Origin of the sequence: Albimonas marina, assembly GCF_029223255.1 — a bacterium.
Taxonomy (GTDB): domain Bacteria; phylum Pseudomonadota; class Alphaproteobacteria; order Rhodobacterales; family Rhodobacteraceae; genus Albimonas.
Window position 1 is genome coordinate 114,384 of record NZ_JARHUC010000009.1, and the last position, 55,187, is coordinate 169,570.

Genomic DNA, 55,187 nt, shown 5'->3' on the forward strand with positions numbered 1-55,187 from the left:
TGTAGTCGAGGATCTTGGCGTGCTGGGGCGGCGTGGTGACCGGGCCGATGTTGGTGTCGGCCGCCATCGGGTCGCCGATCTTGGCGGAGCGCGCCATCTCCACGAGCTTCGCCGTCACTTCCTCCTTGATCGAGTTCTGCACCAGCAGGCGGGAGCCCGCGATGCAGGTCTGCCCGGTGGCCGCGAAGATGCCCGAGACGGCGCCGGCGACGGCGGCGTCGATGTTCGCGTCCTCGAAGATGATGTTGGGCGACTTGCCGCCGAGCTCGAGGCTCACGCGCTTCATCGACTTCGCGGCCTGGGAATAGATCAGGCGGCCGGTCGCATCCGAGCCGGTGAAGGTGATCTTCGCCACGTCCGGGTGGTCGATCAGCGCCGCGCCGCATTCTGCGCCGAGGCCCGAGACCACGTTGAAGACGCCGTCGGGGAAGCCGGCCTCCTTGGTGAGCGCCGCGAATTCGAGGGTGGAGGCGGAGGCGAACTCGGAGGGCTTGATCACCACGGCGCAGCCCGCGGCGATGGCGGCGGCGCATTTCCAGGCGACGAAAAGGAGCGGCGAGTTCCAGGCGGTCAGGCAGCCCACCACGCCCACCGGCTCATGGTCGGTGAAGGCGAAATGGCCGGCCTTGTCGATGGGGACCACGCCGCCCTCGATCTTGTCGGCGAGGCCGCCGTAATAATACCACCACTCGGGGTGGTAGGTCAGCTGGCCCAGCATCTCGGACATCAGCTTGCCGTTGTCGCGGACCTCGACCTCGGCCAGGCGCTGGGCGTTGGCGGCGACGAGGTCGCCGAGCCGGCGCATCAGCTTGCCGCGGGCCGAGGGGGTCATGCTCGCCCAGGGGCCTTCGGTCATCGCGCGCTTCGCGGCGGTCACGGCGCGGTCGACGTCGGCGGCGGTGCCGCGCGGGATCTTCGCCCAGACCGCGTCGCGGTAGGGGTCGTGGCTGTCGAGCCATTCGCCCTCCGCCGGGTCGACATAGGCGCCGTCGATGAAGTGGCGATAGGTGACGAGGGCGCTCTGCGCCGGGGCGTGCTGGTTCATGGGGCTCCTCCTCGCGCTCCGTTGGCCGGAGTTCGGGGCGGAGCCTGCGACGGGCGGCCGGGGGATGCAAGCCGGGGCGGGCGGCCCGGGGCGGCCGGATCAGCGCAGGGGGTCGGTGCGGTGCAGGCGCACCTTCAGGCCGCCGTGGGGGATCGGCGGGCCGGGGGGCAGGAAGGGCAGGGCGGTGGCGCGGGCGAGCTCGGCCTCCGAGGTGACCAGGCCCACGCGCCAGCCCTGGAAGCGCTCGACCAGCACGCGGCCCAGCGCGGCATGCAGGCCCCGCAGCGGGCCCTTGTCGCCGATGCGCGCCCCGTAGGGCGGGTTCACGATCACCAGGCCGGGCGGCCCCTCGGGCGGCGCCAGCTCGGAGATCGCCTGGCGGCGGAAGTCGGTCCAGGGCGCGAGGCCCGCGCGCTCGGCGTTGCCGGCCGCCCCGCGGATGGCGCCGTCGTCGCGGTCGTAGCCGTGGAAGCGGCGGGCGGGCGCCGGGGCGGGATCGGGCGCGGCGGCGGCCTTCATCGCGGCCCAGGCCTCGGCGTCGAAGCTCGCCAGACGCTCGAAGGCGAAGGGGCGGGAGCGGCCGGGGGCGAGGCCGGCGGCGATCTCGGCCGCCTCGAGCACGAAGGTGCCCGAGCCGCACATCGGGTCGACCAGCGGCAGCGAAGGGTCGAAGCCGCACTCGTGCAGGAACAGGGCCGCCAGCGTCTCGCGCATCGGGGCCTTGCCCACGAAGCTCTTGTGGCCGCGCCGATGCAGGGGCTCGCCCGAGGCGTCGAGGCTGAGGGTGACGAGGTCGTTCTCGATGCGCGCGAGGATGCGCAGCGGCGGCTCGGTGGGGGCGTCCGCCTCCACCTCGGCGCCCTGCGCGTCGCGCGCGCCGGCCTGTCCGCCGTGGCCGCCGGCGAAGGCGGCGGGGGCGCCGAGCTCCTCCTCGATGGCGCGGGCGATGCGCTGGGCGGCGGCGCCGGCGTGGTAGATGCGCGACTTGCGGCAGGTGGCCTCGACCTTGACCGGGACGTCAGGGCGAAGGATCGTGGCCCAGTCGAGCTTGCGCGCCCGCTTGTCGAGCTGGGCGAGGTGCATTGCGCGGAACGAGGCGAAGCGCACCAGCACCCGCGAGGCGCCGCGCAGGACGAGGTTGGCGCGCCAGGCCTCGGGCCAGGGACCCTCGGTCTGCACGCCGCCGGGGACGGCGCGGGGCCGGGCGAAGCCGGCGGCGCGGGCCTCGGCCAGCAGCGCGGGCTCGAGGCCCGGGGTGGCGGCGAGGAAGATCTCGAGCGGGTCTGCGGCGGGGGCGGGGGCGTTCATCCCGCTCCCCTAGCGCGAAGCGCGGGCGCGGGCGAGTCCCCGTGCGCGCGAAGCCGCCGAAGTAGGCGACCGACGGAGGCGACGCGCCGGGCGCCCCGGCGCGTCCGCTGCGCGGCCGCGACCGCCCCGCCCGGCGTCCCCGCCGGGGCGGCGGGCGCGCCCTGCGCGGCGCCACGGTCTCGCCGCGAGCCGGCCGCGGGGTCGCCCTTGCGCGGGGCCAGCTTCCCCATGCGTCCGCTCCCTCCGGGTCGGGCGCGCCGTTCCCTCTGCGTCCGCCCCCGTCGGGGGCGGACGCGCGCCGTTCGTCGTCCCGCCGCCGCAGAGCCTTCGCCGCCCGCCCCGCCCTTTGATCCGCAGCCGAACCCCCGAGCGTCATGCCCCAGGACCTTCCGACCCTGTCGCGACCCGCCCACGCCCTGCACGACCCCGCCGCCCGGCGGCTGGCGCTGGCGCTGGAAAGCGCGGTGGGCGCTCCGTTCAGCCACGGGGCGCGCATCGACGTGCTGCGCAACGGGACCGAGATCTTCCCCGCGATGCTGGAGGCCATCGCCTCGGCCCGGCGGCGGATCGAATTCCTGACCTTCGTCTACTGGACCGGAGAGATCGCCGACCGCTTCGCCGAGGCGCTGGCCGCCCGCGCGCGGGAGGGGATCGAGGTGCTGGTGGTGCTCGACGGCTTCGGCGCGCGCCCCATGGACCGCGGCCACCTGAAGATGATGGAGGACGCCGGCGTCCAGGTGCGCTGGTTCCGCCCGCTGCACACGATCCGCATCTGGCGCAGCTCCCACCGCACGCATCGCAAGGTGCTGATCATCGACGGGCGCGTGGGCTTCGCGGGCGGCGTGGGCATCGCCTCGGAATGGGAGGGCGACGCCGAGGCGCCGGAGCACTGGCGCGACACCCATTTCCGCATCCGCGGCCCGGCGGTCGCCGGCCTGCGCGCGGCCTTCTACGAGGACTGGATGGAGGCGGGCGGCGACCTGCAGCCGCTGTTCTCGGTCGCGCCGACCCCCTCTCGCGCGCGCCCCGGCGTGGACGCGGCCGGGGGCGCGCTGGTGCAGGTGGTGCCGGCGGGCGCCTCGGTCGGGCTGAACTCGATCGCGCGGCTGCACAACGCGCTGATCCACCTCGCGCGGCGGCGCCTGCGGATCTGCACGCCCTATTTCTCCCCCGACGAGACCATGGCCGACCTGCTGATCGCCGCCGCCCGCCGCGGCGTGGAGGTCGAGGTGATGATGCCCGGCCCGATCATCGACAAGCGCCTGTCGGAGCTGGCGGGCTCGGAGTTCTGGTCGGACCTGATGCGCGCGGGCGTCAGCCTGCTGCGCTTCCAGCCCACCATGCTGCACGCCAAGCTGATCACGGTGGACGGGCGGCTGGCCTCGATCGGCTCGGCGAACTTCAACCAGCGCTCGCGGCTGAAGGATCACGAGCTGTCGCTGAACCTGCTGGACCCGAACCTGACCGCCCGCCTCGACGGCCATTTCGACGAGGACCGCGAGCGCTGCGTGCCGGTCGAGATCGGGCGCTGGCGGCGCCGCTCGCTCCTGCGCCGGGCGGCCGAGAAGGTGGCGGCGCCGCTGCGCACCGAGACCTGAGCGGCGCCCGGGCGGGGGAGCCGCCGGGACGCCCGAAACGGAAAACGCCCCGCGGGATGTCCCGCGGGGCGTCGAATTCTCTCGATCGCGCCGGCGATCAGGCCAGGGCGGCCTTGGCCTTGGCGACGATGGCGGCGAAGGCCTCGGGCTCGCGGATGGCGAGGTCCGAGAGCACCTTGCGGTCCACCTCGATGCCCGACTTGGTCAGGCCGTTGATGAAGCGCGAGTAGGTCAGGTCGGCATCCACCGCGCGGACGCCGGCGTTGATGCGCTGGATCCACAGGGCGCGGAACGTGCGCTTCCGGCGCTTGCGGTCGCGGGTGGCGTATTCCTGCGCCTTGTCCAGCGACTGCGTCGCGATGCGGAAGACGTTCTTCCGGCGACCGGAGTGGCCCTTGACCGCATCGAGGACCTTCTTGTGGCGGGCGTGGGCGGTGACGCCGCGTTTCACTCGGGACATTCGTCAGGCCTCCTCAGCGCGCGTAGGGCAGGTAGAGCTTCACGATCTTCGCATCCGCATCGGACAGCACCGTGGTGCCGCGCGCATTGCGGATGAACTTGTTCGTGCGCTTGATCATGCCGTGGCGCTTGCCGGCCTGGGCGGCGACGACCTTGCCCGAACCGCTCACCTTGAAGCGTTTCTTGGCCGAGGCCTTGGTCTTCATCTTGGGCATTTTCGGCTCCTCGAAAGGGGCGCCCGCGGCCCGGGCGATCCCGGCGCAGGCTGTTCTGGAAGGACGCGGCAGCCCGTACCGGCCGGCCCTCCCGTCTCAGGAGCGCGGGCTATGGGGCAAGCGGCGGCGGGAGTCAAGCGGGCGGCGTGCGCCGCGGGCTTGCCGCTCGGGGCGCCGAATGGCATCGTTCGTGGAAACAATGGCTTCCCGATGACGATCCGCATCCTCACCAGCGCGGCCAACAGAGAGACCCCGAACGCCGAGCTGTTCCGGGACGCCCTGCTCGCGAGCGAGCCGCGCCTGTCGCATCCCGACGTCGTCGCCGACATCGTGTGCAGCGTGCCGCTGCCGGGCCGCCAGCTGGACCTGGTGCTGCTGTACCACGATCCGCGCCCGGAGGCGCTGCGGCTGAGGACGTCCGCCGGCGCGCCGATCCACTCCTTCGTGATGGTGGTGGAGGTGAAGGGCCACTCCCCCGACCGGGTCCGGTTCGAGGGCGCCTCGGTCCTCGTGCGCTACGGCGAGGGCTGGCACGACGCGACCGACCAGTGCGACGCGCAGACCTGGGCCTTCAAGAGCTGGCAGGAAACCGCCTACCGCGGGACCCATCGCCGCCGCCCGACCTTCGTGCAGCGCGCGATCTGGCTGGCCCGCGCCCCGCGCGCGGCCTTCGACGGGACGCCCGCGGCGAGCGGGGTGCCGGTGCATTTCGCGGACCTGACCTGGGCCGACCTGACCGCCGGCCTGGTCCTGAACCGCGGCGAGGTCCGCACGCTGGTCGACCATCCCGACCATCCCGAATACCACGGCGTCGAGACGCTGCGGGCGCAGCTGACCCGCTCGGTCCGGCCGACCCGCCTGGACCTGCGCCGGATGAACGCCGTCACCCAGACGCGCTTCGACGCCGAGCGGACGCAGTACATCCGGAACCTCGGCTCGGGCCTGCTGCTGCTGCGGGGGCGGGCGGGGACGGGCAAGACCTTCTCGCTGATGCAGGTGGCGCTGCATCTGGCGCGGCGGGGGGAGCGGACGCTGGTCGCCACCTTCAACCACGGCCTGATCGCCGACATGAACCGCGCCCTGCGCCTGATCCGCGAAAGCGAGCCGGAACTGGCGCCGCTGCCGAAGCTCGCCACCCGCTATGCGATGATCCAGACGCTGTTCGTGCAGACCTTCGGCGCCAAGGCCGAAGACGACATCCGCCGCATCGCCTCGATCGAGGAGCGCGAGGCCCAGCGCATCGAGGCGCTGCTGGCCCATGACGGCCCGCTGGAGCCTCCGGCGGACTTCCTGTTCGTGGACGAGGGGCAGGACTGGTCCGAACGCCAGCGCGATCTCGTCTACAAGATCTTCGGGCCCGAGCGGGTGGTGGTGGCCGACGGGGTGGACCAGTTCGTGGGCGCCGACCGCTGCGACTGGGACCGGGGCGACGTGCCGATCAACCGCCGGCACCGCCTGCGCGCCTCGCGCCGCACCAAGGGCGCCACCTGCCGGACCGTCGCCGAGATCGCGAAGGAGCTGAAGCTGGACGATTGGGACCTGGAGCCCGATCCCGACAGCCACGGCGGACGCTTCACCGTGCTGGTCGAGCCCGATCCCGCCCGCGCCGTCGCGCGGACGCTGGCCCTGCTGGACCGCGACCGGGAGTCGGACCCCACCCTGAAGGCGGTGGACAACCTGGTCTGCCTGCCTTCGCCGGCCATGGCGGGCGGGGTGAACTTCCCCGTCCTCTTCGACCGCGAGATCGAGGCCGGAGCGCGCGACAGCTGGCGGGGCTTCGACTCCCGCGACCGCCGGGTCTACCCCGAGCGCGACGGGCAGCTGCGCGCGGTGCAGTACCAGTCCTGCCGGGGGATGGAGGGGTGGACGACGATCTGCCTCGGCCTCGACCGGTTCTTCGACTTCCAGACCGCGCACCCGCGCATCGACGACCGCGCGCTCGAGGCTTCGGTCCGGGAATCGGAGGGCTTCCTGTTCGCGCGGGAGCTGTTCGAGGCGAAGCTCGCCGAGGAGGCGCGGCGCTTCGCGATCAACTGGCTGATGATCCCGCTCACCCGCAGCGTCGATCACCTGGTCGTGCACCTGGCGGACGCGGAGTCGGAGCTGGGCCTGATCCTCGCCCGGGTCGAGGCGCGCGTCCCCGGTTCCATCGACTGGATCGGCCCGCGCCCCGCCGACCTCGCGCCGCCCGTTCCCGCGGGGCCCATCGAACTGCTGGACGAGGAGCCGCCGGCCGTTGCGGCGCCGGCGCCTGGTCGGCCCCCGCCGGGTCCGAAAGTCCCGGCGCCTCCCGCGTCGCCGCCGCCCGAGGTCGCGCAGACCGCCGCGCCGGCGAGCGGTCGGCGGGGCCTGTTCGGTCTCTGGCGGCGATGAGGGGCGCGGACGGCGCCGCGGACGCCTGACCTGAAACGCAGAAGAGCCCGCGCGGATCCTCCGCGCGGGCTCGGTCTTCAGCGGGGCAGGGGCGCCGTCACTCCGGTTCGCCCTCGTAGATCAGGCGCTCGTCCACCGGGGCGACGCGCAGGATGTTGGTGGTGCCGGCGGTGTTGAAGGGGATGCCGGCGACGACCACGATGCGGTCCTGCTCGGTGGCGAAGCCGTTCTCGCGCGCGGCGCGGGCGGCGGAGACCACGGCCAGTTTGAAGCGCTCGACCTCGTGGGTGAGGATGCAGTGCATGCCCCACACCAGCGCCATGCGCCGGGCCGACTTGGTCGAGGGCGTCAGAGCCAGGATCGGCACCCGCGGACGCTCGCGCGCCACCAGCTGGGCGGTGGTGCCGCCGTGGGTGAAGCAGCAGATCGCCTTGATGTCCGTTGTCTCGGCCACCTCGCGGGCGGCCGCGGCGATGGCGTCGGCGACGCGGGCGCGGGCCTTGGGGCGCAGGGCCTCCATCCGCTCGCGGAAGTGGGGGTCGCGCTCCACCTCCTCGGCGACGGCGTTCATGGTCGCGACCGCCTCCACCGGATAGTCGCCGGCGGCGCTCTCGGCCGAGAGCATCACCGCGTCGGCGCCGTCGTAGATGGCGGTGGCGACGTCCGAGACCTCGGCCCGGGTCGGGACGGGGGCGTTGATCATGCTCTCCAGCATCTGGGTCGCCACGATCACCGGCTTGCCCGCGTGCTGGGCGGTGGTGATCAGGCGGCGCTGGATGACGGGGACCTTGTGGACCGGCATCTCGACCCCGAGATCCCCGCGCGCGACCATGATCCCGTCGGCCTCGGCGAGGATCGAGTCGATGTCGTCCACCGCCGCCGGCTTCTCGATCTTCGCCAGGACCGCGGCGCGGCCGGCGGCCAGGCGCTGGCCCTCGGCCACGTCGTCGGCGCGCTGCACGAAGCTCATCGCCAGCCAGTCGACGCCCAGGTTGCAGACGAACTCCAGGTCGTCCTTGTCCTTGGCGGTCAGGGCGGGGATCGGCAGCACCACGTCGGGCACGTTCACGCCCTTGCGGTCGGAGATGGTGCCCCCGACCTCGACGATCGTGTCGGCCGATGTCTCGTCGCAGCTCTCGACCCGCAGGCGGATCTGGCCGTCGTTGATCAGCAGGCGCGAGCCCGGCTTGATCGCCTTGAAGATCTCGGGGTGGGGCAGGAAGGCGCGCTCGGCGTCGCCCAGCTCCTTGCCCAGCTCGATGCGGTATTTCTGGTCGTCCTGCAGCTCGGCCTTGCCGTCCTTGAAGCGGGAGACGCGGAGCTTGGGGCCCTGCAGGTCGGCGAGGATGCCGATGGGGCGGCCGGTCTGGTGCTCGATCTCGCGGATGATGCGGTGGCGGGCGGCGATCTCGTCCTGGCTGCCATGGGACATGTTCAGGCGGAACACGTCCGCGCCGGCCTCGACCAGCGCGCGGATCATGGCGCGGTCGGAGGAGGCGGGGCCCAGCGTGGCGACGATCTTGACGTTGCGGAGGCGGCGCATTCGGTATCCCATCGCGGCGGCTTCGGGGGGGCGTCTTCCGGCGGATCCGGAGGGCGCGGAAGGATCGGGGCCCCTCCTATAGACCCGGCGTGGACGAATGTCGCCGGGGCGGCTGGGCGAAATCGACGCATACCGGCCGGCGGCAGGTGAATTCTCGGGCGGCGTCGAGGGGACCGAAGCAGGAATCGTGCCGTTGGGGAAGGGGCTTCGCGACCCCCGGCCGTTCCGGGCGACGGGCCGGGCCGGACGCGCCGCCGCGCGCGCCCGGCGCCGGGCGCGTCCGGCGTCCCGCGAAGCCATGGCATGGAGCGGAAGCCCGCAGGCCGGGATGACGTTGCGGCCGCGCGCCGCGCCCCGGAGGGCCGCGCCGGGGCGCCCTTGACCTTCGTGTCCCCACCGTCTCTGATCGCAATGCAATATCGCCGAAGCAAACGAGGCAGGGGACGGACCGTGTTCAACGAGATGTCCGGATCGGACGGCAAACTTCGCGACCCCTATGCGGATGTCGCGGAATGGCTCGAGACCACGGGGGTCGAGCTTCTGCATCGACGCTCGGAGGAGGCGGAGGCGATCTTCCGCCGGATCGGCATCACCTTCGCGGTGTATGGAGAGGGCGGCGACCCCGAGCGGCTGATCCCCTTCGATCTGATCCCGCGGGTGTTCTCGGCCGCCGAATGGCGCCGGCTCGACCGCGGCATCCGCCAGCGGGCGCGCGCCCTGAACGCCTTCCTCTACGACGTCTACCACCGCGGCGAAATCCTGCGCGCCGGCGTGGTGCCCGCGCAGCTGGTCTACCGCAACAAGGCCTTCCTGCCCGAGATGATGGGGGTCGAGCCGCCGGGCAAGGTCTACTCCCACATCGTGGGCATCGACATCGTGCGCACCGGGCCGAAGAGCTTCCAGGTTCTCGAGGACAACTGCCGCACGCCGTCGGGCGTCTCCTACATGCTGGAGAACCGGGAGATCATGATGCGCATGTTCCCCGAACTGTTCGACGGCGGCCAGGTCGAGCCGGTGGACGACTACCCCGACGAGCTGCGCAAGACGCTGGAGGAGGTCGCGCCGCCGGCCTGCAAGGGCGATCCCAACTGCGTGGTGCTGACGCCGGGGCCGCTGAACTCGGCCTATTACGAGCATTCCTTCCTCGCCGACCTGATGGGCGTCGAGCTGGTGGAGCCGCAGGACCTGTTCGTCGACGACGGCAAGGTCTGGATGCGCACCACCCGCGGTCCGACCCGGGTGGACGTGATCTACCGGCGGATCGACGACGACTACCTCGACCCGCTGTCGTTCCGCCCGGACTCGCTGCTGGGCGTGCCGGGGATCTTCGACGCCTATCGCGCAGGCGGCGTGACGCTTTGTTCGGCGCCGGGCGCGGGCGTCGCGGACGACAAGGCGGTCTACACCTTCGTCCCCGACATGATCCGCTTCTACCTCAACGAGACCCCGATCCTCGAGAACGTGCCCACCTGGCGCTGCGCGGAGCCCGACAGCTGCAAGTACGTGCTCGAGCATCTGGACGAGCTGGTGGTGAAGGAGGTCCACGGATCGGGCGGCTACGGCATGCTGATCGGGCCCAAGGCCACCAAGGAGGAGCGCGAGGCCTATGCCGAGCGCATCAAGGCCGACCCGTCGGACTTCATCGCCCAGCCGACGCTGGACCTCTCGGCCACGCCGACGCTGGCGCCGGGCGGGGTCTCGCCCCGCCACGTCGACTTCCGGCCCTACTGCCTGGTGGGCCAGCAGATGCGGCTGGTGCCCGGCGGGCTGACCCGGGTCGCGCTGCGCGAGGGCTCGCTGGTGGTCAACTCCTCCCAGGGCGGCGGGGTCAAGGACACCTGGGTGCTGAGCGAATGACCGACGCCGGAACGCGCGCCGAGACGCGGGAGGGAGCTCCGAAATGCTGAGCCGGACGGCCGAAAACCTCTACTGGATGTCGCGCTACATCGAGCGGGCCGAATCCGTCGCCCGCCTGATGGAGATGGGCCAGCGCATGGCCATGCTGCCCGGCGCGGGCGAGCGGGACGAATGGCGATCCGTCGTCGCCTCCTGCGGCTGCGGGGACCTGTTCGGACCGGGGGAGCGGATCTCGGAGGTGCAGGCCGCCCGCGCGCTGGTGCTGGACGCCGAGAATCCCAACTCGATCCGCTCCTGCCTCGCGCAGGCGCGCGCCAACGCCAAGGCGGTGCGCACCGCCCTGACGCGGGAGATGTGGGAGTCGCTCAACGACGGCTGGCGGCGGCTGGAGGGGGTGGACGACTCCGCCGCCTCGCTCCGCCGCGAGCTGCCGGAGCTGCTGGACTGGACCAAGCGGCGGGCGAACCTGCTGCGCGGCGCGGCCCAGACCTCGATGCTGCGCAACGAGGGCTGGGACTTCATGCGCATCGGCGGCTGCATCGAGCGCGCCGACATGACGCTGCGCCTGCTGGACGTGAAGTATTTCGTGCTGCTGCCCGAGACCGACGTGGTCGGCGGCGGGCGGGATCACCACCAGTGGACCTCGGTGCTGCACGCCACCTCGGCGACCCGCGCCTTCCACCACGTCTATCGCGGCGACTACGCGCCCTGGCAGATCTCGGACTTCCTGCTGCTGAACCGCAAGTTCCCGCGGTCGCTGCACTACTGCTATCGCCAGATCTCCTCCGGCCTGAACAGCCTGGAGCGGGAGTACGAGGCGCGCCACGACTGCCACGACACCGCCGAGGCCATGCTGCGGCGGCTGGAGAGCGTCCGCATGGGCGAGGTCTTCCAGCACGGCCTGCACGAGTTCGTCGGCGACGCCATGCGCGCGACCGCCCGCCTGTCGGGCGAGATCAGCCGCGCCTACCATTTCTGAAGGGAGAGGGCGCATGCGCCTGAGCATCCGTCACAAGACGGTCTACGCCTTCGAGCCCGCCGCCCTGAAGCTCGCGCTTCGCCTGCGGCTGTGGCCGTCGGAGTTCGAGGGGCAGACGGTCGTCTCCTGGAAGGTGACCGTCAACGGCGAGGAGGCGACGCCGCTTCTGACCGACGATTTCGGCGACGCCATCGGGCAGTGGCATTCGCGCGAGCCGCTCGAGGGCGTCGAGATCCTGGCCGAGGGCGTGGTCGAGACCCAGGAGGTCGCGGGCGTGGTCCGCGGCCTGGGCCGCCAGCGCGCCGCCGGCGTGTTCCTGCGCGAGACCGAGCTGACCGAGCCCGACGACGCGATCTGCGAGCTGGCCGCCGAGGCCGCCGCGACCGCGGGCGACGAGGGCACGCTCGCCACCCTGCACGCGCTGAGCGCGGCGGTGCGCGAGGCCGTCGACTACAAGCCCGGCGCGACCGCCGCCGACACCACCGCGGCGCGCGCGCTGGCGATGGGCGCAGGCGTCTGCCAGGACCATGCCCACGTCTTCATCGCCGCCGCCCGCAGCCTGGGCATCCCCGCGCGCTACGTCTCGGGCTACCTGCTCGCGACCGAGGAGTTCGCGGGCGCGGACGAGCGGGGCGAGATCCACGAGACCCACGCCTGGGCCGAGGCCTTCGTCGAGGGCTTCGGCTGGGTCGGCTTCGACGCCGCCAACCAGGTCTGCCCGACCGAGCGCTACGTGCGCCTGGTGGCGGGGCTGGACGCGCGCGAGGCCGCGCCGATGCGCGGCTCGATCACCGGCCAGGTCGAGGAGACGCTGGAGGCCGAGGTCCGCATCACCGCCGGCGCCGCGCAGTCCCAGCAGCAGTGACGCCGCCGCCCCCGCGCCCGGCCGCGGCGCGTGACAGCGCGGGGGAACTCGTCTAAGCGGCGCGCGTCGCGGGGTCTGCCGCGACGGCGGGCGGGACCGGGGAGAATCGGGCGGATGACCTATTGCGTGGGGCTGCGGCTGGACGCCGGGCTGGTGATGCTGTCGGACACGCGCACCAACGCCGGCCTCGACAACATCTCCCGCTTCGGAAAAATGTTCACCTGGGAGCGGCCGGGCGAGCGGGCGTTGTGCCTGATGACCGCCGGCAACCTCTCGATCACCCAGGGCGTCGTCACCGCGCTGAACGAGGCCTGCGCCAAGGCCGAGGCCGGCGAGGACATCGAGTGCCTGCTCACCTGCTCGACCATGTTCCGCGCCGCCCAGCTGGTCGGCGACGCGATGGCCGCCCAGCAGAAGCGCTATCGCGAGCAGCTCGAGGAATCCGGCGCACGCTCGGGGGCGACGATGATCCTGGGCGGGCAGCGGGCGGGCGGCCGCTCGCGCCTGTTCCTGATCTACGATGCGGGCAACTTCATCGAGGCGACCGAGGACACCGCCTTCTTCCAGATCGGCGAGCACAAGTACGGCAAGCCGATCCTGGACCGGGTGATCACGCCCGACACGCCGATCTCGGCCGCGCTGAAGGCGGCGTTCGTGTCGATGGATTCGACCCTGCGCTCCAACCTCTCGGTCGGGATGCCGCTCGACCTCGCGGTTCTGCCCGCGGGGGAGCTGCGCTTCTCGGTCCGCCGGCGGATGGAGCAGGACGACGCCGAGTTCGCCAAGGTTTCGGGCGCCTGGTCCGATTCCCTGAAGGCCGCGTTCAGCAGCGTGCCCGAGATTTCCCTTTGAATTCGACGTCTTGATGAACGTTGACTTAACATCAATTGAACAAATGAACGTGCAAACGTCGCTCGGATACGATTCAGGCGGCATTGTTTCCGAATCGGCCCTGCGCAAGAGGTGCGTCAACGATTAACCACGCAAACTCTTGCTGACGGGACGAAAGAAGCTAATATGAATGTCGGTCGGCGACTCCACGTCGTGTTCATGAATCGTTTCATGGACGCAACGAAATCGCCGAACCGGTTCGAGGGTCCGGTCCACCAGTGCGTAGGCGATCGGCGTTTCCTCGGGGCGGGTAAAGCGTAAGCGTTGTCCGGGAGGACATCATGAGTGTGTTCAAGCGCATCCGCGCGCTGTTGCGGGATCGAGAGGGATCGACCACGGTCGAATTCGCCCTCTGGCTTCCGATCTTCTTCATGATCTTCGGCGTCGCCACCGACGCCGCTCTCCTGATGCATCGCCAGACGCAGCTGATCGACATGGCGCGAACCGCTTCGCGACAGGTCTCCCTCGGCATGGCCACCCAGGCGCAGGCGGAAGCCTTCGTCATGAGCCACTTCGCCCCGGACAGCGCCGGCGCGGCGACGGTCTCGATCGCCGACGGCTACGTCAACGCGTCGATCACCATGCCGTTCAGCGAAGTCGTCATCTTCAGCTTCTTCCTGACCGGCGACAGCTCGCTGAATGCATCGATCACCATGGTGAACGAGGCTTCGGCGAGCGCAAGCAGCTGAGGGCCGGCGCATGACCCGGCCCGCGCTCCTCCCCCTGGCGAGCTGCGCGAGGCGCCTCGTCAAGGACGAAGACGGATCGGCCTCGGTCTGGTCGATCTTCTGGATGACGATGATGATGATCGTTTCCGGCTTCACGCTCGACGTCTCCAACGCCTACCGGATCCGCGCGCTGCTGCAGGCCACCGCCGACGCCTCGGCCCTGGCCGCGGTGCGCGAGCTGCCCGACGCGGACGCGGCGCGCACCGCCGCGATCTCGCTCAGCCAGGTGAACATGCCGCTCGCGGACAACGGCAACGTGATGCTGCCGGGCATGGTCGTCGTGGGCGCGTGGGACGCGGAGTCCAACAGCTTCCAGCCGGGCGCCGAGCCCTATGACGCGGTGAAGGTCTACGCCGCGCGCGGCAACGGCGCGGGCCTCGACGTGCCCACCTTCCTGATGGGGCTGGTGGGGCGCAACGACTGGCAGATCGCGGCCTCCTCCACCGCGCGGGTGCGCTCGGGCGTGAGCGGCGGGGTCAAGAACCTGTGCCCCGGCGCGATCATCCTCTCGACCCAGGACGTCCAGATGGGCGGCAACAACACGCTGACCGACGGCGTGTGCGTGCATGGCGAGACCGAGGTGAAGTTCGGCGGCTCGTCCTACTTCACCGCGGACGTGCGGATCTCCTCGTTCTACCCGGACAACATCTACATCGGCGACGTCGACACCGACAGCCCGGCCGGCGAGGCTGAGGTGAAGGTCACCGATCCGGTGCACATCGACCCGGTGATCCTGCCGGTTCTGAACACGATGTTCGACGACCTGTGGGCGGAGCTCTACGACTCCGGCGTCACCACCTACTCGGGCGACCTGCTGCCCGACTTCGTCAAGGACCCGGCGACGGGCGCGGCGAAGGTCGTGCGGGTGAACCAGTGGTGGTGGACCGTGCAGCCGGGCGATTTCGAGCCCTACACCATCTATGTCGTCAACCACGGCATGCAGATGGCCGGCAAGGTGGACGCCCAGAACATCGCGGTGATCGCCAAGGGCCAGATCGGCATGGGCGGCGGGCCGCGGCTCTACTTCAACGACGTCTTCTTCTTCGGCGAAGGGACGCTGAACTTCTCGGGCTCCGCCTCCTATGGCGAGCCGGACCACTACTGCGACGACGGGCAGTTCGACGTCTACATGTTCTCGAAGAACCGGATCTCGCTGGGCGGGTCGAGCCCGGGCGACTGGACTTACGGCTACCTGGGCGCGGCGCCGCAGTTCCACCCCGGCGGGTCGTTCAAGGCCGCGGGCGGGATCTACGTCGAGGCGGCCTCGAGCGTCCAGGTCGGCGGCAACGCGCAGATCGCGGGCTGCGGCACGGCGCTCGACGCCTACATCCCGATCGTCCACATCAATGAGGAAGAGACGATCGTGGTCGGCGGCGCGCTGGTTCAGTAAAGCCGACCGGCCCGCGGCGGCGGGCGGCCCTCGTCGCCCGCTGCGCGGACGTCTCGCCCCGCCCCGCCGCCCCGTCCCGAATTTCCGGTCGCAGCCGGCGCCGCGTCCCTCCGTAAGGGGGGACGCGGTCTTCGTTTCAGCCTCGTCGTGTCAGGCGGCGGGGCGCGTCGCGCGGGACGGCCGCTTCAGCGCTTCAGCAGGGCGGTCAGCTCGGGCGTCTGGGGCCGGCCGCTCAGGCGCTGCTCGTAGACATGCACGCCCTCCATGACCCGCTGGACGTAGTTGCGGGTCTCGTCGAAGGGGATGGTCTCGATCCAGTCGACCATGTCCAGGCGCCCGCCGCGCGGGTCGCCGAACTGGGCGATCCACTGGCGCACCCGGTTCGGCCCGGCGTTGTAGCCCGCCGCCGCCAGCGGCCAGGAACCGAACTCGTCGATCAGGCCCGCGAGGTAGTCGGTGCCCAGCCGCGCGTTGTAGCGCCAGTCGGCGGTCAGCCGGCCGAGGTCGTAGCCGATGCCCAGCCGCCCCGCCACCAGCTTCGCCGTGCCCGGCATCAGCTGCATCAGCCCGCGCGCGCCGGCGTGGGAGATCGCCTCGGGGTTCATCTCGCTTTCCTGCCGCGCGATGGCGAGCGCGAGCGCCGGCGGCACGCGGCCCGACGCCTCGGCGAGGTCGACCACCGGGTAGTAGGGCGTCGGCAGCACGATGCCGCCGTTGGCGGCCATCTTGGCGGCGCGCACCGCGACCTCGGGCCGGTCGAGCTCCAGCGCCAGGTGGGCGATGGCGGCCTGGTCGCGGGGGTTCGTGGCCTCGGCCGCGGCGTTGGTCAGCAGCCAGTGGCTGCGCCCGCGGTCCCCGGCCCAGTGCAGCAGCACGCCCGCGCGGACCTGGTTGCTCTCGATCGCGGCGGCGCTGCGCCAGTCGGTAGGGGCGTCGACGCCGGTCAGGGAGCCGTCGGGCCCCGCGCCCACGCGCTCGGCCGCGAGCTGGCCGTAGAAGCTGGTCTGCCAGCGCGCGCCTTCCAGGTAGGCCTTCTTCGCGCCCGAGGAATCCCCCGCCGCCTCCCGCGCGCGGCCCATCCAGTACCAGCCGCGCCCGAGGCTGATGGGCGTGTCCACCGTCTCGATGAAGCGGGCGAAATGCGCCTGGGCGGCGGCGGAATCGTTCAGCCAGCGCAGCGCGATCCAGCCCGACAGCCACTCCAGCTCGCTGTAGTCGTAGCCGTCCGACGGGCTGAGGTGGTGCTGCGCGGCCAGCACGTAGGCCTGCCGGTAGCGCCCGGCGCGCTGATCCGCACGCACCATGTCGATGCGCTCGTCCGCCCAGGCCGAGGGGCGGCCCAGGGCGGCGGCCGAGGTCGAGCGTTCGCGCATCATCTGCTCGGCGCTGTCGCGCAGGCCGTGCTTCTCGCGCCAGCGGAACCGCTCGTACGCAAGCCCGGCGTCGCCGGCGAGCGCCGAGGGCACGCGCGCCACCAGCGTGTCGACGCCCGCGTCGCCCCGGCGAAGCGAGATCCGGGCGCGGGCCAGCGCCTGGTGGGCGGCGTCGACGCGGCCGAGCATCCGCTCCGCCTCGCCGGTCAGGCCGCGCCACAGCAGCATGTCCAGCCGCTCGACGTGATGGGGGGCGAGCACGCCGCCCCACTTGGCGCTCAGGCGCGCCTCCTGGTCCGGGGTCAGCGACAGCTGGGTCCAGGCGCGCACGACGGTGGCGCGGGCCGCGTCGGTGCGCCCTTCCGAAAGCTGCGCATCGGCCAGCGCCAGCGCGCCGGCGCCGGTCAGCGGCGCGGTTTGCGCGAAGAAGGCCGCGACCTCCGCGGGGCGGAGGTTGGGGGGCATCTTCTCTTCCGCATCGCGGCGGATGCGGTCGGTCTGGGGCCAGTCGGGGTTGCGCGCCAGGAAGTCCCGCGCGTCGAAGAAGCCGCCCTCGCCCGCCGCCAGCCAGCGCCAGCGGACGTAGTCGACGGCCGCCGGATCGCGCATCGCGTCCGCGTACTGGAAGGCCGAGGCCCATTCGTCGGCGCGCACCGCCTCGGCCACCGGCGCGAAGCGGGCGCCTTCGGAGCGGGAGGGGAACGCCGCCGCGGGCAGGGCGGTGGAGCTGAGCAGCAGCGCCGTCGCCAGGAGAATCCCGGCGGGTCGGCGGAAACGCCGAAGGGGGGTCATCGCAACGCCTTTCGCCTCTGGCCGCCGGTCTTCGCCGGCTGACCTGTTCGGCGGTCACCATAACACGAGCGCGAGCCGCGGCGAATGGTGACTTGGGCCGCGCAACGGCCGTGCAGGGGCGGACCGATCACGATTTCGCAGGGTGACGCGCGCGTTTCCGCGCCGCGGAAGTCGCCTTCGCGGCGCGGTCGGCCGCCCTACCAGCCCGGCCCGGCGGAGGCGCCGCCGTCCACGGTCAGCACCGTCCCCGTCACGAAGCGGGCCGCGTCCGACAGCAGGAACAGGGCGGCGTCCGCGACCTCCTCGGCCGCCGCGGGCCGGCCGAGCGGCGCGGCGGCGCGCCAGCGGGCGAGGCCCTCGGACCACTGCGCCTCCAGCCCCGGCCGGTCGATCAGGCCGGGGGCGAGCGCGTTGACCCGCGTGGGCGCAAGCTCCAGCGCCGCGGCCTTCGCCAGCATCTCCAGCCCGGCCTTGGAGCTCGCGTAGGCCAGATGCCCCGGCGCCGGCCGCGTCCCCTCGATCGAGGAGATCAGGAGCGCCGCGCGCCGCGCAGGCTCGGGGCCCGTCTGGGCGGCGAAGGCGGCGAGCAGGGCGCGGGCGGCGTCGAGGTTCACCGCCATCACCTCCCGCCACGCCGCGGCGTCGGCCATCGGCGCGAGGTCCTGGCGCGCCGCCGCGTGGACCAGCAGGTCGAGCGGTCCGGCGCCCCCGACCAGCGTGGGGATGCGCTCGAGGTCGCGCAGGTCCGCCCGGACCGCGCGCGCGGCGCGCCCCTCGTCGCGCAGCCGCGCGGCCAGCGCCTCGGCCGAGGAGGCGTTGGCATGGGCCTGAAGGATCACCTCCGCCCCCGCCTCCGCCAACCGCCGGGCCAGCGCCGCCCCCAGCCCGCCCGAGGCGCCGGTGACCAGCGCCCGGCGACCGGAGAGGTCGAGCAGGGCGGCGACGGGCGGGGGCGCGGCATCGGTCATCGGGGCTCTCCGGTCGGGGCTGGGGGCGAGGAACGTCTCCGGTGCGCCGGCGCGTCGGCCGGCGGGGTCAGGTCAGGCGGGGCTCAGGGCAGGTCGGGGGCCAGCGCCTCGACCAGGCGGGCGATGCGCGCGCCGGCATGGGCGGCGTTCTCCAGCACCTCCTCGATCGTGTCGGGCTGCTGCTCGGGGCCGCCGTCGGCGGCGTTGGTGATGGCGGAAAGGCCGAGAACCTTCATCCCGGCATGGTTCGCCGCGATCACCTCCAGCACCGTCGACATGCCCACCGCGTCCCCGCCCGAGGCGCGCAGCCAGCGCCGCTCGGCCGAGGTCTCGAGGCTGGGGCCGCTGATGCCGGCGTAGATGCCGGCGGGCAGCTCCTCGCCGATCTTCATCGCCACGTCGCGGGCGAGTTCGCGCAGCTCCGGCGCGTAGGCGCGGCTCATGTCCGGGAAGCGGGGGCCGAGCGCGTCGTCGTTGGCGCCGATCAGCGGGTTCTGCCCGGTCAGGTTCAGGTGATCCTCGATCAGCATCGGCACGCCGGGCTTCAGCGCGGGGTTCAGCGCGCCGGCGGCGTTGGTGACCACCAGCGTCTTCGCGCCCATCCTCGCCATCAGCCACACGGGCAGGGCCACGTCCTGCGCGCTCCACCCCTCGTAGAGATGCACGCGCCCCTGCATCAGCACCGCGCGCCGGCCGAACAGCCGCCCGATCACGAAGCGCCCGGCATGGCTGGGCGCGGTCGAGACGGGGAAGCCGGGGATCTCGGCGTAGGGGAGGAAGCTCGGGTCCTCCACCGCCTCGGCCAGCTGGCCGAGGCCGGAGCCGAGGATCATCGCGATCTCGGGCGCCGGGCCGATGCGCGGGGCGACCGCCTCGAGCGCGGCGGCGCGGCGGGGGGCGAGGGGCGGGACGGCGGGCTGGGGCGTGGTCATGCGATCGAGGCCTTGATGGCGGGGACGAGGGCGCGCACGGCGTCGAGGGTCTGCGCCATGTCGAAGACCACCAGCTCGCGGTCGCGCACGCGCCAGTCGCCGTCGACGAAGACGTGGCGCACGTCGGCGCGGCCGGCGGAATAGACCGCGTGGGTCATCGCGTCGAACATCGGCACCGCGTGGGGCTTCGAGACGTCGAGCACCTGGAAATCCGCGGCCTTGCCCACTTCTAGAGAGCCGGTCAGGGCCCCGATCCCGAGCGCCTTCGCGCCGTTGATCGTGGCCATCTCCAGCGCCTGCCGGGTGGTCACCGCGTCGGCCCGGCCCGAGGCCGCCTTGTGCAGCACCGCGGCCAGCCTCAGCGCCAGCCACATGTCGATGTCGTTGCCCGAGATCGCCCCGTCGGTGCCCAGCGTCACATGGATCCCCCGCTCCAGCATCTCCGGCACCCGCGCGAAGCCCGAGGCCAGCTTGAGGTTCGAGACCGGGTTGTGCGCCACCACCGCCCCGGTGCGGGCGAGAATGTCCAGCTCCTCGTCGTCGCAATGCACGCAATGGGCCAGCACGGTGCGCGGATCGAGGATGCCGAGCGCATCCATGTGCCTCACGACCGAGGTCCCGTAGCTCTCCTTCACCGTCGCCTGCTCGACCGTCGTCTCGGCGCAGTGGACCGAGAACAGGGCCCCGTGGTCGTCGGCCATCTTCTTGGCGAGCTTCAGGTTCTCCGGCCCCACGGTGTAGGCGCCATGGGGGAAGGTCCCGGGCAGCAGGCGGTCGGTGCGGGGATGCTCGGCGAAGAAGGCCTCGGCGTCGCCCGGCCGATCGTCGGCCGTCTTCCCGTCCATCCCCGGAAAATCGAAGAACAGCCCGCCGGTCGAGACGCGCAGCCCCAGCTCGGCGCCCGCGGCGGCGGAGCTTTCGGGGTGCCAGAACATGTCCATGACCGAGGTGCAGCCCGACAGCAGCAGCTCGGCATAGCCCAGCCGCGCGCCGATCCGGCAGGTCTCGGCGTTCAGGATCGCGCCCTCGGCCTTCCAGACGGTCTGGAGCCAGGGCTCCAGCGGCAGGTTCTCGACCAGGCCGCGGAACAGGCTGTCGGCGGCGTGGCAGTGGGTGTTGACCAGGCCCGGCATCACCAGCCCGCCCTGGGCGTCGATCACCTCCTGCGCGCGGTCGGGGACCTCTCCGATCGCCTCGATTCGGCCGCCCGAGACGGCGATCCCCCCCTCGACGACGCTTCCCGCGGCATCCGCGGTCAGGATCACGGCGTTGCGGACGATCAGGTCGGTCATGGGCCCTCCGGCGGCTCTGCGGCGGGGCGGAGGGTAGGGGGAAAGCCGCGGGTTGGAAAGCCGGCGGGCCGGCCGGACGGGGCGCGCAAAAGCGCCCGGCGCGCCCCGCGCGGGCCGCGGGCAGGCGCGGCGGGGGCGGGGCGGCCGGGCGAGGTTGCGGCCGGCGGAAGAGGCGGAACGCCGGCCGGGGATGGGGGGGGCGGAGGGCGGGGACGCCGGGGTCGAAGCGTCCCCGCCCTCCTCGCGCGCGGGGTCATGCGCGGGGGGATCGAAGGAGAGGCCGGGCGGGGCGGGGCGACCCCGGCCGGCGTCGGGCCGGCGGCTCAGGCGGCCGAGGCGGCGACGGAGAGGGGCTCGGCGCGTCGCGCGGCGCCGGGGAAGGCCGCGAGCTTGCCGTCGGCGGTCAGCAGGGCATGCATCGCCGGGTCCAGGTCCACCGTGGCGCCGCGGCGGTCGCGGGCGATGGCGACGTGCAGGTCGATGCGCGTCAGGCTCCACTCCAGCTCGGCGGCCTGATCCTCCAGCAGGCGGCGGGCGTCCTCGGTCAGGCGCTCTCCCGCCAGGCGCCGCTCGGCGGCGGCGAGACGGCCGCGAAGCCGGGTCGAGACCGCCAGCGCCAGGCGCTCCAGCGTCTCGGACGGCAGCGAGGGCAGGGCGTCGGTGCGGGCGTCGAGGGCGATGGCGGTCATGGCGGTCTCCGGGGTGGTTCGAATTCGCTGGAGAGTTGACGCCATCTTTATGCGCCGGATCCGAGCGACCGGACGGGCAGGCGGGGCGCCCGTCGGTATCGTCCCCCTATCCGAAAGGATAGGCGGCCGCGCCGCGTCGGGCGGTCAGCCCTCCTGCGGCTCCCCCAGCAGGCGCCGGGCGACGAAGGCGACCTTGGGGCCGAGGGCCGCGAATTCGTCCTTCGCCATCAGCCCGTCGCAGCAGTCGATCACCAGCTGGGCGCGCCACTCGGGGTCGGGGCGGCCGGCCTCGCGCAGCACGTCGGCGATGCGCCCGACCATCCAGGCGTGCAGCGCCTGGAACTCGGCGCCCGTGCGCACGATCTGGTCGCTGGTCAGCTCCTGCGCATGGGGCGAGCCCTCGAGCAGCGCATCCGCGACGCCGTACTTGTCGGCGAGCGCGCGCGCCACCCGGTCCTCCGGCGCGCCGGGGTGGGCGAGCGCCACCTCGAACGCGGACTTCATCCGCTCGATCACCGTGGCGATCACCGCGCGGAACATCGCTTCCTTGTCGGGGAAATAGGCGTAGAGCGTGGGCTTGGCGACGCCGGCGCGCTTGGCGATCGCCTCCATCGTCGCGCCGCGCAGGCCGCTTTCGAGGAACAGCGCCTGCGCCGCCTCCAGCATTCGCGCCTCGCGCGCGGGGGATCGTTTCATCGGCGCGCGCGGCATGCTCTTGCGCCCTCCATTATGAACGTTATTTACAATAAACGTTCGTTTCGTTCAATTTCGCGGAGAACTCCATGTCCGACGCCGTGCTTCTGACCGGGATCACCGGCTTCCTGGGCGGCCACGTCGCGCTCGCGCTTCTCGAGGCGGGATACACGGTGCGCGGGAGCCTGCGCAATCCGGGCCCGAACGGAGAGCGGGCCGAGGCCCTGCGCGCGACGCTGGCGGAGGCCGGCGCCGACCTCTCCCGCCTGTCGCTGGTCCCGCTCGACCTGACCCGCGACGAGGGCTGGGCCGAGGCCGCGGCCGGCGCGCGATACGTGATGCACACCGCCTCGCCCTTCGTGACCACGATGCCGAAGGACCCGCAGGCGCTGATCGTCCCGGCGGTGCAGGGGACCGAGCGCGCCTTCGCCGCGGCGCAGGCCGCGGGGGCGGAGCGGGTGGTCGTCACCTCCTCCACCGTCGCCATCACCGCGGGGCGCGGACCCGAGCGGCCCGACCGGCTGGGCGCAGGCGACTGGTCCCGGCCCGAGGACGGGCGGCTGAACGCCTACGGCGCCTCGAAGGTCCTGGCCGAGCGGCGCGCCTGGGCGCTGGCGGAGGCGCCGGGGGCGCCCGCGCTCGCCGTCGTCAATCCCGGCTTCATCTCCGGCCCGCTGCTCGACGCCGACCCCGGCACCTCGGGCGCGGTGCTGGCGCGGCTGCTGCGCGGCGATCTGCCGATGGTGCCCCGGCTGATCCTGCACACGGTCGACGTGCGCGACCTGGCCCGCATCCACGTCGCCGCCCTGACCGACCCGGAGGCCGCCGGCCATCGCCACCCCGCCGCCTTCTCCCACCACTCGCTGTCCGAGATCGGGGCGATGCTGCGCGAGGCGCTGCCCGAGCGCGCCCGCCGGATTCCGGTCCGGCAGGCGCCGGACTGGCTGATCCGGCTGGTGGCGCGGGTCGACGGAGACCTCCGCGCGAACGTCAATGAACTGGGCTACGGTCCGGAGCTCGACGCCTCCGCCGGGCGCCGGCTGCTGGGGCGCGCGCCGATCCCGGCCGAGCGCTCGCTCGCCGACATGGCCCGCAGCCTGATCGCGCGCGGCGTGGTCTGAGAGGTCAGGCGACCAGCCGGCCGGAGAGGGAGTTCGGACCGCTCTCGACCACCTCGACCTCGACCACCTGGCCGGCGGTCTCGGGGGCGGCGAGGAAGTGGACGGCGTGGAGCCAGGGGCTCTTGCCCACCATCTGCCCGGGCATCCGGCCGGCCTTCTCGACCAGCACGGGCAGGGTGCGGCCCACCATGCTCTCCTGGAAGGCCTTCTGGTCGCGGGAGATCACGGCGTTCAGGCGCGCGAGGCGGTCGTCCTTCACCGCCTCCTTCACCTGTTCCCCGGCGCCGGCGGCCGGGGTGCCGGGGCGCGAGGAGTACTTGAAGGTGAAGGCCGAGCCGTAGCCGACCGCCTCGGCCAGCGCGAGCGTGTCGGCGAACTCCGCCTCCGTCTCGCCGGGGAAGCCGACGATGAAGTCGCCCGACAGGGCGATGTCGGGCCGCGCGGCGCGGATCCGGTCGATCAGGCGGAGGTAGGCCTCGGCCGTGTGGCGGCGGTTCATCGCCTTCAGCACCCGGTCCGAGCCGGACTGCACCGGCAGGTGCAGGTATGGCATCAGCTTGTCGAGCTCGCCATGCGCCTCGATCAGGTCCTCGCCCATGTCGTTGGGGTGGGAGGTCGTGTAGCGCAGCCGGGCGATCCCCTCGATCGCGGCGAGCTCCCGCAGCAGGCGCGCCAGCGTCCAGTCGGCGCCGTCCGGCCCCTCGCCATGGTACGCGTTGACGTTCTGGCCCAGCAGCGTGATCTCGCGCACGCCCTGCTCGGCAAGCGCCTTCGCCTCGGCGATCAGGCGGGCGGCGGGGCGCGACACCTCGGCCCCGCGGGTGTAGGGGACCACGCAGAAGGCGCAGAACTTGTCGCAGCCCTCCTGCACGGTCAGGAAGGCGGTCGGCGCGCGGCGGCGCACGGGCGCCGGCATCTTGAGGAACTTGTCCTCCAGCGGGAACTCGGTGTCGACGCCGCCCTTGGCGATCAGCTGGGGCAGGCGGTGATAGGCCTGCGGGCCGACCGCGAAGTCGACGGCGGGCTGGCGGCGCAGGATCTCCTCGCCCTCGGCCTGGGCGACGCAGCCGGCGACGCCGATCTTGAGGTCCGGCTTCCCGGCCTTCAGCGGCTTCAGGCGGCCCAGCTCGGAATAGACCTTCTCGGCCGCCTTCTCGCGGATGTGGCAGGTGTTGAGCAGGATCAGGTCCGCGTCCTCGGCCCGGTCCGTCGTCTCGTAGCCCTCGGCCGCCATCACGCCCGCCATCCGCTCGGAGTCGTAGACGTTCATCTGGCAGCCGTAGGTCTTCACGAACAGCTTCTTGGCCATGAGAGGTCTCCCGAAGGATCGGCGGCGCGGCGGGGCCGCGCGAGAGGGTCCACGAACGCGTCGCGGCGCGCGAGGTCCCCCTCGCGCGCCGCGGCCTGCCTTATCGCGCCCCGGCCCCCCGCGCAACCGCGCGGGCCGGGGCGGCGGATCACTTGCCCTTGGGCTTGCGGCCGAGGCCGATCTGCTTGGCCAGCTCCTGGCGCTTGCGGGCGTAGGCGGGGGCGACCATCGGGTAGTCCGCCGACAGGCCCCACTTCGCGCGATACTCCTCGGGCGTCATGTCGTAGGCGGTCTTCAGATGCCGCTTGAGCATCTTCAGCTTCTTCCCGTCCTCGAGGCAGATGATGTAGTCGTCCGTGACCGATTTCTTCACCGGAACGGCGGGGATCAGCTCCTCCTGCGGCTCCGGCTTGTCTTCGGCCAGCTCCGAGAGCTTGGCGAAGACGGATTCGATCACGCCCGTCAGGTCCGACGGCGACACCGGGTTGTTGGACACGTGCGAGGACACGATGTCCGCGGTGAGCGCGAGCAGTTCCGATTTGGCGATGAGCGCGGAGTCCGACATGTTACCTCTCATTATGACAGCGACGTGAACCGACGTCGGCTCTTTTTCGTGGCTGTTCCGGCGGTCGGCGAACCGCCCGGACATGGATAAGAACGTGGAAGGGTCTTAAGACTTCACTACTGCGACGTCAATTCATATCCAACTGACATCTTCGCGAAATGATCGCAAGTCGCAATCCGTTCGTCTAGTCGCGCTCCGGGCGATTAGGCAGGCTCGCCGATACGGGCGGGGCCATCGTTTCGCCCTAATCTCAGCCGCATCGCGATCGCATCGATACGGGTCCCGTTGACGTCGCGGTAATAATTGCGGCGACGACCCACGGGCTCCCACCCGAGCGCCGCGTAGAGCGCCTGCGCGGGGGCGTTGGTCGCGGCGACTTCGAGGAATATCTCCTCCACGCCCGCGGCCGCGCACAGCGCGGCGAAGCGGGTGCAGAGCGCGCGGCCCAGGCCGCGGCGGCGGGCCTCGGGGCGGGTGGCGAGGGTCACCAGCTCCGCTTCCGGCCCGATCCGGCGGCCGAGCAGCAGCGCGTCGGGGTCGAGCAGGGCGATGGCTCCGGGGGTGGCGGCGAAGCCGGCGATCTCCGCGGCCGACCAGGGGCGGCCGGGCGTGGTGCCGTCGAAGGCGGCGGCGTGGATGCGGGCCGCGGCCTCGGCAGTCGCGGGATCGGAGGTCAGCCGCGCCGTCGCCTCGACCGGCCCCGGCGCGGGGCCGGCGGGCGCCGCGCTCATCCCGCCGCGCCGTCCAGCAACGGCGGCGGCGTCTCCGAGGGCGGGTCGGCCTCGGGCGGGCGGGGGTAGATCGGGGCGGGGCGGGGAAGCGAGGCGCCCGCGGGCAGGGCCGCGAACATCCGCGCCGCGATCCGCGCGACGTCCACGGGATCGGGCAGGTCGGTTTCGTCCAGCGCGCAGGCGCCGAGCGCCGCGGCGGTCTCGGCCGCGCCGGGGCCGCGCACGCAGGCGGCGCCGGCCTCGGCGAAGAGGGCGGGCAGCTCGGCCAGCGGCGCCTGCACCGCCTCGCCCAGCGGGCGGGCGACCGGGCCGTCGGGACCGGCGGCGAGCTCGTAGGCCTGGGCGTGGCGCTCGTCGCGACGGGCGCCGGCGAGGGCCAGCACCGGCCCCGACGCGCCGGCGCGCCCGGCGCCCTCGGCCAGGGCCTGCAGGCGCGGCACGCCGACCGAGGGCCGGCCGATCCCCAGCGCCAGCCCGCGGGCGGCGGCGACGCCGATGCGCACGCCGGTGAAGTTGCCGGGCCCCGTGCACACGCCGATCCCGGCCAGCGCCTGCGGCGCGAGCCCGGCGGCCGCCAGGACTTCCTGGATCAGGGGGGCGAGACGCTCAGCCTGGCCCTTGCCCATCGGCTCGGACAGGGCGGCGAGCACGCGGCCCTCGGACACGACCGCGGCCGCGCACTGCGCGGCCGAGGCGTCGATCCCGAGAAGGGGGCCGAGACGGGTGGCGGCGGTCGGATCGGGGCCGCGGCCCGGGTCGGGCGCGGTCCCGGCGACGTCAGAACTGGAGGCCGACAGGACGCACCTCGGTCACTTCGGGGATGTAGTGCCGCAGCAGGTTCTCGATGCCCATCTTCAGCGTCATCGTCGAAGACGGGCAGCCCGCGCAGGCGCCCTGCATGTGCAGGTAGACCACGCCGCGGTCGAAGCCGTGGAAGGTGATGTCGCCGCCGTCCTGCGCGACCGCGGGGCGGACGCGGGTGTCGAGCAGCTCCTTGATCTGGACCACGATCTCGCCGTCGGGGCCGGAGTGCTCGGCATGGCCGGTGGTCTGGGCGCCGGCGTCGGCGGCCAGCACCGGGGCGCCGGACTGGTAGTGCTCCAGGATCGCGCCCAGCACGCCGGGCTTGAGATGCGACCAGTCGCGGGACTCGGCCTTGGTGACGGTGATGAAGTCGGGGCCCAGGAACACGCCCTCGACGCCGTCGACGCCGAAGATGCGCTCGGCCAGCGGCGAGGCGCCTGCGGCCTCCTTCGCGGGGAAGTCGGCGGAGCCGGCCTGCATCACGGTCTGGCCGGGCAGGAACTTCAGCGTCGCGGGGTTCGGCGTGGATTCGGTCTGGATGAACATGGCGGCCTCCTCGTCACGCCCGATATGGACCCATCGGGCGCGGAAAACAAGAATCGTTCCAAACTTCGGGTCGGGATCGGGGTCGGCCCTGGGCCTGGCGCTGCGCCGCGCAGGCGGGCCCGCGGCGCGGCTGGGAAGCCGCCGTGACCGCTGCATAAGGCGCCTGCACGGCGAGCGGAAGCCCAGCGAGCGGGCCTCCGCGACGACCCGCGCCGCGCGCGCGACGCGGCCAAGCCCGCCCGCAGGGCGCCTGCGGGCCCGCGAGCCCGACGGCCGCGGGAGGCGGGGCGCCGTGAAGGGGGCGGAGACGTCGGCCCATAGGCGCCCTGCGGGCGGGCTTGGGCTTTGGGCTCGAGGCGCCCCCGGGATCGTTCGAGGGCGATCGCGGCGGCCGCGAGGGGCCGGCGACGATGGTCCGCGCGACGCTCGCGGCGACGTCTCCGGGTCCGGCGGCGCGAGGCCCCGGGGAGCCCGGGAGGCGGGCGGCGCGCGGGATTCGGCCGGCGGCGGGGAGGCGGGCGGATGGCGTGGCGGATGGCGTGGCGAGAGGCGGGAGCCGGAGGCGGCTCAGCAGAGGGCGATGACCTGTTCGCGCGACAGGGCGCCGGGGACCACGGTCACCGGGACGGGCATCGAGCCGGCCATCTTGCCGACCAGGTGGGTCACCAGCGGGCCGGGGCCGTTGTCGACGCCTGCGCCCAGCACCAGGACGCCCACCTCCGGGTCCTCCTTGATCTGGGCCAGCACCTGCTCGACCGCCTCGCCCTCGCGGATCACGAACTCGGGGACGATTCCCACGTTCTCCTGCACCGGGCCCGCGACCTCGTGGAAGCGGCGCTCGGCGGCCTCGCGCGCCTCGTGGCGCATCAGGTCGCCGACGCCCAGCCAGTGCTGGAACTCCTCGGGGCGGATCACGAACAGCATCTGCAGGCCCCCGCCGGTCTTCTTGGCGCGGCGGGCGGCGAAGCGGATGGCGTTCATGCACTCGGGCGTCTCGTCGACGACCACCAGGAATTTCCGCAAGGGAGGCGCTCCGCAGGGCCGCGGAAAGCCGCGGCGGGGGGAGCGCCATCCTCGCGCCATCCCCGCCCGCGTTCAAGGGCGGGCTGCGGGTCAGGCGGCGGCCCGGCCCGCGATCCCGTCAGGCCGCGGCCGGGCCGCCCGGCCGCTGGGCGTGCAGGCACAGGAGCTGCAGGGCGATGGTGGCCCCCGCCAGCGCCGTGATCTCGCCCACGTCGTAGGCCGGCGAGACCTCGACCACGTCCATCCCCCGCACGTCGAGCCCCGCGAGCCCGCGCAGCATCGCCAGCGCCTGCCACGAGGCGAGTCCGCCGCAGACCGGCGTGCCGGTCCCGGGCGCGAAGGCCGGATCCAGGCAGTCGATGTCGAAGGTCACGTAGACCGGCGCGTCGCCGACCCGCGCGCGGATCGCCGCGACGGTCGCCGCCACCCCCTGCTCGTGGCACTTGATCGCGTCCCAGACCTCGATCCCGTGGGGGTCGTCGTTGGTGGTGCGGATGCCGACCTGGATCGACTTGGCGGCGTCGATCACCCCCTCGTCCACGCCCTTGGCGAACATCGTGCCATGGTCGATCCAGTCCGAGGGCGCCTCCCAGGTGTCGGTATGGGCGTCGAACTGCACCATCGCCAGCGGCTGGCCGAGCTTCGCCGCCAGCGCCTTGATCGCGGGATAGGTGGTGAAGTGGTCGCCCCCGATCGCCAGCGGCGTGACGCCGGCGGCGAGGATGTGGGCCATCGCCCCCTCGATCGCGGCGGGCACCTGGGTGGGGTGGCCGTGGGGGATCAGCACGTCGCCCCAGTCGATCACGTCCAGCGCCTCGAACGGATCGAAGGGCGAGGGCCAGGCCCGGCTCCACCCCAGCTGCGAGGAGGCCGCGCGCACCGCCCGCGGGCCGAAACGCGTGCCGGGGCGGTTGGTCACCGACTGGTCGTAGGGCACGCCCACCACCGCCACGTCGGCGCCCGCCAGGTCCCGCCCGTAGCGGCGCCGGCAGAAGCTGAGCGCGCCGGACCACATCGGCTCGTCATGGGTCACGGCCTTCGAATCCTGCGCCAGGAACGCGTAGTCGCGACGGTGCGGATCGTGGGAGTCGGTCATCGGGAGGGGCCTCGATTGACAGGGTGGCGATTTGTGATCACACTACCCGCATGACCCTCGCCGACGCAACCCGCAGCCAGCGCGCGGACGCCCCCCAGGGCGCGCCCGACGCCGCCGCCTCCCGCCGTGTGATCACGGAGGAAGGGGGCGCCACGGCGCATGAGCGGGTCTACAAGCACCTGCGCCGCCGCATCCTGCACGGGGAGATGGCGCCCGGCGATCACCTCACCCTGCGCGGCGTGGCGGGGGAGCTCGGCGTCTCGATGACCCCGGCGCGCGAGGCGGTGCGCCGGCTGGCGGCGGAGGGGGCGCTGGCGATCTCGGCCTCGGGCCGCGTCTCGGCCCCGATCCTCACCCCCCAGCGCATCGAGGAGCTCGCCTCGATCCGGGCGCTGCTGGAGCCGGAGCTCGCCGCCCGCGCCCTGCCGCGCGCGCATTTCAGCCTGATCGAGCGGCTGAAGCGCATGAACGACGAGATCGACCGCAACCTCGCCTCCGGCGACGCCGCCGCCTACGTGCGCGGCAACCTGGAGTTCCACCGCACCCTCTACCTGCGCGCCCACGCCCCCGCGATGCTGGCGCTGGCCGAGACGGTGTGGCTGCAGACCGGCCCCTCGATGCGCGCGCTCTATGCGCGGATCGGCATGAGCCGGGTCGCCGACTATCACGCCAAGGCCATCGCGGCGCTGGCGGCGGGGGACGAGGCGGGCCTGCGCCTCGCCATCCGCGCCGACGTGCGCCAGGGCCTGACCATGCTTTCGAACGAGGGCCTCGACTCGGCCTGAGTCGCGACGCCCGCCGCCTCGTCCCCGCGCCCTCACGCAAGTCCCGGCCACGGGCGTGCAAGGGCGCGGGGACGCGGCTTGCTGACAGGAACCGGACCGATGAACCAGCAGACCAACATCCGCTCGACCGCCGACTACCAGGCGATGGACGCCGCCCACCACTGGCACCCGTTCTCCGACATGGCGGACCTGAACCGGAAGGGATCGCGGGTGATCTCCTCGGCGCAGGGGGTGTGGCTGACCGACACCGACGGCAACCGCTTCATGGACGGCATGTCCGGCCTGTGGTGCGTGAACGTCGGCTACGGCCGCGAGGAGATCGTCGAGGCGGTGGCCCGCCAGCTGCGCGACCTGCCCTACTACAACACCTTCTTCCAGTGCACCCATCCCGCCGCGGCCGAGTTCGCCGACGCGCTGGCCCAGGTGGCGCCGCCGCAGATGAACCGGGTGTTCTTCACCAACTCCGGCTCGGAATCGAACGACACGGTCTTCCGGCTGGCGCGCGTCTACTGGGACTGCCTCGGCAAGCCCTCGAAGAAGATCTTCATCGGCCGCCACAACGGCTACCACGGCTCCACGGCGACCGCGACGTCGATGGGCGGCATGGCGGCGATGCACGGCCAGTCCGGCCTGCCCTTCAACGGCTTCGCCCATATCGACCAGCCCTACTGGTACGGCGAGGGCCGCCCCGAGGGCCTGTCCCCCGAGGAGTTCGGCCGCCTGCGCGCCAAGCAGCTGGAAGCCAAGATCGACGAGCTGGGCGAGGACAACGTCTGCGCCTTCATCGCCGAGCCCATCCAGGGCGCCGGCGGCGTGATCATCCCGCCCGAGACCTACTGGCCCGAGATCCAGCGCATCTGCAACGAGCGCGAGATCCTGCTGATCACCGACGAGGTCATCTGCGGCTTCGGGCGCACCGGCAGCTGGTGGGGCGCCGAGACCTACGGCGTCACCCCCGACCTGATGCCGATTGCAAAGGGCATGACCTCGGGCTACCAGCCGATGGGCGGCGTCTTCATCTCCGACAAGGTCGCGGGCCCGGTGATGGAGAAGGCCGGCGAGTTCTACCACGGCTACACCTACTCCGGTCACCCCGCCGCCTGCGCCGCCGGCCTCGCCTCGCTCCGCATCCTGCAGGAGGAGAAGCTGGTCGAGCGGGTGCGCGACGTGCTCGCGCCGCAGATGGCGAAGCTCTGGGCCGGCCTCGCCGATCACCCGCTGGTGGGCGAGACCCGCACCAAGGGCTTCCTCGGCGCCATCGAGCTGGTGAAGAACAAGGAGACCGGCGAGCGCTTCGACGGCGATCTCGGCGTCGGCGGCATGGCGCGCGACCTCTGCGTGGGCAAGAACGGCCTGGTGATGCGCGCGGTGGGCGACACGATGATCGCCTCGCCCCCCTACGTGATGACCGAGGAGGAGCTCGACGAGATGGCCGCCCGCGCCCGCCGCGCCCTCGACGACCTCGCCGACATGCTGACCCGCGAGGGGCATCTCTGAGCGCTTCGCGGCGCTGAGATCGGTTACGGCCCCGGCGGCTGGCCGGGGCCGTCTGCGTTCGGGGGGCGTCCGTGGGGAGAGCGGCCGGGCTGGCGGCGACCTCGCCCCGGGCTTGACCCGGGGCCTCGCGCGACCTGCTGGAGACTCAGACCTGCGAGCGGGGGCGCGGCGCGGCGGCGAGGCCCGCTTCCTCCAGATGCGCGATCAGCGCCGTCTCGACCGGCGTCATGTGCCGCTCGAGGTCCACCAGCGAGAAGACCTCGACCATCGGCGAGGGCGCGGCCACCGGGATCCGCCACAGGCGGGCGCCGTAGCGGGCGGCGTGGCCCTCGGACAGGCAGCCGAGCGCCGCCCCGTGCTCGATCAGCTCCACCAGGTCCACGATGCCGGAGGCCGCCGCGATCATCCGCCCGCCGATCCCGTGGCGCACCCGGTAGCGGGTGAGGGCCGAGAGGGCGCCGGCCATGGCGTCCTCCTCGAAGCCCACGACGTCGGAGGCGGCCAGCGCCTCCGGGTCCACCTCGTGCCGGCGATAGAGGGGATGCGCTGGGCCGCAGAACACGCCGAACCGCTGGGCCTCCAGCGCCTGCGCGCGCAGGCGCTGCACCGGGTCGACGCGGGTGCAGAACCCGACCGACGCGATCCGCTGCAGCAGCCCCTGCGCCACGTCATGGCAGGGCGTCGAGCGGATTGAGAGGGTCACGCCCGGGTGCAGGGCGCGGAACGCCTCCAGCACCGGCATGGCGAAATCCATGTCGAGGTGGGAGGAGCGGAACACGACCACCGAGCCGGACAGGGCTCGGCCCCCCTCCTCGCCCACGTCGTTGAGGCGCACGACGCCGCCGTAGATTTCCAGCGCCTCGCGGTAGACGGCCTCTCCGGCCCGCGTCACCACGAAGGTCTGGCCGGCGCCGCGCTCCACCAGCCGCAGCTCCAGCCGCTCCTCCAGCCGCCGCAGGGCCGAGGACACCGAGGGCTGCGAGATGTTCAGCCGCTGCGCCGCCCCGGTGATCGAGCGTTCCTGCACGATCACCATGAAGGTGCGCAGCAGGTTCCAGTCGAGCTGGACCGCGAGCCGGTCGAGCGGGAAGCTCATGCGGCCTCCAGATCCTTCGCGAAGTGGCAGGCGGCGCGGTGGCGGGGCCCGACCTCGAGGTCCGCCGGCCGGTCCACGTCGCAGATCCCCTTGCGGGCCACGGGGCAGCGGGTGTGGAAGGCGCAGCCCGAGGGCGTGTTCACCGGCGAGGGGATGTCGCCGGTCAGCTCCACGTAATCCACCCGCGGGCCCTTGGCGCGCGGGTTCGCCTCGGGCGCCGGCGCCGCGGCCAGCAGGGCGCGGGTGTAGGGATGGCGCGGGTTCTCGAAGACCTCGTCCACGGGCCCTTCCTCGACGATCCGGCCAAGATACATCACCGCCACCCGCTGGCACAGGAAGCGCACCACCGCGAGGTTGTGGGAGATGAAGAGCGAGGTCATCGAGGGCCGCGCCGCCTGAAGCTCCTTGAGGAAGGTCAGGATCTGCGCCTGCACCGAGACGTCGAGCGCCGAGGTCGGCTCGTCCAGCACCAGCACCTCGGGGTCGAGCGCCAGCGCCCGGGCGATGCAGGCGCGCTGCTTCTGGCCGCCGGAGAGCTCATGCGGGAAGCGGTTGAGGAACTGCTCGGGCAGGCCGACGCGGGCCAGCAGCTCCGCCACCCGCTCGCGCAGGGCGCGCCCGCGCAGCGGCGTGTTCAGGATCAGCCCCTCGGCCACCGAGCGCGAAATCGTCATCCGCGGGTTCAGCGAGGCGTGGGGGTCCTGGAAGATGATCTGCGCGCGCGAGCGCAGGCGGCGCAGGGTGGCGGGGGAGGCGCCGACCACGTCCTCGCCCCCCACCCGGATCGCGCCGGAGGTCGCGGGGATCAGCCCCAGCGCCGCCTTGCCGATGGTGGACTTGCCGGATCCGCTCTCCCCCACCAGCCCCACCGTCTCGCCGGGCGCGAGGCTCAGGGTCACGCCGTCCACGGCCTTGACCACCTCGCCCGAGGCCAGCGGGAAGTGGATGCGCAGGTCGTCGAGCTCGAACATCAGGCGGTCTCCGCGAGGGGGGCGCCGGCGCGGTGGTCCACTCCGCCCGGCAGGTGCAGCCGGCAGGCGACGCGGTGCCCGGGGGCGAGGTCGGCGAAGGGCACGGGGCCCGCGGTGCAGGCGGGGCCGGCGTGCGGGCAGCGCGCGGCGAAGCGGCAGCCCGGCGGCGGGTCCAGCAGGTCGGGCAGCGAGCCGGGGATCGAGGCCAGCGCCTCGGCCGGCTTGAACGGGTGGGGCAGGGCCTCGAGCAGCCCGCGGGTGTAGGGATGCGAGGGCGCCGCGAAGATCCGCTCCACCGGCGCGTCCTCGACGATCTGGCCGGCATACATCACCGCGACGCGCGAGCAGACCTGCGCCACGACGCCGAGGTCGTGGGAGATCATGATCATCGTCAGGCCCATGTCGTCCACCAGCTCGCCCATCAGGCGCAGGATCTGGGCCTGGATGGTGACGTCGAGCGCGGTGGTCGGCTCGTCGGCGATCAGCAGGCGGGGCTTGGCGGCCAGCGCCATGGCGATCAGCACGCGCTGGCGCATGCCGCCCGACAGCTCGTGCGGATAGGCGCGGAACTGCCGCTCGGGGTTGGGCAGGTGGACCTTCTCCAGCATGGCGAGCGCGATGTCCTTCGCCTCCGCTTTCCGGATCTTCCCCTTCGACTGGGCGCGGATCGCGTCGACCAGCTGCGTGCCCACCCGGAACACCGGGTTGAGGTAGGTCATCGGGTCCTGGAAGATCATCGCGACCTCGGCCCCGCGGATGCCGCGCAGCTCGCGCTCCGGCAGGCCCACCAGCTCGCGCCCCGCCAGCTTCACCGAGCCGGCGGTGATCCGGGCGGGCGGCGAGGGCAGCAGCCCGAAGGCCGCCCGCGTCAGCACCGACTTGCCGCAGCCGGTCTCGCCCACCAGCCCCAGCGCCTCGCCGGGCTGGAGGTCGAGGGTCACGCCGCCGATGGCGTGATAGGGCCCGTCGAACGTGTCGAAGGCGAGCTCGAGGCCCCGGATCGAGAGAAGCGGTTCGGTCATCACCCTCACCTCTGCCGCGGGTCGAGCACGTCGCGCAAGCCGTCGCCCATCAGGTTGAAGCCCAGCACGGTGAGGTAGATCGCGAGGCCGGGGAAGAAGGCGCACCACCACCAGTCGGGCAGGTAGGACCGTCCCTGCGCGATCATCGCCCCCCACTCGGGGAAGGGCGGCTGCGCGCCGAGGCCGAGGAAGCCCAGCGAGGCGGCCCCGAGAATGGCCATGCCCATGTCCATCGAGGCCTTCACGACGATCGGCGACAGGCAGTTCGGCAGCACGTGCACGAAGAGGATGCGGAACGGCCCGGCGCCCAGCGCGCGGGCGGCGTCGACGTAGACCTCGTTGCGCAGGGACAGGGTCTTGGCCTGCACGAGGCGCACGTAGCCGGGCCACCAGACGAGCGACAGGGCCACCATCGCGTTCAGGATGCCCGGCCCCAGCGCGCCGACGATGGCGATGGCGAGGATCAGGCCGGGGATCGAGAGGAAGATGTCGGTGACCCGCATGATCGTCTCGGCGACCCAGCCGCCGGTCATGCCGGCGATCAGGCCCAGCGGCACGCCGATCAGGATGGCGATGCCGGTGACGGTCAGGCCGATCTGGAGGGTGGTGCGCGCGCCGAACAGGACGCGCGAGAAGATGTCGTTGCCCACCTGGTCGGTGCCGAACCAGTGCTCGGCCGAGGGGGCGAGCAGCTTCGCCTCGAAGTTCACCGCGCCGGTCGCGTCCTCGGGGAACGGGGCGATCAGCGGCCCGAAGGCGGCGGTGAACAGGAACAGCGCCACCAGCGCCAGCCCCAGCATCGCCGAGATCGAGCGCGAGTAGGTCGCCGCCATCCGCCGCGTCTCGCGGAAGCGCATGGGCCGGCGCGCGGGGGGCGCCTGGAGGGGGGCTGCGGGAAGGGGCGATGCGGCGTCGGTCATGGGCGCGCCTTCAGATCTGGGCCCGCACGCGCGGATCGAGCGCGGCGTAGAGCAGGTCGATGACCAGGTTGGTCAGCATGAAGGCCGCCCCCAGCGCGAGGGTCACGGCCATGATCGGCTCGAAGTCCGAGGACACGGCGGCCTTGGCGGCGTAGAGGCCCACGCCCGGGAAGTCGAAGACCCCCTCGACCAGCACCGTGCCGCCCAGCATCCAGCCGAAGCGCAGGCCGATCATCGCCAGCGTCGGCAGGATCGCGTTCTTCAGCGCATAGGCGCACACGATCCGCCAGGGCCCGATGCCCTGGGCGCGGGCGTTGACCACGTAGTCGCGCCCCAGCACCTCCAGCATCTCGGCCCGGTTCACCCGGATGATCGCGGCGAGGGCGGGGAAGGACAGCGCCAGCGCCGGCAGCAGCATGTGGCGCAGCGCCTCGGCGAAGGTGTCGAGCCGGCCCGCCAGCAGGGCGTCGAGCGAATACATCCCCGTCACCGTCGGCGGCTCGTCCGAGAACACGCCCAGCCGGCCGCCCAGCGGGAACAGGTCCAGCTCCAGCGCCAGGTACCATTGCAGCATCAGGCCCAGCCAGAACATCGGCAGCGCCACGCCCGAGACCGCCAGCAGGCGGATCATGTGGTCCGAGGGCCGGTTCTGGCGCACCGCCGCGGCCACGCCCAGCGGGATGCCGAAGACGATGGCGAGCGTGATCGAGAACAGCACCAGCTCGACCGTCGCCGGCAGGAACTTCGCCATGTCCTCGATGACCGGGCGCCCGGTGTAGACCGAGGTTCCGAAGTCCCCCGTCAGCACGTCGCCCACGTAGATCGCGAAACGCACGGGCAGGGGCTTGTCCAGCCCCCGCTCCTCGCGGATCTCGGCCACCATCGCCTCGGTCGCGTCGGGCCCTGCGGCGAGCCGCGCCGGATCCCCCGGCGCGATGTTGGCCACCGTGAAGGTCACGACGGCCAGTCCCAGCAGCATCAGCGCCGTCAGCGCCAGGCGCTTGAGGATCAGTCGGCTCATCCGGGTCGGGGCTCCGTGATGCGGCGGGTGGGGAAAGGGCGGGCGGCGGGGAGAGGAAGGAGGGGTCCCCGCCGCCCCGGGGGGCGCGGCGCGACGACAGGGAGGGGCGTCGCGCCGGCCATGAGGCGTCCCGAAGGGGTCAGGGCGCCTCGATGTGCAGCGGGTAGAGGTCCACCTCGCCGGTCATGCGGATCGGGCTGTCGGCGTAGCCCTTCACCCAGTCGCGATGCGCGAAGGAGCGGTTGCGCATCATGCCGAAGACCTCGGGCTGAAGCTCGACGATCTTCGCCTGGATGTCGGCGTAGATCGGCTCGCGCTCGGACCACTCGGACAGGGCGCGGGCCTCCTCGATCATCGCGTTCAGCTCGGCGTCGTCCAGGAAGTGCGAGCCGTAGTACTTGCCGTGCGAGGACGGGTGATACTGGATCGCCACCGCGTCGGGGTCGGTCGAGACGGGCGTCGCGAAGATGCACATCAGGTCCGGCGACTTGGTCTTGTCCGCGGCGCGCGCCACCATGTTCGGCCAGGTCAGAGGGACCATCTCCAGCTCGATGTTCAGCTCCTTGAGGCTGTCGAGCAGGGCGAGGCCCATCTGGCGCTGCTGCTCCAGGCCCTGGACGTAGACGAACTCGAGCGTGATGCCCCCCTCGGGCCACTGCGACTTGGCGAGGTATTCCTTCGCCTTCGCCATGTCCTGGCGGGGCATCCCCTCGACGTCCACGTGCCCGCGGATCGCGTCGGTGAAGGGCGAGGTCTCGAGCTTGGCCTGGCCGTTGTAGATCTTGATCAGGCTGTCGTAGTCGAACGCGTAGGCCACGGCCTTGCGCAGGTTGATGTCCGACATGTGCTCGCCCTGCGTGTTCATCTTGAACCCGAAGGAGGTGAGCGCGGGGGTCGAGGTGACCTCGATCTCCTTCTTTGCGCCGACCGCGTCCAGCTCCTCGGGCGTCAGGTCGGTCACCAGGTCCGCCTCGCCCTTCAGCAGGCTGGCGCGCTGGGAGGAGCTCTCGCGGATCAGGCGGTAGATGATGCCGCCCATCTTGTCGTCCTCATACGGAAAGCCCTTCCAGTAGTCGGGGTTCCGCTTCAGCCAGTAGGCGGTGCCCTGGTCGAACTTCTCTAGCGTGTAGGGGCCCGAGCCCGCCTCGTTCGTCGCCAGCCACGCCTTGCCGAAGTCGCCGTCCACCACGTTGGGCTCGACCTGGGCGGGGTTCACGACGAACCACCAGGGCAGGAACGACAGGAACGGCGCATAGGGACGGTCGAGCGTGAACTCGACGGTATGCGCGTCGACGGCCTTGATGTTCTCGGCCTTGAGGACCGTGTTCAGCATCCAGGCCACGCCCTCGTTCATGTCGAGCACGCGCTTGTAGCTGTAGACGACCGCCTCGGCGGTCACCGGGTCGCCGTTGTGGAAGGTCGCGTTCTGGGCCAGGTGGAAGGTCCAGGTCAGGCCGTCCTCCGAGGTCTCCCAGCTTTCGGCGAGCCAGGGCTTCACCTCGGGCGGGTTGCCCTCGTATTTCACCAGGCCGTCGTAGAGCGCCTGGGTCATCATGCGGATCGCGTAGTCGTAGGACTGGCCGGGATCGACGTGGCTGACCGCCTGGCGGCCCCCGATCACCATCCAGAACTTCCCGTCGACCTTCTCGACCGCCTGCGCGGGGGCGGGGGCGACGGCGGCGACCGCGGCGGCGAGCGCCAGCGCGGCCGCGGCGGCGCGTCCGCCTTTCAGGGCCTTCCACATCACGATTGGCATCCTTCCTGTCGGTCGGCGTCCGGTCCGCGGACGGGCGGGTGGACCCGCCCGCGTCCCGGCGCCGTTTTGCTTTGGCGCCCATTCCGGCCCGGTAAGGCGAAACGCGCGCCGAGGGGCTTCGGCGGCCTCATTCAAGGCAGATGCGTGACAGCAGGAAAACTAGCCATTCCTGATGCACGGTATTCGCCGGGCCTATGAAAGGTCCGGACAGGCGCCCGTCCGGCGGGCGTTCGGGCACGGAAAGCCTGCGGATCGGGCGAAATCGCGCCGGATGCCCCGACGGCGCCCGCGCCGGGCGCCCGAAACATAGGCTGGGCGGATGACCGGCATCGCGCATCGCTATTTGCTTGGGCGCCGGGCCCCGGGTCTTTTCGAGGGGCGACGCCGGCGAACCCCCTCCCCAGGGGGCGCCGCGACCCGCCGACCCCCGTCGTCGACCCCGGAGGACCCCGCCCGATGAGCACGCTCGCGCGACGCAGCCCCAGCCAGACCCACCGGGCGCTGAGCGCCGAGGACATGGAGGCGCTGGCCATCGGCGCCTGGATCCTCGGGACGGGAGGCGGGGGCGACCCCTACCACAAGCTCCTCAACATGCGGCAGCTCTACGCCGAGGGCCGCTCGGTCGAGCTGATCGACCCGATGGCGCTGGCCGACGACGCGCTGGTGGCGGTGCTGTCCAACATGGGCGCCCCCCTCGTGGGCCAGGAGCGGCTGGCCGATCCCGAGTTCGCCGTGAAGCCCCTGCGCATGATGGAGGAGCACCTGGGCCGCAAGTTCGACGCGGTCATGGCGCTGGAGATCGGCGGCGGCAACGGCGTGCACCCGATGATGGTGGCCGCGATGACCGGCTATCCGGTGGTCGACGCCGACACCATGGGCCGCGCCTACCCCGAGGCGCAGATGACCTCCGTCGCCGTCGCCGGCCTGCGCTGCTACCCGCTGACCATGGCCGACATCCGAGACAACGAGATCATCTTCCCGCGCGCCGCCTCCTGGCGCTGGATGGAGCGGATCTCCCGCAAGGCGTGCACCGAGATCGGCTCCGTCGCCGCCACCTGCAAGGCCCCGCGCACCGGCGCCGAGGTGAAGCAGCACGGCATCCTCTATTCCGTCTCCAAGGCCATCGACCTCGGCCGCAAGGTCGCCGAGGCGCGCCGCGCCCACGCCGACCCGATCGAGGCGGTGCTCGAGGCCGGCCACGGCAAGCTCCTCTTCACCGGCAAGGTGACGGACGTCGAGCGGCGCGCGACCGAGGGCTTCCTGCGCGGCAAGGCCAAGCTCGAGGGGCTGGGCGCCGACGCCGGCTCCGACATGCTGGTGCATTTCCAGAACGAGTTCTCGGTCGCCTTCAAGGGCGACGAGCCAGTGGTGATGACCCCCGACCTGATCTGCCTGCTCGACACCGTCTCGGGCGAGGGGATCGGCACGGACGTGCTGCGCTTCGGCCAGCGCGTCTCGGTCCTGGCGCTGCCGGCGCCGGAGGTGTTCCTGTCCGAGGCCGGCCTCTCCGCCGTGGGGCCGCGCGCCTTCGGCTTCGATATCGACTTCAAGTCCGTGTTCTGAGGAGCCGACCCATGAAACGCATCGGCATCGACGTCGGCGGCACCAACACGGACGCCGCCCTGCTGGACGGATCGAAGGTCCTGGCCGCGGTGAAGACCTTCACCACCGCGGACGTCACCTCGGGCGTGCGCACCGCGCTGAAGGAGCTGGTCGCCAAGGCCGGCCCCGCCGCGCAGGGCGTCACCGCGGTGATGATCGGCACCACCCACTACACCAACGCGGTGGTCGAGCGGCGCAACCTCGGGCGCGCCGCCGCCATCCGCGTCTCGCTGCCCGCCTCGGCCTCGCTGAAGCCCTTCTGCGACTGGCCCGCCGACCTCGCGGCGCAGGTCGTGGGCGGCGTGCATCTCGTGCACGGCGGCCACGAATACGACGGGCGCGAGCTGGTCCCGATGGACGAGGCCGAGGTCGCCGCCGCCGCCCGCGCCATCAAGGCCGAGGGCGTGAACGCGGTGGCCATCTCCGCCACCTTCTCGCCGCTCACCGCCGCCTGCGAGGAGCGCGCGGCGGAGATCGTGAAGAACGAGCATCCGGACTGCCACGTCACCCTCTCCTCCGCGCTGGGCCGCATCGGCCTGCTGGAGCGGGAGAACGTGGCGCTGATGAACGCCTCCCTCATCACGCTGGCGCGAGAGACCACCCAGGCCTTCGTCGACGCGGTCGCGGCCTCGGGCCTGAACGCGCGCCTCTACATCACCCAGAACGACGGCACCGTGGCGCTGGCCGAGGCCGCGCGCGAGTTCCCGGTGTTCTCCTTCGCCTCCGGCCCGACGAACTCGATGCGCGGCGCGGCCCTGCTGGCGGGGATCGAGAACGCCATGGTCTGCGACGTGGGCGGCACCACCGCCGACATCGGCTGCCTGGTGAACGGGTTCCCGCGCGAGGCCAACAACGTGGTCGAGGTCGGCGGCGTGCGCACCCTGTTCCGCATGCCCGACCTCCTGTCGATCGCCGTGGGCGGCGGCACGATCATCGGCCGCGACCCGATCACCGTCGGCCCCCGCTCGGTCGGCTACCGGCTGGGGCAGGAGGCGCTGGTCTTCGGCGGCGGCACCGTCACCGCCACCGACATCGCCGTCGCCTCGGGCCTGATCGAGCTGGGCGACAAATCCAAGGTCGCCGGGTTGGACAAGGCCTTCGTGAAGGCGGCGCTGGCCAAGATCCACGAGAACGTGGCCGAGAGCGTCGACCGCATGAAGACCGACGCGACCGAGGTTCCGCTTCTGGCCGTCGGCGGCGGCGCGATGCTGATCCCCGACCGCATCCCCGGCATCTCGGAGGTCGTGCACGTCGAGCATTCCAACGTCGCCAATGCCGTGGGCGCGGCCATCGCCCAGATCTCGGGTGAGACCGACCGCATCTACCGCGACGTGGAGCGGGACGAGGCCATCGCCATGGCCCGCGCCGAGGCGGTCGAGAGCGCGGCCCGCGCCGGCGCGGACCCCGCCACGATCAAGGTGATCGACGTCGAGGACCTGCCGCTGAGCTACCTGCCCGGCAAGGCGATCCGCACCCGCGTGCGGGTGGTCGGGGAGGCCGCGGCCCTCGCGCCGGAGGCCGCGGCATGAAGGACGCCGCCCCCGCCGCTCCGCTGATCGGCCTGCTGGTCATCGGCAAGTCGCCGCGCCCGGACCTGCTGGCCGAGATCGCCCGCGTCGCCGGCCCGGCCGACCTGCGGATGATGGGCGCGCTCGATCACCTGAGCGACGCGGAGGTCCGCGCCCACCCGCCGCTGTCGGACGCAGACACGCTGTTCACGACGATGCCCGACGGCTCGACCACGCTCGTCTCCAAGAAGACGGTGACCGAGGGGATGAAGGCGCGGCTCGCGGACCTCGGGTCGATGGGCGCGGCGGCGGCGGTGGTCTGCTGCACGGGCAAGTTCGCGGGCCTCTCGGCGCCGGGCGTCCACTTCGCCTCCGACCTGCTGGCGGGGGCGGTCGCGGCCTGCCTGCCCGCGGGCGGCAAGCTTGGCGTGTTCATCCCCGCCCCCGCCCAGGTCGCCAACGCCGTCGAGCGCTGGTCGGCCAACGGGGTCGAGGCGGTGGCGCTGCCGCTCTCCCCCGACGCCGACGAGGCGACGGTCGAGGCCGCGGCCCGCGCGATGAAGGCCGAGGCGCCCGCGCTCGTGGTGATGGACTGCATCAGCTACACCCACGCCGCCCGCGCCCGCGCCGCCGCGATCCACGGGGCGCCCGCGCTGCTGGCCGCCTCGGTCGCCGGCCGCTTCGCCGCGGAGATCGCCGGGGTCTGAGCCGGCCCTGCTCAAGACGAGAAACGCCCCGGGCCCACGCCCGGGGCGTTTCGCGTTCGGGGGGCGCCTGGCGGCGTCACTCCGCGTAGATCATCTTCCGGGTCATGCCGCCGTCGACCACCACCGTCTGGCCGGTGACGAAGCTGGCGTCGGCCAGCCACAGCACCGTCTCGGCGATGTCCTCGGGCCGGCCCACGCGGCCCGCGGGATGCTGGGCGCGGTCGGCCTCGGAATGCTCCGGGTAGGGCGCGTCCTGCGCGTCCTGCAGGTGGCCGGTCTCGATCCAGCCGGGCGCGATGGCGTTCGCCCGGATCTCCGGGCCGAGGCTGACCGCGAGGGCGTGGGTCAGCGCGAAGACGCCGCCCTTGCAGGCCGAGTAGGGCTCGGTGTCCGCCTCCGACTGGAAGGCGCGGGTGGAGGCCATCGAGACGATGCTCCCCCGCCGCGCCCTCAGCAGCGGGATCGCCGAGCGCACGCTGAGGAACACGCCCGTCAGGCCCACGTCCACCTGCCGGCGCCATTCGGCGAGGCTCAGCTCCTCGATGGGTATGCGGGGCGCGGAGGCGATGGCGGCGTTTGCGACCAGCAGGTCGAGCCCCTCGGGCGCCCAGTCGGCCACCGCCTCGAAGGCCGCGAGGACCGAGGCCTCGTCGCCCACGTCCGTCTCCAGCGCCAGCAGCTCGGGGCCGGGGCGGCGGGCGCGCAGGGCCGCGACCATCTCGGCGTCCCGCTCCAGCGCCGCGACGCGCCAGCCCTCGTCCAGCAGGCGGGTCAGGCAGGCGCGGCCGATGCCGCGGCCGGCGCCGGTGATCACGGCGGTTCGGGTCATGGGAGGCTCCTTGGCTGGGCGGTCGACCCCAGAGCAAGGGCGCGGGCGGCCGAGGTCAAGGGCGGGCCGCCCGGACCGCCGGCCCGGGGCCTGGCGGTCCCGCCGCCGATCCGCCTCCGCCGGCGGGTCTCCCTCGCCGGCGGGAGGCGCGTGGTCAGGAGCTCATCTTGCGCGCGCGGCGGTTGATCTTGCGCTTGCGGTAGCCGGGCTTGCCCGCCGCGCCATGGCCGCCGCCGCCGCCGTGGCCCTTGCCGGGACCGGCGCGGCCGCGCTCGGCGCGGGGCAGGGCGCCGGCGCGCAGCTCGCCCTTGCCGCCCTTGCCCTTGCGGCGGTCCTTGCGCTCCTGGATCGCGGCCACGCCCTGCATGACATGGGCGATCGCCTCGCGGGCCTGGGCGTCGGTCCAGACGTCCGTGCCGACCTCGGGGTACATCGAGAAGTCGTCGGTGAACGCGAAGGGGGCGCCGTCGGCGAGCGTGAAGTCCTGCGCGAGGCGGGCGTTCGCCTCGGTCCAGTGGGCGAGGAAGGCCTCGGCCTCGGCGCGGGCGGGGACCAGCTTGCCCTCGTCCGAGGCGGCGCGGCGGATCGCCTTCAGCGCCTCGCCGCCGATGCCCGCGGCCTTGGCCGCGATCGCGAGCAGCGTGCGCTCCCGCCCCTCGGAGGCGTTGCGGCGGATCGGCTCGTCCTGGCTGGGCGCGGCGAGGCCGACGCGGGCGAAGAAATCGGCCACGGCGTCGCCGTCCTTCATCGCCTCGCGCTCGAACGGGACCGCCTTCACGGTGTCCGCTCCGAAGGCCTCGCGCCAGGCCGAGAGCTTGGCGTGGTAGTCGAAATAGCGGTGCAGGTGCGGCTGGAAGGCGGGCAGGGCCGACATCTGGAAGCCGTAGAAGCGCGCCGCGGGCTGCTGGCGCGGGGCGGCGACCTGCTTGCGGTGCGACAGCGCCAGCATGTCCTGCCGGCGCAGGTAGGCGATGACCTCGACGCTGTCGAAGCGCTGGCGCACGACGCGGGCGAGCTTCGCGATCTCCCGCGCGTCGTCGAGCCAGAACAGGTTCTCGCCGGAGGCGACGTTGAGCTCGGCCTCGGGCTTGAGCAGGCTGTCGACCACGTCCTCGCGCACCACGGTCGCGAACTCCGCCCCCTCGCCGCTGGTCTTCACCAGCGAGTTGGCGTTGCCCACCTCGCGCGCGCGCTTGACGACATGGAGGTAGGCGGCGCCGGCCCGCCGCAGCGGCTCGGCCTGCCGGGTCAGCGCGTACTGGATCGAGGTCGTCCCCGTCTTGTGCGAGCCGATGTGCAGGATCAGGTGGGCCATGGTCGTCCCTCGGTCCGTGTCATGCGCGCGGGTTCAGTGGCGGCGCGGGCGACAGGCCGGTTGGCACGCGGTCGGGCGTCTGTCAACGCGACGGCAGGCCCTGCGCGCGGGCGGGAGGGGATGAAGGACGGGCGCCGGGCGCCATGCGGGCGGGCCTGGGCCCGCGGCGGATGGATCGCGACCGGAGCATGGGCGCGCCTGCCGAGAGGTGGGAAGGCCGCTTCGGGAGCTCACCAAAGAACAGGGCCGCGCCTGTCCTTCGGATCCGTCCGTCGCCGAAGATGCCTGAGCGAGTCGGCGGGAGGGGTCAAGGACAAGCCCCGCCCAAGGGCGGGGTCGCTTCGCGATCCTGGACCCCTCCCGCCGACTCGCTCTTCACGGCATCAGCGACGGACGGCTCCGAAGAACAGGCGCTCCGCGGGCCCCGCAGGCGTCGCGCCCGGGCGCTTGGGGGCGGCGGCGGGAGCGGTTGCCGGGTCGGGGGGGCGCTGATAGGGTCCGCGCCGCCTCCGCAAGGGGGTTTGGAACCAGCATGTGGGGACGCATGGGACGCATCTGCCTCGTGGGCGCCGGGTTCTCCGGCGCCGTGATCGCACGGGAGCTGGCCGAGGCCGGCCTGCCCTGCCTCGTCATCGACGAACGGTCCCACGTGGCCGGCAACTGCCATACCGAGCGCGACCCCCAGACCGGGGTGATGGTCCACCGCTACGGGCCCCACATCTTCCACACCGCGGACGACCGCGTCTGGGACTACGTGAACCGCTTCGGCGAGTTCATGCCCTACGTGAACCGGGTGAAGACCACCGTGGGCGGCGCGGTCTACCTGCTGCCGGTGAACCTGCACACGATCAACCAGTTCTACGGCAAGACCTTCAACCCCACCGAGGCGAAGGCCTTCATCGAGTCCCAGGCCCGCATGGACATCGAGGACCCCCAGTCCTTCGAGGAGCAGGCCCTGCGCTTCGTGGGCCCCGACCTCTACAAGGCGTTCTTCCGGGGCTACACGCTCAAGCAGTGGGGGATCGACCCGACGGAGCTGCCGGCCTCGATCCTCAAGCGCCTGCCGCTGCGCTTCAACTACGACGACAACTACTTCTCGCACCCCTACCAGGGGATGCCGAAGCACGGCTACACCGCCATCGTCGAGAAGATCCTGGACCACCCGCTGATCGAGCTGCGCCTGGGCGCCAAGTGGGAGGAGCAGGACGAGGCCTTCGACCACGTCTTCTACTCCGGCCCGCTCGACCGCTGGTTCGGCTACGACATGGGGCGGCTGGGCTACCGCACGCTCGACTTCGAGGGCGAGCGGGCGATGGGCGACTTCCAGGGCTGCGCGGTGATGAACTACGGCGATCCCGAGGTGCCCTTCACCCGGATCTCGGAGCACAAGCACTTCGCCCCGTGGGAGGAGCACGAGGGCACGATCGTGTTCCGCGAGTATTCCCGCTACTGCGGCGCGGACGACATCCCCTACTATCCGATCCGGCTGCTGGGGGAGAAGAAGATGCTGTCCGACTACGAGGCGCGCGCCGCCGAGGTCGAGGGCGTGACGTTCGTGGGCCGGCTGGGCACCTACCAGTACCTCGACATGGACGTGACCATCGGGCTGGCGCTGGACGCCGCCTCGGCCTACCTCGAGAGCCGCAAGGCCGCCTGAGGCGGCCCGCGGCGCCTTTCCCCGACCGGCCCTCGTGGCGGAGACCCCGATGAGCGGACGCCGCCCCGTGGACGAGACCTCCGACGGCCCGGCGCCCGGCGCGCCCGGGACGGCGTCCGGCATGGGCGGGCCCGGGGCCGCGGGCGGCCTGGACGCGCCCGGGGCGGCGGGCGACCCCGCCGCGCCGTCCGATCCCGCCTCCGAGCCGTCCGGAGGCACCGCTTCCGCGCCCCGCGCCGTGGCCCGGGAGGTGCTGGATCCGCCGGCGGGCCTGCCCTCGGCCCTCTACCTCCGCCTGCGGGGCCCCGAGGGGCCGCGTGCGCCCGGCCGGCTGCCGATCGAGATGGCGGCGGGGGAGACGCTGTCGCTCGACACCTGGTTCAACCATTTCCCGCTGCCCTGGTGGCGCCGTCACGGCGCGCCCGGCGCGCTGGCCTTCGAACTGGAGGTCGAGGGTCCGGTCGAGGTCGCCCTGCGCGCGCAGACGCCCGGCGCCGCCGCCCGCACCCTGTCGCGCGCCGCGATCGAGGGGACCGGCGCCGCCGTCCCGGTGCCCGTGCCCTCGGTCGCCCGCGGCCGGCTCTGGGCCGAGATCCGCGCCCGCGGACCCGTGCGTCTGCTCGCGGCGCGCTGGACCGTGGCCGCCGCGCCGCGGCCCGTGCGCCTGGCGCTGGGGATGGTGACCCATGAGCGGGAGGGGCCGCTCGCCGCGACGCTCCGCGAGGCGCTGGGCGCGGCGGGGCCTGCGCCCGTGCGCATCTGGCTGGTCAACCAGGGCGCGCCCTTCGCGGATCCGGGGCTGCGGGCGCTCGCCGCCGATCCGCGGGTGACGCCGATCGAGCAGGCGAACCTCGGCGGCTGCGGCGGCTTCGCGCGCTGCATGGCCGAGGCGCTGGCCGCGGCCGAGGCGCCGGACGGGCCCACGCACCTGCTGCTGATGGACGACGACATCCGCCTCGACGGACGCATGATCGGCCGGGCGATCCGGCACCTGTCGCTGCTGCGTGAGGAGGCGTCGCTGGGCGGCGCGATGCTGGACCTGCGGGCGCCCACCGTGGTGCACGAGGCGGGGGCCGAGCGCGCCCGCTTCGGCGTGATCCGCGCGGTGGCGCAGGGCGCGGACCTGGCCACGGCCGAGGGGCTCGCGCCCTTCGCCGAGGCCCTGCCGGGGGGCTTCAACGGTTGGTGGTTCTTCGCCCTGCCGCTGGGCGCCCTGCGCGTCGCGGGCCTGCCGCCGCCGCTGTTCCTGCGGGGCGACGACCTCGACCTGTCGCGCCGGCTGGACGCGGCCGGGGCGCCGACGACGACGCCCCCGGGCCTCGCGGTCTGGCACGAGCCGTTCTATGCCAAGGCGACCTCCTGGCAGCACTACTACGACCTGCGCAACCGGCTGATCCACGCGGCGCTGCACGATCCCGGGGACCCGCCGAAGACGCTCGACCTGCTCGAGCGGCTGCTGACCCCGGCGCTGTCGCATGACTACGCCACCGCCGAGTGGCGGCTGCTGGCGATGCGCCATTTCCTCGACGGGCCGGAGGCGCTGTTCGCCCGCGCCCCGCAGGAGATCCATGCCGAGGCGACCGGGCTGGCGGCGGACCGGCGGCCCGTCCCGCTCGAGGCCGCGCCCGAGGGGCTGCCGGTGATCGCGGCGCCCGAAGCGCCCGTCTCGGCGGCGACCCATGCGCTGGGCTTCCTGCGCGCGACGCTGGCGCTGGCGGCGCCGCGGCGGACGCCCTTTGCCCTGGTGCATGAGAAGGCCGCCCGCCCCGGCGTGGTGCGGGCCCGGGCGCATGTGCGCAGCGATCCTGCGGGAACCTGGTTCCGCCTGCATGTCCCCCGCCGGCGGGCGGCGCTGTCGCTGCTCGTCCGCAGCCTGTGGGCCGCGCTGCGCTACCGGATCCGAAGCGGGCGGGCGATCGCGGCCTGGCAGGCGAGCGCCGATGCCGCCCGCTCGCCCGAGGCCTGGGCGCGCCTGTTCGAGGGCGGGCGATGAGCGCGCCGCGCCCCGCCGCGCCCGGCCGCCCCCGCGCCGTGGTGATCCTGCGCATCGGCGCGGACCACCGCGTCTCGGGCTGGGCGAAGACCCCGCGCGCGGAGCGGGACTGGGAGCTGGTGCTCTCCCCCTACCAGGAGATCCCCGACCTCGCCGAGTTCGAGCCCGACGCGGTGATCCCGCGCGAGGGCGGCAAGTGGGACGCGCTCCACGCGATCCTGACCGAGCGGCCCGAGCTCATGACCCGCGCCCCCCGCCTGTGGCTGCCCGACGACGACATCGAGGCGGACGCGGCGACGGTGGCGCGCCTGCTGGCCATCGCCGAGGCCGAGGACCTGGCGCTGGCCCAGCCGGCGCTGACGCCCGACAGCGAGTTCTCCCACTACATCACCGTGCGCAATCCGCTGTGCCGCCTGCGCCGGACCAACTTCGTGGAGCTGATGGCGCCGCTGCTGACGCCCGAGGTTCTGGCGGCCGCGATGCCCGACATGAAGGACCGCCCGGCGGCCAAGGGGCTGGACTTCGTCTGGCAGGACCATGTCGACGACCCCGCGCGCCGCATCGCCATCGTCGACGCCGCCCCGGTCGCCCACCGCCGGCCGATCGGCACGCACCTGGTGGCGCGGGCGAAGGCCTCGGGGCAGGACGTGAACGCGGAGCGCGACGAATGGATCGCCCGGCGCATCGGGCGATGGCCGCGGCCGGTGGCGCTGGGGCCGGGGGGGCGGCTCGGGGCGCTGGCGCTGGCGGCGCTGGGGCTCGCGGCCTCGCCCGCGGTCTGGCGGCGGCGCTGGGCGGTGCGGATCGGCAAGCACCTGCGCGCGCAGCTGGTCAGCCGGGGGTTTCCGAAGCGCTGATGTGCGGGGAGCGGGGGACGGAGGCGCCCTGCGGGCGGGCTTGGGCTCTGGGGCGGGCGGGAGCGCGGATCTGGTCCGGGTGCGCGTGCGGCGGACGTCGAGGACGCTCCTGACTCACCAGGGAACAGGGCCGCGCCTGTTCCCCGGACCCGTCTCTCGCTGTTGATGCCTGAGCGACTCGCCCGCCGGGGTCAAGGACAAGCCCCGCCAAGAGGCGGGGTCGCTTCGCGATCCTGGACCCCGGCGGGCGAGTCGCTCTTTTCGGCATCAGCGAGAGACGGCTCCGGGGAACAGGCGCTTCGCGAGGGGAGGCCGGCGTCGCGCCGGGCGCCCCTCGCGGGCGGCGGGGCGTCAGCCCCAGCCGGGTTCGGCGTCCCAGTCGACGGAGGCGGGCATGCCGTCGGGCGGGGTCTTCGTGAAGGCGGCCGGGCGCTTCTCGATGAAGGAGGTGACGCCCTCCTTCCCGTCGGCCGTCGACAGCTCGTAGATCACCCGGCTGTCGAGCTTGTGCGCCTCCATCGGGTGCGCGGCGCCGGCCATGCGCCACAGGAGCTGCCGGTTCACCGCCACCGAGACCGGCGACAGGCCGTCGATGTAGCGGCGCGCGGTGGCGCGGGCCTCGGCCATCAGGTCCTCGGGCGCCACCACCCTGGTGCAGAAGCCGGCGGCGAGGAGCTTGTCGGCGGTCAGGATCTCGGCCGACATCGCCCAGTCGAGCGCGGTCTGCATGCCCACCAGGCGCGGCAGGAACCACGACGAGCACGCCTCCATGCACACGCCGATCTTGGCGAAGACGAAGCCGATCCGCGCCTTGGTCGAGCAGATGCGCGCATCCATCGGCAGGGTCATCGTCGCCCCGATGCCCACGCCCGCCCCGTTGATCGCCGCGATCACCGGCTTCTTCATGCGGAAGATGCGCAGCGTGATCGTGCCGCCGGTGTCGCGGTTGCGCTCCATCCCCGCCGGGTCGGAGGCGTCGACGCTCTCGTCCAGGCCGAAGACGTTGCCCTCCGAGCTGAGGTCCATGCCCGCGCAGAAGGCCCGGCCCTCGCCGGTGAAGATCACCGCGCGGACCTCCGGGTCGGCGTCGGCGCGGTCGAGCACGGCCAGGATCTCGCCCGCCATCTCAACCGTGAAGGCGTTCAGCATCTCGGGACGGTTCAGGGTGACCGTCGCGATGTTCTCCTCGACCTCGTAGCGCAGCGTGGCGTAGCTCATTGTCTCGTCCTCCCGGAAGTTCGCCGGGGACCGTATCAGCTTGCCGACCGGTTGCGAGAGGCCATCTGACGCGCATGGAGCCTGCGCCCGACGATCCGATCTGCCCGCTGTGCCTGCGCCCGATCCCGGCGGGCGCGCGGGCCACGGTGCATCACCTGACGCCGAAGCTGAAGGGCGGGGCGAAGGGGCCCACCGCCCTGATGCACAAGATCTGCCACGACGAGATCCACGCCCGCCTGACCGAGGCCGAGATCGCGCGCGATGCCGCGACCCCCGAGGCCCTGCGCGCCCACCCCGCGCTGGCGCGGTTCCGGGACTGGATCGCGACCAAGCCGCCCGACTTCGACGCTCGGACATTGGCGAGCCTGCGGCGGCGGCGGAAGCGGCGCTGAGCGGCCGGGCCCGGGACCGGGAGGCGATCTTGCCAGGCGGCCGTTGAAGCCGCGACGTCTTTCGCCCCGCATCTTGCCTGCGACAAAATTCTGACCATCTTGGTCGGAAAGCCTCTTTTCCCGAGCGCTTTCGTCGGGCATCGTCCGGCCCGACGACCCGGATTCGTCCGGCCCCTCGTTTCGGCCTTCACGCAAGGGACTTCCGCCCTATGATCGTGTGCCACTGCGCCCGGATCCGGTCTTCGGACATCAAGGCGGCCGTCGCCTGGATGCGCGCCGCCGACCCGACGGCCCTGATCACGCCGGGCAAGGTGTATCGCGCGCTCGGCAAGCGCCCCGAATGCGGCGGATGCGTCGCGCTGTTCGTGGACGTGCTGCGGGCGGATGAGAACACCGGCGTGCCGCCCGTGCTCCGCGGGATGCGCAAGCCGGCCGAAAGGAGACGGACGGATGAAGGGCGACGAGAAGGTCATTGAGTATCTCAACAAGGGCCTGCGCAGCGAGCTGACGGCGATCAGCCAGTACTGGCTGCACTACCGCCTCCAGAAGGACTGGGGCGTGGGCAAGCTGGCGGAGAAATCCCGCCAGGAGAGCATCGAGGAGATGGTCCACGCCGACAAGTTCATCGACCGGATCATCTTCCTCGAAGGGCATCCCAACCTCCAGGTCCTCGATCCGCTGCGCATCGGCGAGACGGTCAAGGAGACGCTGGAGTGCGACCTGGCCGCCGAGCTGGACGCGCTGAAGCTCTACAAGGAAGCGCGCGACCACTGCGAGAAGGTCGGCGACTACACCTCGAAGAACATCTTCGAGGAGCGCATCCGCGACGAGGAAGGCCACACGGACTACCTCGAGACCCAGCTCGAGCTGATCGAGAAGATGGGCGAGGAGAAGTACATCCAGCTCAACGCGACCTCGGCCGACAAGGAGGACTGATCCTCCGGCCGACGGGCGCGAGCCTGGCGGAAGACTACAGGGGGCCGGCGCAGGGATGCGCCGGCCCTTTTCGTTGCGCGTCGGGAAACCGGGCGCCTTGCGGGCGGGCTTGGCAGGGGCGCGGCCGCTTTGGAGGGGTCGGCCGGGGCGGGGGGGCGCGGCGAATGAGGAGGGGACGCTTCCGGACTCACCAAAGAACAGGCCCCGCGCCCGTCCTCCGCGGCCGTCCATCGCCGAAGATGCCTGAGCCCCGCCGGGGTCCGGGTCAAGGACGAGCCCCGCGCGGGGCGCGGGGTCGCTGCGCGATCCTTGACCCGGACCCCGGCGCGGCTCGGATCGGCATCAGCGATGGACGGCTCCGGAGAACAGGCGCTCTGCGCGAGGCCAGGGCGGCGCGCCGGGGCGTGGGCCGGGCAGGGGGGCGCGCGAGTGGCGGGGCAGGGGGGCGCCTCAGCCGGCGATCGTGCGGGCCTTCTCGGTGGCGGCGGCCAGGCCGGCGGCGACGGCGCGGCGCAGGCCGGCGGCCTCCAGCGCCTCGAGACCGGCGGCGGTGGTGCCTGCGTAGTCGATCATCTCCTGCACCGCGGCCTGGGGAGAGGTCGCGTCGCGGGCCATCATCTCGCCGGCGGCGCGGAACAGCTGGCGCACCGCGCGCTCGGCCAGCGGGGCGGGTACGCCCTCGTCCACGGCATGGGCGGCCATCGCGGCGGCGAAGGCGGCGACGAAGCCGGGGACGGGGCCGGTGAGCGCGGTGAAGAGGTCGAGATGCGGCTCGTGATCCAGCCGGTCGGTCTCGCCCAGCGCGGAGAACAGGCGGCGGGCGAGGGCGTGGTCGGCCTCGGTCGCCTGGGGCGAGGGCGTCCAGGGCGTGTAGGCGAGGCCGAGCTCGGCGGCCGGGCTCGACATCGCGCGGATCACCCGCGGGGCGCCGGTGGCGGCCTGCAGGCGCGCGACGTCGGCGCCGGCCATCACCGACAGGACCAGCCGGTCGGGGACCCGCAGCGACAGCGCGGGCAGGGCCGCGGGCGGGAGGCACAGCAGCGCCGCCTCCGCCGCCTCGGCCGCGGCCTGGGGCGTGGGATGCAGCCGCACCCCGGGCCAGTCGGCGAGCGCGGGCGCCGCGCCGCTGCGGGTGGCGACGTGCAGCCGCTCCGGCGCCACGACGCCGGAGGCGAGCCAGCGCCGGGCGATGGCGCCGCCCAGCATGCCGGCGCCGATCAGGGCGAGGGAGGGGGTCTCGGTCATGGCGGCGCCTTTCCGGGCGGGGGCGGGGTCGCGGGCGGGACGGTCCGCAGGCTAGGCTGCCGCGCGGCGTTTGTCCGCCCCCGCGTCGGGCGGGGGCGCGCGCCGGCAGGGAGATGCGCATGGCCCGGGCGCCGTCTGAATTCGTGCTCTACGTCGAGGACGCGCTCGGCGCCCTGGGGCCGGTGGAGCGCACCCGCTTCTTCGGCGGCTGGAGCTTCGTCCTGCGCGGGACCCGCATCGCCTACGTGCTGCGCGACCGGCTGCTGTTCCCGGTGGACGCGGCCCTGCGCCGGACGCTGATCGCCGAGGGCTGCGGGCCCTTCGCATACGAGAAGGGCGGCAGGACCGTGGTGGTCGAACGTTTCTACGAGGCGCCCTCGGCCTGCCTCGACGATCCCGACGCGCTGCTGGACTGGGCGGGGCGCGCCGCGGCGGCGGCGGGCGCGGGGGCGGGCGGGGCCTTCGACGGACCGGATTGACAGGATGGGCGTCATGCGGAACGCTCGTTCGCATGATCGGCGTCATATGGAATCGGCGATGAGCGCGACGGGGAGCGGCGGCGGCGCGCGGGCGCGGGCGAAGCGCGAGTCGCTCTCGCGGATCCTCGTCGCCGCCTCCGCCCGCCTGCGGCGGGAGGGGCTGGAGGGCGCCGCCATCGCGCCGGTGATGAAGGAGGCGGGGCTGACCCACGGCGCCTTCTACGCGCATTTCCCCGACAAGGACGCGCTCGCCGTCGCCGCCTTCCGCCAGGCCTTCGCCACCGAGCGGGAGCGCTGGATCGGCCGGGCGAAGGACCGCTCCTGGCCCGCGCGGGCGCGGCGGCTGGCGGCACGCTACCTGACCCGCGCCCATCGCGACGACCCGGGCGCGGGCTGCGCCTTCGCCGCCCTCGCCACCGACGCCGCCCGCGCGCCCGAACCCTTCCGCGAGGCCTATGCGCAGGAGCTGCGCGCCACGCTCGCCGCCATCCGGGGCCGCGATTCCGAGGCGCCGGAGGATCCGATGCGCCCGCCGCCGCTGGACCATGCCGCGGCGATGCTGGCGCTGTGCGTCGGCGGCCTGTCGCTCGCCCGCGCGGTGAACGACCCCGAGCTGTCGGAGCGCCTGCTCGCCGCCTGCCGCGACGCGGCCGAACGGCTGGCGGCGGCGGAGGCGGCGGCGCTCGACCAGGCCGGCCCCCAGACAGAGCCCGACCCCGGGCGCGGCTGACCGCCGGCCGGGCCCGGCGCAAGACCCATTCGCAGACGCACCACCAGGGAGACGCCCCGTGACCCACGACCCCACCCCCTACGCGGCCAAGAAGAGCTGCGCGGTCCTCGGCACGCCGATGGCCTATATCGACGAAGGCGAGGGCGACGCGATCGTCTTCCAGCACGGCAACCCGACCTCCTCCTACCTGTGGCGCGACGTGATGCGCCGCTGCGAGGGGCTGGGCCGGCTGGTCGCCTGCGACCTGGTGGGGATGGGGGACTCGGGCAAGCTCTCGCCCTCCGGCCCGGACCGCTACACCTACGCCGAGCAGCGCGACCACCTCTTCGCGCTGTGGGACGCGCTGGCGCTGGGCGACCGGGTGACGCTGGTGCTGCACGACTGGGGCTCGGCCCTGGGGTTCGAGTGGGCCTGGCGCAACCCCGACCGGGTGAAGGCCATCGTCTACATGGAGGCGATCGTGACCCCGGTGACCTGGGCCGACTGGCCCGAGAACGCCCGCGGCGTCTTCCAGGGCTTCCGCTCGGAGGGCGGCGAGCAGATGGTGCTGGAGAAGAACGTCTTCGTGGAGCGGGTGCTGCCCGGCTCGATCCTGCGCAAGCTCGACGAGGCCGAGATGGCCGAGTACCGCCGCCCGTTCCTCGAGCCCGGCGAGAGCCGCCGCCCCACCCTGACCTGGCCGCGGATGATCCCCATCGAGGGCGAGCCGGCCGACGTGGTCGAGATCGTCCAGGGCTACTCGGAGTTCCTGGCCCAGAGCCCGATCCCCAAGCTCTTCGTGAACGCCGATCCGGGCTCGATCCTCGTCGGTCGTCCGCGGGAGGTCTGCCGGGGCTGGGCGAACCAGCGGGAGATCACCTTGCCGGGGCTGCACTTCATCCAGGAGGACTCGGGGACCGAGATCGGCGACGCGATCCGCGGGTTCCTCGGCGAGATCGAGGGCTGACGGAGACCGGGGACGGAGGCGCCCTGCGGGCGGGCTTGGGCCTGCGGGGTCGGGCGCGCCTTCTACTGCGAAGGGCGGGAGCCTCCGGCGGGCTCCTGACTCACCAAAGAACTGGGGGCCGCGCCTGTCCTTCGGAGCCGTCTCTCGCTGTTGATGCCTGAGCGACTCGCCCGCCGGGGTCAAGGACAAGCCCCGCCAAGAGGCGGGGTCGCTTCGCGATCCCTGACCCCGGCGGACGAGTCGCTCTTAACGGCATCAGCGAGAGACGGCTCCGAAGAACAGGCGCTTTGCGAGGACCTCCGTGCGTCGCGCCGGGGCGCCTGGTCGGCCGGTCGGGAGACGGGGGGCACGGGCGCCCGGGCGGGGGCGCGCCGCGGGCGGAGGGGGCGGCGGCCGGCGCGACGGGGGACGCGGCGCCTTCGGCGCGCGGGCGGGGGTCGGGCCTGCGCGATGCGGGCGCTTTTCACCCGTGCAGGGGGCGCGGGGTTCGGCTAGGCTCCGCCCCGGTTCGCGAAGCATC

General features: G+C 72.9%; 51 protein-coding genes (1 of these 51 only partly in view). 23 read left to right on the forward strand and 28 right to left on the reverse strand.

Annotation, left to right across the window (positions count from 1 at the left end; genetic code table 11):
- On the reverse strand, positions 1 to 1,045 hold the 5' portion of the coding sequence (locus P2H44_RS21730; RefSeq protein ID WP_275767042.1) for an aldehyde dehydrogenase. Its footprint begins 455 nt before the window's first position; only the first 1,045 of its 1,500 coding nucleotides appear in the window; the start codon lies at positions 1,043 to 1,045; its stop codon lies beyond the left edge, outside the window.
- A 99-nt stretch (positions 1,046 to 1,144) separates the two neighbouring features.
- Complete coding sequence (locus tag P2H44_RS21735; protein WP_275767044.1) at positions 1,145 to 2,353, reverse strand: THUMP domain-containing class I SAM-dependent RNA methyltransferase; 1,209 nt, start codon at positions 2,351 to 2,353, stop codon at positions 1,145 to 1,147.
- Positions 2,354 to 2,727: 374 nt separating this feature from the next.
- Between P2H44_RS21735 and P2H44_RS21740 the strand changes: the two genes are divergently transcribed.
- Positions 2,728 to 3,951 carry a phospholipase D-like domain-containing protein gene (locus tag P2H44_RS21740; protein ID WP_275767045.1) on the forward strand — a complete coding sequence of 408 codons (1,224 nt, stop codon included), beginning with the start codon at positions 2,728 to 2,730 and terminating at the stop codon, positions 3,949 to 3,951.
- A gap of 97 nt (positions 3,952 to 4,048) precedes the next feature.
- Here P2H44_RS21740 and rplT read toward each other — a convergent pair whose 3' ends face one another.
- Positions 4,049 to 4,411 (reverse strand): 50S ribosomal protein L20, encoded by a 363-nt coding sequence (gene rplT / locus P2H44_RS21745; RefSeq protein ID WP_275767046.1) that lies wholly within the window; start codon positions 4,409 to 4,411, stop codon positions 4,049 to 4,051.
- A 13-nt stretch (positions 4,412 to 4,424) separates the two neighbouring features.
- Entirely contained in the window at positions 4,425 to 4,625 is a 201-nt protein-coding gene (rpmI, locus tag P2H44_RS21750) for a 50S ribosomal protein L35 (RefSeq protein ID WP_275767047.1), read from the reverse strand.
- 210 nt (positions 4,626 to 4,835) lie between these two features.
- Here rpmI and P2H44_RS21755 point away from each other — a divergent pair, with 210 nt between their 5' ends.
- Positions 4,836 to 6,998 (forward strand): DEAD/DEAH box helicase, encoded by a 2,163-nt coding sequence (locus P2H44_RS21755; protein WP_275767049.1) that lies wholly within the window; start codon positions 4,836 to 4,838, stop codon positions 6,996 to 6,998.
- Between the two features lie 97 nt (positions 6,999 to 7,095).
- Here P2H44_RS21755 and pyk read toward each other — a convergent pair whose 3' ends face one another.
- Complete coding sequence (pyk, locus tag P2H44_RS21760) at positions 7,096 to 8,541, reverse strand: pyruvate kinase (protein WP_275767051.1); 1,446 nt, start codon at positions 8,539 to 8,541, stop codon at positions 7,096 to 7,098.
- Positions 8,542 to 8,991: 450 nt separating this feature from the next.
- Here pyk and P2H44_RS21765 point away from each other — a divergent pair, with 450 nt between their 5' ends.
- The 6 genes from P2H44_RS21765 (at position 8,992) to P2H44_RS21790 (ending at position 15,251) form a co-directional block, all read left to right on the forward strand.
- A complete protein-coding gene (locus P2H44_RS21765; RefSeq protein ID WP_462976314.1) occupies positions 8,992 to 10,398 on the forward strand; it encodes a circularly permuted type 2 ATP-grasp protein in 1,407 nt (468 codons plus the stop codon).
- Between the two features lie 43 nt (positions 10,399 to 10,441).
- A complete protein-coding gene (locus P2H44_RS21770; RefSeq protein WP_275767055.1) occupies positions 10,442 to 11,377 on the forward strand; it encodes an alpha-E domain-containing protein in 936 nt (311 codons plus the stop codon).
- Positions 11,378 to 11,390: 13 nt separating this feature from the next.
- Entirely contained in the window at positions 11,391 to 12,242 is an 852-nt protein-coding gene (locus P2H44_RS21775) for a transglutaminase family protein (RefSeq protein WP_275767057.1), read from the forward strand.
- A 114-nt stretch (positions 12,243 to 12,356) separates the two neighbouring features.
- On the forward strand, positions 12,357 to 13,094 hold the full coding sequence (locus P2H44_RS21780) for a peptidase (RefSeq protein ID WP_275767059.1): 738 nt from the start codon (positions 12,357 to 12,359) through the stop codon (positions 13,092 to 13,094).
- A 320-nt stretch (positions 13,095 to 13,414) separates the two neighbouring features.
- A complete protein-coding gene (locus tag P2H44_RS21785; RefSeq protein ID WP_275767060.1) occupies positions 13,415 to 13,822 on the forward strand; it encodes a TadE/TadG family type IV pilus assembly protein in 408 nt (135 codons plus the stop codon).
- Positions 13,823 to 13,832: 10 nt separating this feature from the next.
- Positions 13,833 to 15,251 (forward strand): pilus assembly protein TadG-related protein, encoded by a 1,419-nt coding sequence (locus P2H44_RS21790; RefSeq protein WP_275767061.1) that lies wholly within the window; start codon positions 13,833 to 13,835, stop codon positions 15,249 to 15,251.
- A 185-nt stretch (positions 15,252 to 15,436) separates the two neighbouring features.
- Here the strand turns inward: P2H44_RS21790 and P2H44_RS21795 are convergent, their stop codons facing one another.
- From P2H44_RS21795 to P2H44_RS21820, 6 genes are all read right to left on the reverse strand, one after another.
- Positions 15,437 to 17,416, reverse strand: coding sequence for a lytic transglycosylase domain-containing protein (locus P2H44_RS21795; RefSeq protein ID WP_275767062.1), 1,980 nt, complete (start codon positions 17,414 to 17,416; stop codon positions 15,437 to 15,439).
- Positions 17,417 to 17,613: 197 nt separating this feature from the next.
- Entirely contained in the window at positions 17,614 to 18,384 is a 771-nt protein-coding gene (locus P2H44_RS21800) for an SDR family NAD(P)-dependent oxidoreductase (RefSeq protein WP_275767063.1), read from the reverse strand.
- 83 nt (positions 18,385 to 18,467) lie between these two features.
- Positions 18,468 to 19,316, reverse strand: coding sequence for a purine-nucleoside phosphorylase (locus tag P2H44_RS21805; RefSeq protein WP_275767065.1), 849 nt, complete (start codon positions 19,314 to 19,316; stop codon positions 18,468 to 18,470).
- Positions 19,313 to 20,608, reverse strand: coding sequence for an amidohydrolase (locus P2H44_RS21810; protein ID WP_275767066.1), 1,296 nt, complete (start codon positions 20,606 to 20,608; stop codon positions 19,313 to 19,315). The genes P2H44_RS21805 and P2H44_RS21810 overlap by 4 nt, the downstream gene beginning before the upstream one ends.
- A gap of 323 nt (positions 20,609 to 20,931) precedes the next feature.
- Positions 20,932 to 21,297 (reverse strand): hypothetical protein, encoded by a 366-nt coding sequence (locus P2H44_RS21815; RefSeq protein ID WP_275767067.1) that lies wholly within the window; start codon positions 21,295 to 21,297, stop codon positions 20,932 to 20,934.
- Between the two features lie 144 nt (positions 21,298 to 21,441).
- A complete protein-coding gene (locus tag P2H44_RS21820) occupies positions 21,442 to 21,993 on the reverse strand; it encodes a TetR/AcrR family transcriptional regulator (RefSeq protein WP_275767068.1) in 552 nt (183 codons plus the stop codon).
- An 86-nt stretch (positions 21,994 to 22,079) separates the two neighbouring features.
- On the opposite strand from P2H44_RS21820, the gene P2H44_RS21825 reads away from it, so the two are divergent.
- Positions 22,080 to 23,111 (forward strand): NAD-dependent epimerase/dehydratase family protein, encoded by a 1,032-nt coding sequence (locus P2H44_RS21825; protein WP_275767069.1) that lies wholly within the window; start codon positions 22,080 to 22,082, stop codon positions 23,109 to 23,111.
- A gap of 4 nt (positions 23,112 to 23,115) precedes the next feature.
- On the opposite strand, the gene miaB is transcribed toward P2H44_RS21825, so the two are convergent.
- From miaB to speB, 7 genes are all read right to left on the reverse strand, one after another.
- Complete coding sequence (gene miaB / locus P2H44_RS21830) at positions 23,116 to 24,420, reverse strand: tRNA (N6-isopentenyl adenosine(37)-C2)-methylthiotransferase MiaB (RefSeq protein WP_275767070.1); 1,305 nt, start codon at positions 24,418 to 24,420, stop codon at positions 23,116 to 23,118.
- Positions 24,421 to 24,568: 148 nt separating this feature from the next.
- Complete coding sequence (locus P2H44_RS21835; RefSeq protein WP_275767071.1) at positions 24,569 to 24,985, reverse strand: Ros/MucR family transcriptional regulator; 417 nt, start codon at positions 24,983 to 24,985, stop codon at positions 24,569 to 24,571.
- 203 nt (positions 24,986 to 25,188) lie between these two features.
- Positions 25,189 to 25,716, reverse strand: coding sequence for a GNAT family N-acetyltransferase (locus tag P2H44_RS21840; RefSeq protein ID WP_275767073.1), 528 nt, complete (start codon positions 25,714 to 25,716; stop codon positions 25,189 to 25,191).
- Positions 25,713 to 26,366, reverse strand: coding sequence for a tRNA (adenosine(37)-N6)-threonylcarbamoyltransferase complex dimerization subunit type 1 TsaB (gene tsaB, locus P2H44_RS21845; protein WP_462976315.1), 654 nt, complete (start codon positions 26,364 to 26,366; stop codon positions 25,713 to 25,715). The genes P2H44_RS21840 and tsaB overlap by 4 nt, the downstream gene beginning before the upstream one ends.
- A 127-nt stretch (positions 26,367 to 26,493) precedes the next feature.
- On the reverse strand, positions 26,494 to 27,066 hold the full coding sequence (locus tag P2H44_RS21850; protein ID WP_275767075.1) for a NifU family protein: 573 nt from the start codon (positions 27,064 to 27,066) through the stop codon (positions 26,494 to 26,496).
- A 567-nt stretch (positions 27,067 to 27,633) separates the two neighbouring features.
- Complete coding sequence (locus P2H44_RS21855) at positions 27,634 to 28,089, reverse strand: universal stress protein (RefSeq protein ID WP_275767077.1); 456 nt, start codon at positions 28,087 to 28,089, stop codon at positions 27,634 to 27,636.
- A 118-nt stretch (positions 28,090 to 28,207) separates the two neighbouring features.
- Positions 28,208 to 29,185 carry an agmatinase gene (gene speB, locus P2H44_RS21860; protein WP_275767078.1) on the reverse strand — a complete coding sequence of 326 codons (978 nt, stop codon included), beginning with the start codon at positions 29,183 to 29,185 and terminating at the stop codon, positions 28,208 to 28,210.
- A gap of 50 nt (positions 29,186 to 29,235) precedes the next feature.
- Between speB and P2H44_RS21865 the strand changes: the two genes are divergently transcribed.
- Positions 29,236 to 29,970: a GntR family transcriptional regulator gene (locus P2H44_RS21865; RefSeq protein WP_275767080.1), complete on the forward strand. Its 735-nt coding sequence runs from the start codon at positions 29,236 to 29,238 to the stop codon at positions 29,968 to 29,970.
- 99 nt (positions 29,971 to 30,069) lie between these two features.
- Positions 30,070 to 31,467 carry an aspartate aminotransferase family protein gene (locus tag P2H44_RS21870; protein WP_275767082.1) on the forward strand — a complete coding sequence of 466 codons (1,398 nt, stop codon included), beginning with the start codon at positions 30,070 to 30,072 and terminating at the stop codon, positions 31,465 to 31,467.
- 145 nt (positions 31,468 to 31,612) lie between these two features.
- On the opposite strand, the gene P2H44_RS21875 is transcribed toward P2H44_RS21870, so the two are convergent.
- The 6 genes from P2H44_RS21875 to P2H44_RS21900 all read right to left on the reverse strand — a co-directional run bounded on the left by P2H44_RS21875 (position 31,613) and on the right by P2H44_RS21900 (position 38,241).
- Positions 31,613 to 32,563 (reverse strand): LysR family transcriptional regulator, encoded by a 951-nt coding sequence (locus tag P2H44_RS21875; protein WP_275767083.1) that lies wholly within the window; start codon positions 32,561 to 32,563, stop codon positions 31,613 to 31,615.
- Positions 32,560 to 33,534 (reverse strand): ABC transporter ATP-binding protein, encoded by a 975-nt coding sequence (locus P2H44_RS21880; protein ID WP_275767084.1) that lies wholly within the window; start codon positions 33,532 to 33,534, stop codon positions 32,560 to 32,562. The genes P2H44_RS21875 and P2H44_RS21880 overlap by 4 nt, the downstream gene beginning before the upstream one ends.
- On the reverse strand, positions 33,534 to 34,556 hold the full coding sequence (locus tag P2H44_RS21885; RefSeq protein WP_275767085.1) for an ABC transporter ATP-binding protein: 1,023 nt from the start codon (positions 34,554 to 34,556) through the stop codon (positions 33,534 to 33,536). The genes P2H44_RS21880 and P2H44_RS21885 overlap by 1 nt, the downstream gene beginning before the upstream one ends.
- A 5-nt stretch (positions 34,557 to 34,561) precedes the next feature.
- Positions 34,562 to 35,476 carry an ABC transporter permease gene (locus P2H44_RS21890; protein WP_275767087.1) on the reverse strand — a complete coding sequence of 305 codons (915 nt, stop codon included), beginning with the start codon at positions 35,474 to 35,476 and terminating at the stop codon, positions 34,562 to 34,564.
- 10 nt (positions 35,477 to 35,486) lie between these two features.
- Entirely contained in the window at positions 35,487 to 36,497 is a 1,011-nt protein-coding gene (locus P2H44_RS21895) for an ABC transporter permease (protein ID WP_275767089.1), read from the reverse strand.
- A 139-nt stretch (positions 36,498 to 36,636) separates the two neighbouring features.
- Entirely contained in the window at positions 36,637 to 38,241 is a 1,605-nt protein-coding gene (locus tag P2H44_RS21900; protein WP_275767312.1) for an ABC transporter substrate-binding protein, read from the reverse strand.
- Positions 38,242 to 38,709: 468 nt separating this feature from the next.
- Between P2H44_RS21900 and P2H44_RS21905 the strand changes: the two genes are divergently transcribed.
- Genes P2H44_RS21905 through P2H44_RS21915 form a run of 3 tightly spaced genes read left to right on the forward strand, consistent with a single transcriptional unit; the run spans position 38,710 to position 42,070 of the window.
- Entirely contained in the window at positions 38,710 to 39,816 is a 1,107-nt protein-coding gene (locus P2H44_RS21905; protein ID WP_275767091.1) for a DUF917 domain-containing protein, read from the forward strand.
- An 11-nt stretch (positions 39,817 to 39,827) separates the two neighbouring features.
- The gene (locus tag P2H44_RS21910) at positions 39,828 to 41,384 is read left to right on the forward strand and encodes a hydantoinase/oxoprolinase family protein (RefSeq protein WP_275767092.1); all 1,557 of its coding nucleotides are present in this window, start codon (positions 39,828 to 39,830) and stop codon (positions 41,382 to 41,384) included.
- Positions 41,381 to 42,070 carry an AroM family protein gene (locus P2H44_RS21915; RefSeq protein ID WP_275767093.1) on the forward strand — a complete coding sequence of 230 codons (690 nt, stop codon included), beginning with the start codon at positions 41,381 to 41,383 and terminating at the stop codon, positions 42,068 to 42,070. The genes P2H44_RS21910 and P2H44_RS21915 overlap by 4 nt, the downstream gene beginning before the upstream one ends.
- Positions 42,071 to 42,146: 76 nt before the next feature.
- Here the strand turns inward: P2H44_RS21915 and P2H44_RS21920 are convergent, their stop codons facing one another.
- Together P2H44_RS21920 and P2H44_RS21925 are read right to left on the reverse strand one after the other, a co-directional pair.
- Positions 42,147 to 42,899, reverse strand: coding sequence for an SDR family oxidoreductase (locus P2H44_RS21920; RefSeq protein ID WP_275767095.1), 753 nt, complete (start codon positions 42,897 to 42,899; stop codon positions 42,147 to 42,149).
- Positions 42,900 to 43,053: 154 nt separating this feature from the next.
- Positions 43,054 to 44,214: a hypothetical protein gene (locus P2H44_RS21925; protein WP_275767097.1), complete on the reverse strand. Its 1,161-nt coding sequence runs from the start codon at positions 44,212 to 44,214 to the stop codon at positions 43,054 to 43,056.
- Positions 44,215 to 44,746: 532 nt separating this feature from the next.
- Here P2H44_RS21925 and glf point away from each other — a divergent pair.
- From glf to P2H44_RS21940, 3 genes are read left to right on the forward strand one after another with little or no spacing between them, the layout of a single operon-like run.
- Positions 44,747 to 45,871: a UDP-galactopyranose mutase gene (gene glf / locus P2H44_RS21930; RefSeq protein WP_275767099.1), complete on the forward strand. Its 1,125-nt coding sequence runs from the start codon at positions 44,747 to 44,749 to the stop codon at positions 45,869 to 45,871.
- A 49-nt stretch (positions 45,872 to 45,920) separates the two neighbouring features.
- Complete coding sequence (locus P2H44_RS21935) at positions 45,921 to 47,864, forward strand: glycosyltransferase (protein WP_275767101.1); 1,944 nt, start codon at positions 45,921 to 45,923, stop codon at positions 47,862 to 47,864.
- Entirely contained in the window at positions 47,861 to 48,721 is an 861-nt protein-coding gene (locus P2H44_RS21940) for a DUF707 domain-containing protein (RefSeq protein WP_275767103.1), read from the forward strand. Before P2H44_RS21935 ends, P2H44_RS21940 begins: the two co-directional genes overlap by 4 nt.
- Before the next feature lie 351 nt (positions 48,722 to 49,072).
- Here P2H44_RS21940 and P2H44_RS21945 read toward each other — a convergent pair whose 3' ends face one another.
- Positions 49,073 to 49,939: a crotonase/enoyl-CoA hydratase family protein gene (locus P2H44_RS21945; RefSeq protein ID WP_275767104.1), complete on the reverse strand. Its 867-nt coding sequence runs from the start codon at positions 49,937 to 49,939 to the stop codon at positions 49,073 to 49,075.
- 74 nt (positions 49,940 to 50,013) lie between these two features.
- Between P2H44_RS21945 and P2H44_RS21950 the strand changes: the two genes are divergently transcribed.
- The 3 genes from P2H44_RS21950 to bfr all read left to right on the forward strand — a co-directional run bounded on the left by P2H44_RS21950 (position 50,014) and on the right by bfr (position 51,267).
- Positions 50,014 to 50,331: an HNH endonuclease gene (locus tag P2H44_RS21950; protein ID WP_275767106.1), complete on the forward strand. Its 318-nt coding sequence runs from the start codon at positions 50,014 to 50,016 to the stop codon at positions 50,329 to 50,331.
- A gap of 209 nt (positions 50,332 to 50,540) precedes the next feature.
- Positions 50,541 to 50,807, forward strand: coding sequence for a (2Fe-2S)-binding protein (locus P2H44_RS21955; protein WP_275767107.1), 267 nt, complete (start codon positions 50,541 to 50,543; stop codon positions 50,805 to 50,807).
- Positions 50,782 to 51,267 (forward strand): bacterioferritin, encoded by a 486-nt coding sequence (gene bfr / locus P2H44_RS21960; protein ID WP_275767108.1) that lies wholly within the window; start codon positions 50,782 to 50,784, stop codon positions 51,265 to 51,267. The genes P2H44_RS21955 and bfr overlap by 26 nt, the downstream gene beginning before the upstream one ends.
- A 450-nt stretch (positions 51,268 to 51,717) precedes the next feature.
- Here bfr and P2H44_RS21965 read toward each other — a convergent pair whose 3' ends face one another.
- Entirely contained in the window at positions 51,718 to 52,512 is a 795-nt protein-coding gene (locus P2H44_RS21965; protein ID WP_275767109.1) for a pyrroline-5-carboxylate reductase family protein, read from the reverse strand.
- A gap of 119 nt (positions 52,513 to 52,631) precedes the next feature.
- Here P2H44_RS21965 and P2H44_RS21970 point away from each other — a divergent pair, with 119 nt between their 5' ends.
- From P2H44_RS21970 to P2H44_RS21980, 3 genes are read left to right on the forward strand one after another with little or no spacing between them, the layout of a single operon-like run.
- On the forward strand, positions 52,632 to 52,991 hold the full coding sequence (locus P2H44_RS21970; RefSeq protein WP_275767110.1) for a TfoX/Sxy family protein: 360 nt from the start codon (positions 52,632 to 52,634) through the stop codon (positions 52,989 to 52,991).
- 58 nt (positions 52,992 to 53,049) lie between these two features.
- Positions 53,050 to 53,721 carry a TetR/AcrR family transcriptional regulator gene (locus P2H44_RS21975; protein ID WP_275767112.1) on the forward strand — a complete coding sequence of 224 codons (672 nt, stop codon included), beginning with the start codon at positions 53,050 to 53,052 and terminating at the stop codon, positions 53,719 to 53,721.
- 58 nt (positions 53,722 to 53,779) lie between these two features.
- Positions 53,780 to 54,667: a haloalkane dehalogenase gene (locus tag P2H44_RS21980; RefSeq protein ID WP_275767113.1), complete on the forward strand. Its 888-nt coding sequence runs from the start codon at positions 53,780 to 53,782 to the stop codon at positions 54,665 to 54,667.
- Positions 54,668 to 55,187: the final 520 nt, after the last annotated feature.

Excerpts from the sequence above, each read along its gene's own strand:
- P2H44_RS21735 (WP_275767044.1), bottom strand. The coding sequence starts at position 2,353 with ATGAACGCCCCCGCCCCCGCCGCAGACCCGCTCGAGATCTTCCTCGCC.
- P2H44_RS21740 (WP_275767045.1), top strand. The coding sequence starts at position 2,728 with ATGCCCCAGGACCTTCCGACCCTGTCGCGACCCGCCCACGCCCTGCAC.
- rplT (WP_275767046.1), bottom strand. The coding sequence starts at position 4,411 with ATGTCCCGAGTGAAACGCGGCGTCACCGCCCACGCCCGCCACAAGAAG.
- rpmI (WP_275767047.1), bottom strand. The coding sequence starts at position 4,625 with ATGCCCAAGATGAAGACCAAGGCCTCGGCCAAGAAACGCTTCAAGGTG.
- P2H44_RS21755 (WP_275767049.1), top strand. The coding sequence starts at position 4,836 with ATGACGATCCGCATCCTCACCAGCGCGGCCAACAGAGAGACCCCGAAC.
- pyk (WP_275767051.1), bottom strand. The coding sequence starts at position 8,541 with ATGCGCCGCCTCCGCAACGTCAAGATCGTCGCCACGCTGGGCCCCGCC.
- P2H44_RS21770 (WP_275767055.1), top strand. The coding sequence starts at position 10,442 with ATGCTGAGCCGGACGGCCGAAAACCTCTACTGGATGTCGCGCTACATC.
- P2H44_RS21775 (WP_275767057.1), top strand. The coding sequence starts at position 11,391 with ATGCGCCTGAGCATCCGTCACAAGACGGTCTACGCCTTCGAGCCCGCC.
- P2H44_RS21780 (WP_275767059.1), top strand. The coding sequence starts at position 12,357 with ATGACCTATTGCGTGGGGCTGCGGCTGGACGCCGGGCTGGTGATGCTG.
- P2H44_RS21785 (WP_275767060.1), top strand. The coding sequence starts at position 13,415 with ATGAGTGTGTTCAAGCGCATCCGCGCGCTGTTGCGGGATCGAGAGGGA.
- P2H44_RS21790 (WP_275767061.1), top strand. The coding sequence starts at position 13,833 with ATGACCCGGCCCGCGCTCCTCCCCCTGGCGAGCTGCGCGAGGCGCCTC.
- P2H44_RS21795 (WP_275767062.1), bottom strand. The coding sequence starts at position 17,416 with ATGACCCCCCTTCGGCGTTTCCGCCGACCCGCCGGGATTCTCCTGGCG.
- P2H44_RS21800 (WP_275767063.1), bottom strand. The coding sequence starts at position 18,384 with ATGACCGATGCCGCGCCCCCGCCCGTCGCCGCCCTGCTCGACCTCTCC.
- P2H44_RS21805 (WP_275767065.1), bottom strand. The coding sequence starts at position 19,316 with ATGACCACGCCCCAGCCCGCCGTCCCGCCCCTCGCCCCCCGCCGCGCC.
- P2H44_RS21810 (WP_275767066.1), bottom strand. The coding sequence starts at position 20,608 with ATGACCGACCTGATCGTCCGCAACGCCGTGATCCTGACCGCGGATGCC.
- P2H44_RS21815 (WP_275767067.1), bottom strand. The coding sequence starts at position 21,297 with ATGACCGCCATCGCCCTCGACGCCCGCACCGACGCCCTGCCCTCGCTG.
- P2H44_RS21820 (WP_275767068.1), bottom strand. The coding sequence starts at position 21,993 with ATGAAACGATCCCCCGCGCGCGAGGCGCGAATGCTGGAGGCGGCGCAG.
- P2H44_RS21825 (WP_275767069.1), top strand. The coding sequence starts at position 22,080 with ATGTCCGACGCCGTGCTTCTGACCGGGATCACCGGCTTCCTGGGCGGC.
- miaB (WP_275767070.1), bottom strand. The coding sequence starts at position 24,420 with ATGGCCAAGAAGCTGTTCGTGAAGACCTACGGCTGCCAGATGAACGTC.
- P2H44_RS21835 (WP_275767071.1), bottom strand. The coding sequence starts at position 24,985 with ATGTCGGACTCCGCGCTCATCGCCAAATCGGAACTGCTCGCGCTCACC.
- P2H44_RS21840 (WP_275767073.1), bottom strand. The coding sequence starts at position 25,716 with ATGAGCGCGGCGCCCGCCGGCCCCGCGCCGGGGCCGGTCGAGGCGACG.
- P2H44_RS21850 (WP_275767075.1), bottom strand. The coding sequence starts at position 27,066 with ATGTTCATCCAGACCGAATCCACGCCGAACCCCGCGACGCTGAAGTTC.
- speB (WP_275767078.1), bottom strand. The coding sequence starts at position 29,185 with ATGACCGACTCCCACGATCCGCACCGTCGCGACTACGCGTTCCTGGCG.
- P2H44_RS21865 (WP_275767080.1), top strand. The coding sequence starts at position 29,236 with ATGACCCTCGCCGACGCAACCCGCAGCCAGCGCGCGGACGCCCCCCAG.
- P2H44_RS21870 (WP_275767082.1), top strand. The coding sequence starts at position 30,070 with ATGAACCAGCAGACCAACATCCGCTCGACCGCCGACTACCAGGCGATG.
- P2H44_RS21875 (WP_275767083.1), bottom strand. The coding sequence starts at position 32,563 with ATGAGCTTCCCGCTCGACCGGCTCGCGGTCCAGCTCGACTGGAACCTG.
- P2H44_RS21880 (WP_275767084.1), bottom strand. The coding sequence starts at position 33,534 with ATGTTCGAGCTCGACGACCTGCGCATCCACTTCCCGCTGGCCTCGGGC.
- P2H44_RS21885 (WP_275767085.1), bottom strand. The coding sequence starts at position 34,556 with ATGACCGAACCGCTTCTCTCGATCCGGGGCCTCGAGCTCGCCTTCGAC.
- P2H44_RS21890 (WP_275767087.1), bottom strand. The coding sequence starts at position 35,476 with ATGACCGACGCCGCATCGCCCCTTCCCGCAGCCCCCCTCCAGGCGCCC.
- P2H44_RS21895 (WP_275767089.1), bottom strand. The coding sequence starts at position 36,497 with ATGAGCCGACTGATCCTCAAGCGCCTGGCGCTGACGGCGCTGATGCTG.
- P2H44_RS21900 (WP_275767312.1), bottom strand. The coding sequence starts at position 38,241 with ATGTGGAAGGCCCTGAAAGGCGGACGCGCCGCCGCGGCCGCGCTGGCG.
- P2H44_RS21905 (WP_275767091.1), top strand. The coding sequence starts at position 38,710 with ATGAGCACGCTCGCGCGACGCAGCCCCAGCCAGACCCACCGGGCGCTG.
- P2H44_RS21910 (WP_275767092.1), top strand. The coding sequence starts at position 39,828 with ATGAAACGCATCGGCATCGACGTCGGCGGCACCAACACGGACGCCGCC.
- P2H44_RS21915 (WP_275767093.1), top strand. The coding sequence starts at position 41,381 with ATGAAGGACGCCGCCCCCGCCGCTCCGCTGATCGGCCTGCTGGTCATC.
- P2H44_RS21920 (WP_275767095.1), bottom strand. The coding sequence starts at position 42,899 with ATGACCCGAACCGCCGTGATCACCGGCGCCGGCCGCGGCATCGGCCGC.
- P2H44_RS21925 (WP_275767097.1), bottom strand. The coding sequence starts at position 44,214 with ATGGCCCACCTGATCCTGCACATCGGCTCGCACAAGACGGGGACGACC.
- glf (WP_275767099.1), top strand. The coding sequence starts at position 44,747 with ATGTGGGGACGCATGGGACGCATCTGCCTCGTGGGCGCCGGGTTCTCC.
- P2H44_RS21935 (WP_275767101.1), top strand. The coding sequence starts at position 45,921 with ATGAGCGGACGCCGCCCCGTGGACGAGACCTCCGACGGCCCGGCGCCC.
- P2H44_RS21940 (WP_275767103.1), top strand. The coding sequence starts at position 47,861 with ATGAGCGCGCCGCGCCCCGCCGCGCCCGGCCGCCCCCGCGCCGTGGTG.
- P2H44_RS21945 (WP_275767104.1), bottom strand. The coding sequence starts at position 49,939 with ATGAGCTACGCCACGCTGCGCTACGAGGTCGAGGAGAACATCGCGACG.
- P2H44_RS21950 (WP_275767106.1), top strand. The coding sequence starts at position 50,014 with ATGGAGCCTGCGCCCGACGATCCGATCTGCCCGCTGTGCCTGCGCCCG.
- P2H44_RS21955 (WP_275767107.1), top strand. The coding sequence starts at position 50,541 with ATGATCGTGTGCCACTGCGCCCGGATCCGGTCTTCGGACATCAAGGCG.
- bfr (WP_275767108.1), top strand. The coding sequence starts at position 50,782 with ATGAAGGGCGACGAGAAGGTCATTGAGTATCTCAACAAGGGCCTGCGC.
- P2H44_RS21965 (WP_275767109.1), bottom strand. The coding sequence starts at position 52,512 with ATGACCGAGACCCCCTCCCTCGCCCTGATCGGCGCCGGCATGCTGGGC.
- P2H44_RS21970 (WP_275767110.1), top strand. The coding sequence starts at position 52,632 with ATGGCCCGGGCGCCGTCTGAATTCGTGCTCTACGTCGAGGACGCGCTC.
- P2H44_RS21975 (WP_275767112.1), top strand. The coding sequence starts at position 53,050 with ATGAGCGCGACGGGGAGCGGCGGCGGCGCGCGGGCGCGGGCGAAGCGC.